38 protein-coding genes, 3 pseudogenes and 1 riboswitch are annotated in these 50694 nt (G+C 68.7%); of the genes and pseudogenes, 19 read left to right on the top strand and 22 right to left on the bottom strand.

Annotated features, from left to right (window positions below):
- Window positions 1–138: 138 nt before the first annotated feature.
- Window positions 139–900 (bottom strand): cutinase family protein, encoded by a 762-nt coding sequence (locus tag N415_RS14405; protein ID WP_068182787.1) that lies wholly within the window; start codon window positions 898–900, stop codon window positions 139–141.
- A 239-nt stretch (window positions 901–1139) separates the two neighbouring features.
- On the opposite strand from N415_RS14405, the gene N415_RS14410 reads away from it, so the two are divergent.
- Both N415_RS14410 and N415_RS14415 read left to right on the top strand, forming a co-directional pair.
- Window positions 1140–2060, top strand: coding sequence for an SDR family NAD(P)-dependent oxidoreductase (locus tag N415_RS14410; RefSeq protein ID WP_068182790.1), 921 nt, complete (start codon window positions 1140–1142; stop codon window positions 2058–2060).
- On the top strand, window positions 2057–3637 hold the full coding sequence (locus N415_RS14415; protein WP_068182793.1) for an AMP-binding protein: 1581 nt from the start codon (window positions 2057–2059) through the stop codon (window positions 3635–3637). Before N415_RS14410 ends, N415_RS14415 begins: the two co-directional genes overlap by 4 nt.
- 7 nt (window positions 3638–3644) lie before the next feature.
- Here the strand turns inward: N415_RS14415 and N415_RS14420 are convergent, their stop codons facing one another.
- From N415_RS14420 to N415_RS14430, 3 genes are all read right to left on the bottom strand, one after another.
- Window positions 3645–8477 carry a cation-translocating P-type ATPase gene (locus N415_RS14420; protein WP_068182795.1) on the bottom strand — a complete coding sequence of 1611 codons (4833 nt, stop codon included), beginning with the start codon at window positions 8475–8477 and terminating at the stop codon, window positions 3645–3647.
- Window positions 8478–8853: 376 nt separating this feature from the next.
- Window positions 8854–9078, bottom strand: a complete 225-nt coding sequence (locus N415_RS14425; RefSeq protein WP_068130514.1) for a hypothetical protein — start codon at window positions 9076–9078, stop codon at window positions 8854–8856.
- Between the two features lie 42 nt (window positions 9079–9120).
- Window positions 9121–9495 (bottom strand): nuclear transport factor 2 family protein, encoded by a 375-nt coding sequence (locus N415_RS14430; RefSeq protein ID WP_068182798.1) that lies wholly within the window; start codon window positions 9493–9495, stop codon window positions 9121–9123.
- Between the two features lie 67 nt (window positions 9496–9562).
- On the opposite strand from N415_RS14430, the gene N415_RS32695 reads away from it, so the two are divergent.
- Both N415_RS32695 and N415_RS32700 read left to right on the top strand, forming a co-directional pair.
- Window positions 9563–10420, top strand: a complete 858-nt coding sequence (locus tag N415_RS32695) for a rhomboid family intramembrane serine protease (RefSeq protein ID WP_239645551.1) — start codon at window positions 9563–9565, stop codon at window positions 10418–10420.
- Entirely contained in the window at window positions 10417–10878 is a 462-nt protein-coding gene (locus N415_RS32700) for an SRPBCC family protein (protein ID WP_068182803.1), read from the top strand. Before N415_RS32695 ends, N415_RS32700 begins: the two co-directional genes overlap by 4 nt.
- A 12-nt stretch (window positions 10879–10890) precedes the next feature.
- On the opposite strand, the gene N415_RS14445 is transcribed toward N415_RS32700, so the two are convergent.
- From N415_RS14445 to N415_RS14495, 11 genes are read right to left on the bottom strand one after another with little or no spacing between them, the layout of a single operon-like run.
- A complete protein-coding gene (locus N415_RS14445; protein WP_255342527.1) occupies window positions 10891–12051 on the bottom strand; it encodes an NDMA-dependent alcohol dehydrogenase in 1161 nt (386 codons plus the stop codon).
- The gene (locus N415_RS14450) at window positions 12048–13727 is read right to left on the bottom strand and encodes a class I adenylate-forming enzyme family protein (RefSeq protein ID WP_068182805.1); all 1680 of its coding nucleotides are present in this window, start codon (window positions 13725–13727) and stop codon (window positions 12048–12050) included. The genes N415_RS14445 and N415_RS14450 overlap by 4 nt, the downstream gene beginning before the upstream one ends.
- A gap of 2 nt (window positions 13728–13729) precedes the next feature.
- A complete protein-coding gene (locus tag N415_RS14455; RefSeq protein WP_068182807.1) occupies window positions 13730–14926 on the bottom strand; it encodes a MaoC family dehydratase N-terminal domain-containing protein in 1197 nt (398 codons plus the stop codon).
- Between the two features lie 11 nt (window positions 14927–14937).
- Entirely contained in the window at window positions 14938–15921 is a 984-nt protein-coding gene (locus tag N415_RS14460) for an MDR family oxidoreductase (RefSeq protein ID WP_068182809.1), read from the bottom strand.
- Between the two features lie 7 nt (window positions 15922–15928).
- On the bottom strand, window positions 15929–17359 hold the full coding sequence (locus tag N415_RS14465; RefSeq protein WP_068182812.1) for an aldehyde dehydrogenase family protein: 1431 nt from the start codon (window positions 17357–17359) through the stop codon (window positions 15929–15931).
- Window positions 17360–17375: 16 nt separating this feature from the next.
- Window positions 17376–19094: a thiamine pyrophosphate-binding protein gene (locus N415_RS14470; protein ID WP_068182816.1), complete on the bottom strand. Its 1719-nt coding sequence runs from the start codon at window positions 19092–19094 to the stop codon at window positions 17376–17378.
- 2 nt (window positions 19095–19096) lie between these two features.
- Window positions 19097–20290, bottom strand: a complete 1194-nt coding sequence (locus N415_RS14475) for a CoA transferase (protein WP_068182880.1) — start codon at window positions 20288–20290, stop codon at window positions 19097–19099.
- 19 nt (window positions 20291–20309) lie between these two features.
- Entirely contained in the window at window positions 20310–21245 is a 936-nt protein-coding gene (locus tag N415_RS14480) for an SDR family NAD(P)-dependent oxidoreductase (RefSeq protein WP_068182818.1), read from the bottom strand.
- Complete coding sequence (locus tag N415_RS14485) at window positions 21246–23102, bottom strand: NAD(P)/FAD-dependent oxidoreductase (protein ID WP_068182821.1); 1857 nt, start codon at window positions 23100–23102, stop codon at window positions 21246–21248.
- The gene (locus N415_RS14490) at window positions 23099–24421 is read right to left on the bottom strand and encodes an aromatic ring-hydroxylating dioxygenase subunit alpha (protein WP_068182823.1); all 1323 of its coding nucleotides are present in this window, start codon (window positions 24419–24421) and stop codon (window positions 23099–23101) included. Before N415_RS14490 ends, N415_RS14485 begins: the two co-directional genes overlap by 4 nt.
- A gap of 41 nt (window positions 24422–24462) precedes the next feature.
- Window positions 24463–25311 carry an SDR family oxidoreductase gene (locus N415_RS14495; protein ID WP_068182826.1) on the bottom strand — a complete coding sequence of 283 codons (849 nt, stop codon included), beginning with the start codon at window positions 25309–25311 and terminating at the stop codon, window positions 24463–24465.
- A 185-nt stretch (window positions 25312–25496) separates the two neighbouring features.
- Here N415_RS14495 and N415_RS14500 point away from each other — a divergent pair, with 185 nt between their 5' ends.
- The 9 genes from N415_RS14500 to N415_RS14540 all read left to right on the top strand — a co-directional run bounded on the left by N415_RS14500 (window position 25497) and on the right by N415_RS14540 (window position 36729).
- Complete coding sequence (locus N415_RS14500) at window positions 25497–27107, top strand: SMP-30/gluconolactonase/LRE family protein (RefSeq protein WP_068182830.1); 1611 nt, start codon at window positions 25497–25499, stop codon at window positions 27105–27107.
- Window positions 27107–27847 carry a GntR family transcriptional regulator gene (locus N415_RS14505; protein ID WP_068182832.1) on the top strand — a complete coding sequence of 247 codons (741 nt, stop codon included), beginning with the start codon at window positions 27107–27109 and terminating at the stop codon, window positions 27845–27847. The genes N415_RS14500 and N415_RS14505 overlap by 1 nt, the downstream gene beginning before the upstream one ends.
- A 10-nt stretch (window positions 27848–27857) precedes the next feature.
- The gene (locus tag N415_RS14510; RefSeq protein ID WP_068182835.1) at window positions 27858–29477 is read left to right on the top strand and encodes an AMP-binding protein; all 1620 of its coding nucleotides are present in this window, start codon (window positions 27858–27860) and stop codon (window positions 29475–29477) included.
- The gene (locus N415_RS14515) at window positions 29470–30252 is read left to right on the top strand and encodes an SDR family oxidoreductase (protein WP_068182838.1); all 783 of its coding nucleotides are present in this window, start codon (window positions 29470–29472) and stop codon (window positions 30250–30252) included. The genes N415_RS14510 and N415_RS14515 overlap by 8 nt, the downstream gene beginning before the upstream one ends.
- Window positions 30249–31376, top strand: coding sequence for an LLM class flavin-dependent oxidoreductase (locus N415_RS14520; RefSeq protein ID WP_068182841.1), 1128 nt, complete (start codon window positions 30249–30251; stop codon window positions 31374–31376). Before N415_RS14515 ends, N415_RS14520 begins: the two co-directional genes overlap by 4 nt.
- Window positions 31373–32542 (top strand): sulfotransferase, encoded by a 1170-nt coding sequence (locus tag N415_RS14525; RefSeq protein WP_068182882.1) that lies wholly within the window; start codon window positions 31373–31375, stop codon window positions 32540–32542. Before N415_RS14520 ends, N415_RS14525 begins: the two co-directional genes overlap by 4 nt.
- Before the next feature lie 7 nt (window positions 32543–32549).
- Window positions 32550–33311 carry a TIM barrel protein gene (locus tag N415_RS14530; RefSeq protein ID WP_068182844.1) on the top strand — a complete coding sequence of 254 codons (762 nt, stop codon included), beginning with the start codon at window positions 32550–32552 and terminating at the stop codon, window positions 33309–33311.
- 24 nt (window positions 33312–33335) lie between these two features.
- Window positions 33336–34544 (top strand): DUF1214 domain-containing protein, encoded by a 1209-nt coding sequence (locus tag N415_RS14535; protein ID WP_068182847.1) that lies wholly within the window; start codon window positions 33336–33338, stop codon window positions 34542–34544.
- Between the two features lie 94 nt (window positions 34545–34638).
- Window positions 34639–36729 (top strand): acyltransferase family protein, encoded by a 2091-nt coding sequence (locus N415_RS14540; protein ID WP_152531388.1) that lies wholly within the window; start codon window positions 34639–34641, stop codon window positions 36727–36729.
- 4 nt (window positions 36730–36733) lie between these two features.
- Here N415_RS14540 and N415_RS14545 read toward each other — a convergent pair whose 3' ends face one another.
- On the bottom strand, window positions 36734–37393 hold the full coding sequence (locus N415_RS14545; RefSeq protein ID WP_068182853.1) for a class I SAM-dependent methyltransferase: 660 nt from the start codon (window positions 37391–37393) through the stop codon (window positions 36734–36736).
- A 111-nt stretch (window positions 37394–37504) separates the two neighbouring features.
- A riboswitch (M-box (ykoK) riboswitch) is annotated at window positions 37505–37676 on the top strand.
- A gap of 261 nt (window positions 37677–37937) precedes the next feature.
- Between N415_RS14545 and N415_RS32255 the strand changes: the two genes are divergently transcribed.
- Both N415_RS32255 and N415_RS14550 read left to right on the top strand, forming a co-directional pair.
- Window positions 37938–38147 (top strand): hypothetical protein, encoded by a 210-nt coding sequence (locus N415_RS32255; RefSeq protein WP_152531389.1) that lies wholly within the window; start codon window positions 37938–37940, stop codon window positions 38145–38147.
- Window positions 38148–38192: 45 nt separating this feature from the next.
- Entirely contained in the window at window positions 38193–39959 is a 1767-nt protein-coding gene (locus tag N415_RS14550) for an NRAMP family divalent metal transporter (protein ID WP_068182856.1), read from the top strand.
- Window position 39960: 1 nt separating this feature from the next.
- Here N415_RS14550 and N415_RS14555 read toward each other — a convergent pair whose 3' ends face one another.
- A complete protein-coding gene (locus tag N415_RS14555; RefSeq protein WP_068182859.1) occupies window positions 39961–40899 on the bottom strand; it encodes an NADP-dependent oxidoreductase in 939 nt (312 codons plus the stop codon).
- A 120-nt stretch (window positions 40900–41019) separates the two neighbouring features.
- Between N415_RS14555 and N415_RS14560 the strand changes: the two genes are divergently transcribed.
- Window positions 41020–41628 carry a hypothetical protein gene (locus N415_RS14560; protein WP_068182861.1) on the top strand — a complete coding sequence of 203 codons (609 nt, stop codon included), beginning with the start codon at window positions 41020–41022 and terminating at the stop codon, window positions 41626–41628.
- A 10-nt stretch (window positions 41629–41638) separates the two neighbouring features.
- Here N415_RS14560 and N415_RS30725 read toward each other — a convergent pair.
- Together N415_RS30725 and N415_RS14565 are read right to left on the bottom strand one after the other, a co-directional pair.
- Window positions 41639–41842, bottom strand: a pseudogene (locus N415_RS30725) (hypothetical protein); the annotation flags it as partial.
- Window positions 41843–41861: 19 nt separating this feature from the next.
- Window positions 41862–42617 (bottom strand): L,D-transpeptidase, encoded by a 756-nt coding sequence (locus tag N415_RS14565; RefSeq protein WP_068182885.1) that lies wholly within the window; start codon window positions 42615–42617, stop codon window positions 41862–41864.
- A gap of 115 nt (window positions 42618–42732) precedes the next feature.
- Between N415_RS14565 and N415_RS33375 the strand changes: the two are divergent.
- Together N415_RS33375 and N415_RS14575 are read left to right on the top strand one after the other, a co-directional pair.
- A pseudogene (locus N415_RS33375) lies at window positions 42733–43337 on the top strand (isochorismatase family cysteine hydrolase).
- 61 nt (window positions 43338–43398) lie between these two features.
- Complete coding sequence (locus tag N415_RS14575) at window positions 43399–44340, top strand: LysR family transcriptional regulator (RefSeq protein WP_068182889.1); 942 nt, start codon at window positions 43399–43401, stop codon at window positions 44338–44340.
- Here the strand turns inward: N415_RS14575 and oxc are convergent.
- Window positions 44324–46048 (bottom strand): annotated as a pseudogene (oxc, locus tag N415_RS14580) (oxalyl-CoA decarboxylase); the annotation flags it as partial. The gene N415_RS14575 and the pseudogene oxc sit on opposite strands and share 17 nt — an antisense overlap.
- A gap of 209 nt (window positions 46049–46257) precedes the next feature.
- On the opposite strand from oxc, the gene N415_RS14585 reads away from it, so the two are divergent.
- On the top strand, window positions 46258–47805 hold the full coding sequence (locus N415_RS14585; protein ID WP_152531390.1) for a FadD7 family fatty acid--CoA ligase: 1548 nt from the start codon (window positions 46258–46260) through the stop codon (window positions 47803–47805).
- Window positions 47806–47903: 98 nt separating this feature from the next.
- Here N415_RS14585 and N415_RS14590 read toward each other — a convergent pair whose 3' ends face one another.
- Both N415_RS14590 and N415_RS14595 read right to left on the bottom strand, forming a co-directional pair.
- Window positions 47904–50063, bottom strand: coding sequence for an elongation factor G-like protein EF-G2 (locus tag N415_RS14590; protein WP_068182869.1), 2160 nt, complete (start codon window positions 50061–50063; stop codon window positions 47904–47906).
- Between the two features lie 168 nt (window positions 50064–50231).
- Complete coding sequence (locus N415_RS14595) at window positions 50232–50657, bottom strand: TIGR03668 family PPOX class F420-dependent oxidoreductase (RefSeq protein WP_068182872.1); 426 nt, start codon at window positions 50655–50657, stop codon at window positions 50232–50234.
- Window positions 50658–50694: the final 37 nt, after the last annotated feature.

The following is a 50694-nucleotide window of genomic DNA, read 5'->3' on the forward strand; positions in this document are numbered from 1 at the left end:
CGCCGAACCGACCGTCGCCAACGTCTACGCCGGGCACCACCCGACCTTCTACGCGGCACCCGAAATCCCGCACGACGGGTTTCTGGCCGATTTCCTGATGCGCAACAAGGGATTTGTCAGGGACTAATCCCGGTCCGCTCAGCTGCCGAAGCCCCCGCCGGTTGGCGACGCGACGACCGTCGTCGGCGCCGCGGGACCCGCCGGGGCGGCTGGACCCTCGCCGAGGCGGCTCAGCGCGAAGGCGACGCCTTTGTCGATCATCGCCCCGTCGTCGGCGTAGGCATCGTGGGCGGCGAAGTTCATGCCGTCGGAGCACACCGGGTCCTCAGGGGCGCACACCTTGATGGTCTTGCCCTGATACAGCGGACCGATCGAGACCTGGGGCTGGTTGAGGAAGTTCATCGCCCGGACGTTCGGCATTCCGAACAGCACCACCGAGGAGACGTGGTTGGCGACGTCCGGACCCAGCGGTTTCGGCACGGTCGCAGGATCCACCCCGTCCGGCACGGAGGACGAGGTGACGAACCCCATCACGGCCGCGCCCTGGGAAAAGCCGCCGAGCACCATCTTGGTGTTGGGGCAGTCGTGCGCCATCGACACCACGTGCGCGCCTGCGTCCCTGATGCCGTCGAGACCCGTCGCCCACTCCTGGCTGGCGGGATAGTTGACCGGATAGATGTCGAAGGACCTTGCGCCGACTCGCGAGCGGAGGGTGTCGGCGAACGCCTGGCCGGTCGCGCCAAGGCCGGGCGGCTCACCGGTCCCGCGGGCGAACACCACCTGCACGTCGGGACATTGGGCGGAGGCGGCGGGGAGCGCGCCGGAGAGGACCGAGGCGCTAAGGCCGGCCGCCGCGACGACTGCTGGACCAAGGAAACGAGGGAGGTGACGTGCGATCATGCCGCAATTGTGCCCAACTGAACCCCCGCCTAAACAGTGATCTTCCGGCGAAATATTTCAGATCCGTAAAACCTCCGGCGGACGCGCGGCAGCGCGCCGGCGAGCGATTCGCGACGGCGACCGATTGCCGGGCCGGGGCGCGGGCCTATCCCGCGGTGTGGTCTGCTTGCTGTAGTCCGAGTCGAGGCACACGGTCGAGCCAGCGCCGCCCCTCGCGCGCAATTCGGAGTGAAGCGGCAATGAACGTGAACGTGATACCTCAGCCCCTTGCGAAGGCCTTCGAAGCGACCGTGGCGCGAGCCACCGATCGATTGGCAAATCCGGCGCGGGTCTCCGACCCCGACCGGCTGCGCGGCGCCGTTTCCGGCAAGACGGTACTGGTGACCGGTGCGTCGTATGGCATCGGCGAGGCGACGGCCCGCAAGATGGCCGCCGCGGGAGCGACGGTCCTGATCGTCGCGCGGTCCGCGGAACGGCTCGAGGACATCGCGGCGGCAATCAACGCCGGCGGCGGCCGGGCGGTCGCCTACCCGACCGACCTGACCGACGAGTCCGCGGTCAGCGAGCTGACGAAGCAGGTCACCGAGGAGTACGGCGCGGTGGACATCGTGGTGAGCAACGCGGGCAAGTCGTTGCGTCGCAGCCTGCATGATCAGTACGACCGCCCCCATGACTTCCAGCGCACCATCGGCATCAACTACCTCGGACCGATCTGGCTGCTGCTGGGCCTGCTGCCGGCCATGCGCGAGCGCGGCGGCGGGCACATCGTGAACGTGTCGAGCGTCGGGGTGCGCGTCGTCCCCGGCCCGCAGTGGGGCGCCTACCAGGCCTCCAAGGGCGCATTCGACCGCTGGTTGCGCAGCGTCGCCCCGGAATTGCACGTCGACGGCGTGGACGTCACGGCGGTCTACTTCGCGCTGGTCCGTACCCGGATGATCGCGCCCACACCGATTTTGGGCCGGCTTCCCGGCCTGTCCCCGGACGAGGCCGCCGACGCGATCGCCAAGGCGGTGATCGAGCGGCCCCGCACCAACGAACCCCCGTGGGTGTGGCCGGCCGAGCTGGCCTCGGTGCTGCTGGCCGGGCCCGCCGATCGCGCGGCCCGGCTGTGGCACCGGCGTTTCTTCGCCGACGCCGACGACCAAGAGGCCGAACGATGACCGACGGCGTGGTCACCACCGCGTTCCGCGCGCTGCTGCGCTCCCGACTGCTCAGCCCGCCTTCGCCGGTCGCGACGGTGCGGCTCATTCGCGAGGCGCGCCGCGGCGGCACCAATCCCTACACGCTGCTGGCGGTCACGGCGGCTCGCTGGCCCGACCGCGCCGCGATCATCGACGACTGCGGCGTTCCAGGCGCCCTCACCTACCGCGAGCTGCGCTCGGAAACGGAATCCCTTGCCTGCAGGTTGTCCGGCGCCGGGGCCGGTCCCGGTCAAGCCGTCGGGCTGATGTGCCGCAACGGGCAGGGCTTCGTCAAGGGCTTCTTCGCCGCCGCGCTGATCGGCGCCGACGTCGTGCTCGTCAACACGGACTTCCGCACCGACGCGCTGGCCGCCGCACTGAGTGGCCACAGGATCACGACGATGGTCGCCGACGACGAGTTCGCGGAACGGGTGCGCGCCGCCGATCAGTCGGTTGCCCTCGTCGACCCGGCGGCGGTCGGTGCACGCGACGAAGGCCGGCGGCCTTCGAGACCCGACGTGGCCGCGCCCGGCCGGATCATCCTGCTGACGTCCGGTACGACGGGCAGGCCCAAGGGTGTGCCGCGCACACCGCAGCTGCGTTCGGCGGTGGGCGTCTGGGTGACGATCCTGGATCGCACCGGGTTGCGGACCGGGTCGCGGATCTCGGTGGCGATGCCGATGTTTCACGGGTTGGGGCTCGGCATGCTGATGCTGACCGTAGCCCTCGGCGGGACGGTCCTGACGAATCGACACTTCGACGCCGAGGCCGCGCTCGCGCAGGCATCGCTGCATCGCGCCGACGCCTTCACCGCGGTGCCGGTCGTGCTGGCGCGCATCCTGGACCTGCCGGAGCGGGTGCGGGCGCGAAACCCGTTGCCCTACCTGCGTGTGGTGCTGTCCAGTGGGGACCGGCTGGATCCCAGCCTCGGGCAGCGGTTCATGGACGCCTACGGCGACATTCTCTACAACGGCTACGGCTCAACGGAAGTCGGCATCGGGGCGCTGGCCACGCCGGCCGACCTGCGCGAGGCCCCCGAGACGGTCGGAAAACCCGTCGCCGGCTGCCCGGTGCGCATCTTCGACAAGAACGACCGACCCGTCGGCCCGCGCGTCACGGGCCGCATCTTCGTCGGCGGCGAGCTGGCCAGCGAGGGCTACACCGACGGTGGTGCCAAAGCCGTCGTCGGCACCATGACCAGCACCGGCGACATGGGCTACCTCGACAACTCGGGCCGGCTCTACATCGTCGGCCGCGAGGACGACATGATCATCTCCGGCGGCGAGAACGTCTACCCGCGCGCGGTCGAGAACGCGCTCGCCGAGCACCCCGACATCGCCGACAACGCGGTCATCGGCGTTCCCGACGAACAGTTCGGTCAAAGGCTGGCCGCCTTCGTGGTCCCGCAGCCCGGGCGCAGCCTCGACCCGGAGGCGCTGCGGGATTACCTGAAGGGCAGGGTTTCCCGCTTCGAGCAGCCGCGCGACATCAACATCGTCGAGAGCATCCCGCGCAACCCCGCGGGCAAGGTGGTGCGCAAGGAGCTGTCGACCTAGGCGCCGGCTATTGCTTGTCCTTGGGTTCCAGCGCGGCGACCCGGTTGGCCAGCCAGTTGGGCGCCAGCACCGACACGGCGGTGGCACCCGCCGTCGAACCGATCACGCCGGACCAGGCGACCGGCCCCAGGGGCGTGCAGCCGAAGAACTGGCTGACGCCCGGGGTCTGCACGATGGCGACCAGCACACCCGCGCTGCCCAGCGCGGTGGCCAGGACCAGCGGGCTGTGGCGGCGGGTCAGCAGGGTCTGCGCGAGCTGCGTGCTCACCAGCGCCGTGAGACCCATTGTCGACGTGCGGCGTTCGGTGCCCGGAGTCCAACGCCCGATGGCCCAGGCCGCCGTCGCGCCGGCGGCGGTGACGGCGCCGCGGGTGACGATCTGGCGCATGAGCGGCGCGTCGAGCGACGGCGAGGGTTCGGACAGCGCCGCCAGCTGGAAGGCCCGCTGCATTTCCTCGGCGTCGCGATCGGCGCCGTCCTCATCGTCTTCTGGTTGCGGGTATTGCGGCGTGACGGCCACCGCGAGCGCGGGAAACATGTCGGTGAGCAGGTTCACCAGCAGCAGTTGACGCGTGCCGACCGGCGCCCGGCCGGTGCCCAACGCGGTGCCGATGATGGTGAAGAGCACCTCGCCCACGTTGCCGCCGACCAGGATGCTGACGGCGTCGCGCACCCCGCCCCACATGCCGCGGCCCTCGACCAGCGCGTCGAGCAGGACGCCGAGGTCGTCGTCGGTCAAGACGATGTCGGCGGCCCCGCGGGCGGCCGACGACCCGCGACCGCTGACCCCGATGCCGACGTCGGCCATCCGGATCGCGGCGGCGTCGTTGGCCCCGTCGCCGACCATCGCGACCGCCTGCCCGCTGTGCTGCAACGCCGCGACGATCTGCACCTTCTGCTCGGGGCTGACGCGGGCGAACACCTGCACGTCGGCGGCGAGTCTGGCCCGGGCGTCCTCGTCGAGCGCGGCCAGTTCGGCCCCGGTGGCCTCACGTGCATCCGACGGCAGCCCCAGCTGACGCGCGATCGCCCGGGCGGTGACGGGATGGTCGCCGGTGATCAGCACGACCCGGCGTCCGGCCTGCACCAGCGCCTCGATCAGCGGCCGCGCCGACGGGCGCGCGGTGTCGGCCAATCCCACAAAGCCGACCAGCTCCAGGTCGTGCGCGGCGGCGTCGACGCTGTCGGCGTCGGTGTCCTCCTCGGCGGTCCCGCGGTCCCAGTTGCGCCGGGCCACCGCCAGCACGCGCAGGCCTTCCCCGGCGAGACTCAACACCAACGACTCGGCATGGTCTTGGTCGCCGTTGCCTTCGGCGAACCGGCAGCGCGGCAGGATCTCCTCGGGGGCGCCCTTGACCATCAGCATCGGCTCCGCCGTCGCGGCGGTGGCGGTGACGATGGAGGCAGAGTAGCCGCGACTGGACTCGAACGGCACCTCGGCGAGCACGGTCCATTCCGAATCCGCCTGACCATCAAGGGAATTGGCGGCGGTCAGGATGGCCTCGTCGGTGGCGTGCGCGTGCCCCTGCCCGTTGTGCGGCTGGGTGCACGCGCGCGCGGCGATGCGCAGCACCTCGGCGGCCCGCGGCTCGGCGGGATCCGGGAAGGGGCCGTCCGCGCTCGTCTCCTGCGGCACCGCCCGGACGAGGCGCAGGCGGTTCTCGGTGAGGGTGCCGGTCTTGTCGAAGCACACCGTCTGGACGCGGCCCAGCGCTTCGACGGCGCGTGGGGTGCGGACCAGCACGCCGCGCCGCGACAACCGCTGGGCCGCGGCGAGCTGGGACAGGGTGGCCACCAGCGGGAGGCCCTCCGGGACGGCGGCCACCGCGATCGCGACGCCGTCGGCGACCGCCTGGCGCAGCGAACCCTGGTGCGCCAGGGCCAATCCGGTCACCGCCGCGCCGCCGGCAAGCGTCAGCGGAAGCACCTTGCTGGTCAATTCCCGCAACCGCGCCTGCACCCCGGCGGCCGACTCGACATCGGCGATCGCCGACATCGCCCGTTGCGCGGCGGTGCCGGCGCCGGTGGCCACCACGATCGCCCGGGCGCGGCCGGCGACGATGGTGCTGCCCTCGAAAAGCATGCTGGCCCGGTCGGAGTCCGTGACCGCGACGGGATCGACCTGCTTGTCCACCGGCAGCGACTCACCGGTGAGGAAGGACTCGTCGACCTCCAGGTCCTCGGCCACCAACAGGCGTGCGTCCGCGGGCACCACCTCGGGGGCGGCCAGGTCGATGATGTCGCCCGGGCGCAGCGACTTGGCGCTCACCGTCACGGTCCGATCGGTCGAACGGGCCGCCTCGAGCCGGCGGCGCGCCGTCGCAACGGTCGGGAGGACGACGCGCCGCGCGTGCCGGTCCTGCTCGGCGAACAGCTCGGCGACCGCCGCCTCGGCCCGCAGCCGCTGCACCCCGCCCGCGATCGCGTTGGCCGTCATCACGCCCGCGACCAACAGCGCGTCGACGTTGCTGCCGACGATCGCCGAGGCCGCCGCGCCCACCGCCAGGATCGGCGTGAGCGGATCGGCGAGCTCGGCCCGCGTCGCGGACAGCAGCCGCCCCACCCGGGTGGCCGGGCCTCGCAGCGGCGCGACGAGGGGGTTGTAGGAGAGGTCGTCGAGGACCTGCCGCCAGGGCGCCTCCCCGGGCTCGACGGCCAGCGGACGCGTGCGGCTGGCCAGCCGCGAGTAAACGATTTCGGGATCCAGGGCGTGCCACGCGGTCAGCGGCTGCGGCGTGGGGTCCGGCAACCGGAGCGCCCGGGTGGCCGAGAAGACGCCCGATACCAACGCGGCCGCGGCGGCGGCGTTGACCGGGTTGAGCCAGCGCTGCACCGCCAACGGATTGGCCGTTCCGGGCTCGCCGGTGACCAGCAACAACCCGGCCAGCGTGCTGCCGCCCTTGGCCAGGCGCACCGACGATTCGGTGGCCTCCCTGGCCACCGGCAGCGTCGAGAGGATCCGCACCGCCGCGGCGAGGTCCGTGCCGGTGATGATGTCGGCGGTCCACGGCGTCGCGGCCTGCGGATCGTCCAGCGCCACGCCGACGTCGGCGACGGCCAGGGCCGCCAACGTGTCGGTGGACGCGAAATCCCGGTGTACGGCGGTGATCAGCAGCACCGGCCCGCGGTCCGTCCGCAGATCGCGGACCAACTGCAGCAGCGGCGTGCCCGCCGGGTGGCTCACCGCCACGCTCGCGGTCAGGTCCTCGGTGCCCGCCACGTGACGCAGCACCACCCGCGCCCCGGTCCGGTGGGCCGTCTGCAACAGCGGGATCGCGAACGGGTCGACCTCCCATCCCACGTCGACGCCGCCGACGCGTTCACCGTCGACGATGAGGTCGGCGTGCTCAAGGCCCTGGGCGGGCGTCGCCGACGGCTCCTGGGCGCGGAGCCACCGCAGGCGCGCCCCGGTGGCCGGCAATTCGTCGGGGTCGGGGTCGGGCGCCTCTTCACCGTGCAGCAGCGCGTCGGCGACCTCGTAGACCCGGTCCTCGTCCCAGCCGGGCACGTCTCCTCTGGCCTGCAGCACCGCGCGGTTGTCGCCGCGCAGCGCCGCGCCGTCGATGACGACCACCTTGACCCGATCCAGCCGGCGCAGCGCGCCGGGGTCCAGGATCAGTTGCCCGGCGTTGGCGAGGCCGCGCCCCAGCACCGCGGCGAAGGTCTGACGGCCCACGTGCGCGGCGCGCGGCACGCCGGCCAGCAGCGCCCCGGCCGCGTCTTCGGTGCCACCGCCGGCCAGCAGCGCACCGGCCGCGGCGATCAGCGAGGCGTTCGCGGCCTGATCGACGTACTCCTCGACCGGGCCGGCCATGGAACCCTTCGCGGTGTCGATGGCGGCGTCGATCGCCCCGCCGACCACCACGTGCGAGACCTCGCCGGCGGCCGCCGCGGCCCAGTTGTGCCGCGGGGCCTGCGAGCTGGGTCCGGCCGACGAGATGACGGGCACCACCGGCGCCTGGGGCCGATCCGGCGAGGCCAGCTGGGGCTCCCGCTCCCGCCAGCGCTGACGGTGGGCCGACGCCTCCGAGATCTGCAGGCCGCGTTGCGCCAGGTCCAGCATCGGCGTGCCCACCGCCTGGGTCAGGCCGTTGGCCAGGGCCGTCGAGGCGCTCAGCGCGATGTCGGTGCCGACGCGACCCAGCCGCGACTCCAGGACGGCCACCACCCGCGGCTGGTGATTGAGCAGGGCGGCCGCGGCGCGCGCGCTGCGCGGCGCGACGGGCAGGTGGCCCAGCCAGCCGGTCACCGCGGCGCCAATGGCCGCGACATCCATCGCCGCCGCGGTGAACGGGACCAGAATCGCCAACGGGTTACCCGGGTCGGCAAACGGCGCGGTGCGGCTTATCGCCTTGGGTCCGGTGAAAGCCAGGTCGGCGGCCACGCTGCACACCGTTTCCCGGACTTCGTCCAGCACCTGGTCGGCGTCGGCGTCGGCGTCGAGTTCGACCACGAGCCGGCCCAGCGCGCCCTCGACGTGGGCCGTGGCGACGCCCGGAATCCTGCGAACCGGTTCCTCCACCACCGCTGCGTGTTCGTGCCAGCTGGGGAACGGCAGCAGTGGATCCAGGTCCAGATGTACTCGCCGCCCGCTGTGCCAGCGCACCGGCGGGGCGACACCGTTGGGGGAGGAGCCGTTGGACGCGGCGCTGATGCCGATCGCCCGGCCGGTCGTGTGGGCCATCGACGAAACCACCGGGCTGGCCAATTCCATCACCGGGCTGGCGAACAGCTGCACCGCGCCCGCGGCGCCGGCCGCAGTGGAGACGCCGGCTCGTACCACCTGCGCGGCTCCGCCGGTCACGCCAGCGACGACGCTGGCTACACCCGGAATCCTCATTCCGTCACCCTTCAAACCCGTCTGCCCGCGCCTAATGATCCTGGCGTGTCAGCGGCCTGTCCACAGGTGGCCCGGATGGACGGCGGCGCGATTACACCAGCGAGTGGGGCGCGTCGGACTCGCTCGGTTGCCAGGGTTGCAATTGCTTCCTGGCAAAAGGTTACCGGGTTGGCGGCGGGCCAAACCTGGGAGAACACGCGGAGGCGGAGAAATCTCCTGGGGAGACGTCGTCGGAACGACGCGGTCGCGGTGTCGCGCGCCGAACCCGTTGGCGCAGAAGGTGTTTCGGGAACGGCCGAAGTACCAGCCGGGCAGAAAACACAAATGCGCGGTAGCCGTCGGACGGCTACTCGCGCATTCGGCTTGGATAAAAGGTCTACAAGATCCGGTGATTCGCCCTGCCGACCTGATACCCGGCCGGGAAGGACTTCTCGATGACCTGCAACTGATGGTTCACCCGGGACTCCAGCTCGAGAACCACGCAACTATCGCCGAGAGATTTCGACTCGAGAACTATGTACCGCTGACCACAATCGGTGATCGGGTCGCCCGAGTGCAATTTCTCGACCGGCACCGACTCCGGGGTTCCTGCTTCCTCCATCCCAACACGGTAGGTCAATTCCGCGGGGGAGGGAATAGATCCCTAGCCGGTGTCGGGTGAGCGTTGTTTGAAGAACACGCTGACGCGAGAGATCAGCCCGTCGTCACCCCGCTCGAAAAGAATGCATTCGGGCCACGTCGCGCTGACGCCGTCGATCTCGAACGCCTCGGTCAACTCGACATAGGAAAGGCGATCGTTCACGTGGGAGACCCGCTGCACCTCCAGCCGGTGACCCTTGAGGGTCGTACACACCTTGCGCAGGTAGGCGACGTAGTGCTGCTTGCCCTCGACGACATCGCAGAACGGGCCCTCCCGGGTCAGTCCGTCGTCGGCGATGGTGGCGGCGAGGCCGTCCCAATCATGGGCGGCGAGGCATTCCAGGTAGCGCTCCACGACGCCGGCCCGGACCTCAGTCACATTCGGTGACCTCACGGAAAACACAGTAAGGCACCGCGGCAACCTGGGAAACGGTGAGAATAGTGCGATGACTGCACCCAGGCCACCGGAGGCCGAAGCGCCGACGTGCTACCGGCATCCCGGTCGCCAGACCTATCTCCGCTGCAACCGCTGCGAGCGCTACATCTGCCCGGACTGCATGCGCGCGGCCGCGGTCGGTCACCAATGCGTGGAATGCGTGGAGGCGGGCGCCCGAAGCATTCGTCAGCCCCGCACGCAATTCGGCGGGCGGGAACGGACCGGCACGCCGGTGGTCACTTACGCGCTGATCGCGATCAACGTGGGAGTGTTCGCGCTGCAGATGTCGGTGCGGGGCTTGCAAAGTCAGCTCGTGCTGTGGCCACCCGCCGTCGCCGACGGCCAGCTGTACCGTTTGGTGACCTCGGCGTTCGTGCACTATGGCGCCGCTCATCTGCTGCTGAACATGTGGGCCCTGTACGTCGTGGGCCCGCCCCTCGAGATGCTGCTCGGCCGGTTGCGGTTCGGCGCGCTGTACGCGCTGAGCCTGCTGGGCGGGTCGGTGCTGGTCTATCTGATCACGCTGAACACGGCGACGGCGGGCGCGTCGGGCGCGGTGTTCGGCCTTTTCGGGGCCACGTTCGTGGTGGCGAAGCGGCTCAACCTCGACATGCGCTGGGTCGTCGCGGTCATCGTGATCAATTTGCTCTACACGTTCGTGGCTCCGGCCGTGAGTTCCGAACGGATCAGCTGGCAGGGCCACGTGGGCGGGCTGGTGACCGGCGGATTGGTCGCCGCGGCTTACGTTTACGCGCCGAGGGAACGCCGCAACCTGATCCAGGCCTCGGTGACCGTCCTGGCATCGGTTCTGTTTGCGGCGTTGATCTGGTGGCGCACGGGCGTTCTCGCGGCGGAGCTGTACCTGTGAGCTGGTGGACGGCGCACGCCGAAACCGAGCTGTCAGAAGATGTCCCCGCGCCGCCCGACGACGTCCGCGATTTCTACGTGGATCTGGACAACATCAAACTCGTGCATCCGCTGATCGTGTCGGTGCAGGCGACGTCGCGCGCCGAAACGCCGGAAGGCTACCTGCAGAGCTACCGGGTGGTGGACCGCATTCCATTGGGGCCGTTCACCATGCGGATCACCTATCGCGCGCGGCTGCACGTCCGGACGGACGGCGAGGTGACGACCGAGGCCGATCAGTCGCCGGGGGTGCGCCTGCGCGGAAGCGTGAGCTTCGCGCCGATCGACGGCGGAACCCGCGTCACCGAGCGGATCCTGATCGCCGCGCCCCGCCCGCTCGCCGCGATGACCACGCGGGAGGCCGTCAAAGCGCATACCGAGATGCTGGCCGGCATCCGGCGCCACTTCGAATCCGGTTGAACGGGCAGCGTTTTAGGCGCCGGCGAAATCGATGATCCCGCGAATGTTGCGCCCTTCGCGCAGGTCCGCGAACGCCTCGTTGATCTGGTCGAGCCCATAGTGACGGGTGACCAGCTCGTCCAGTTTCAACGCGCCCGCCTGATACAACGACAGCAGCAGCGGCACGCTGGTGCGCGGGTTCATCCCGCCGTAGAGGGCTCCCCGGAGTTGTTTGGCCGACAGCGTCATCTCCTGCAGGACCAACGGCGTCGGGGGCTCGGTGTACGGGGTGATGCCGGTGAGCACGCAGACCCCGCCCTTGCGGAGCAGCGTCATCGCCAACGGGATCAGGTCCACGTGCACAACGCCGGGGCAGACGACGACGCGGTCGGCCATCAGGCCGGCGGTGATCTCTCTGACCAAGGGGATCGCGTCCTGCGCGGACGCGGCGGTGTGCGTGGCACCGAAAATCTTGGCCGAATCCCGCTTGGATTCAACGGGATCCACCGCGACCACATATTTTGCGCCGACGGCGCGCGCGCCCTGCAGGGCGTTCATCCCGACGCCGCCGGCGCCGATGACGACGACGGTGTCCCCCGGTTCGGTCTCCGCCGAGACCGTCGCGGACCCCCAGCCGGTGCTGACACCGCAGGAGACCAGTGAGGCGGCGTGGAAGGGTATCGCGTCGTCGATCTTGATGACGGACCTCTCGGACAGCACCGCGTATTCCGCGAAAGTCCCCAGTTGCCCATACGCCAACAGGTTTTCGTCGCCGAGGTGCCGGCGGCACGTTCCGTCGGTGGGCATCTCCCGCACGAACAGGCTCGCGCCGATATCGCAAATGTAGCTTTGACCGTTGACGCAGAACCGGCAGCTGCCGCACGCGGGGATGAACGAGAGCGCCACGTGGTCCCCGGGCCGCACCGTCGTCACGCCCGGCCCGACCTCCGCGACGACGCCGGCGCCCTCGTGGCCACCCAGCAGCGGGAACCAGTCCGGCGCGGGCTGACCGCTCGCGGCCAGCACTTCGGGGGTGGGCACCACGTCGCCGGTAAACACGTGGTCATCGGAATGGCAGATTCCGGCCACGGCCATCCGCACCAGGACCTCGCCGCCGCGTGGCGGGTCGAGAGTGATCTCGCGGACCTCCCAGTCCTCGCCGACGCCGCGCAGCACGGCGGCACGACACTTCATGGCAAACCTCCTGCTTCGGTCAGTCGCTTGACGGCCAGCTCCCGAAGTTCGCCGGCCTTGATCTTGGCGTTGCCCGTCACCGCCACTTCGTCCTCGCGGAAGAACAGCACTTGGCGCGGCACCTTGTAACTCGCCAATCGTTGCCGCATGCGCCCCAAAAGCTCTGTGGTGTCGATGATTACACCGTCGTGTGGCACGACGCAGGCGACGACGACCTCCCCGAGGGTGTGATGCGGAACGCCGACGGTCTGGGCAACCTTGACGCCCGGCTGCGCCATGAGGGCCTCGTCGACTTCGCGGGGGGAGACGTTGGCGCCGCCGGTCTTGATGATGTCGGTCAGCCGGCCTTGCCAGTAGAGCCGCCCCTCGTCGTCGAGGTAGCCGCCGTCGCCGGTCGGGAAGAAGCCCTCGGAATCGAGCGTCTCGTCGAGCGGGGTGCCGAGATAGCCGAGCATGAGTGTCGGCCCCTTGACGCAGATCTCGCCCGCCTGGCCGCGCGGGACGGTGCCGCCGGTAAGCGGATCGGCGATCTTCAACGTCACACCGGGCAGCGCCACCCCGAAGCTGTCCGCGTGGACCTCGGGTGGGGTGTTGGCGGGATAACCCGTTGTGATCGTGAATGTTTCGGTGTTGCCGTAGGCGTGGCCCGGCTCGTGCCACTCGCCCGACACCGTCGGATGGTGGGCGATGGGAGTCTTGAAATCCGCGAACCGCACGCTGCTCAGGTCGACCATGCTCCAGTTGGGCGCGCCCTCCAACTGGGCCCACTGGTGGGGCCACGCGAACGGGAAGTTCACCCGCTCGGCCTGCATGAGCTCGAGCGCCTCGGCGGCGTCGAACGTCGATTGCAGCACCAGTGTCCCGCCACTGGCCAGCGTGGATCCGAGCACCATCGTGAAATTGCCGGACCAGAAGAAGCCGTTGGCGGTCCAGCCGCGAACGTGGTCGTCCGGGCTGAACCCATACATGCGCCGGAATCGCCACAGCTGTATGCACACCCCGCGGTGCGCGCCGAGGATGCCCTTCGGCTTGCTGGTCGAGCCGGACGAGAAGAACAGCACGGCGGAATCGCTGGGATACACCGCCGCGGCAGTCGCCTCGACCAGCTCGCGCGGCTCGTCGTGGCCGGACGACAGGAACTCGGGCCACGATTCGATGCCCGGCGCCGGGTCACCGACGAGCGCGAGTTTGCGCAAGTACGGATAGGTCGCCGGGTCCAGCTCGGCCAGCACGGCCGCGAAGTCCTTCGTCAGCACCCTGCGTTCGAACAACAGCACCGCGATGGCGGAGGCCCGGATCAGATGATCCAGTTCGGGCGGCGTCGAAAACGTGCTCAACGGGACGGCGATGCCCCCGGCCAAGGAGGTGCCGAACACTGCGGCAAGCCATTCCGGCCGGTTTGTCATCAACACCCCGACGCGGGTGCCGTTGCCCACGCCGCACGCGCGCAACGCGCGCGCCACCTCGATCGCGCGGTCCCAGAGTTCGGCGTACGTCCACCGGGTGACGCTGTCGGCGGTGCGCCACACCAGCGCCTCGCGCGGGCCGTACGTCCGCGTCACGTCGTGCAGGAAGCCCGGCAGCGTGAGCGATCCGAGCCCGGGCTCATCCGACAGCGGTGGCCCGGAAACGATCGAAAGAACCTGTGCCGCTTGCGGATCCGTCTCGTCGGCCATGGCTACAACGGGAGTTCCACCTCGGCCGTGCAGCCGACCAGCATTTCCCCGTTCTGGTTGGTCAGTCGCAGCTTCACCTGGACCAGCGGCACACCCCAGGCCGACTCCGTTTGCTTGTCGACGATCTCGGCATCGAAATATGTCACGTCGCCCTCGAAGGCGGGCGTGCGGAAGTCGGCCTTGGAGTGACGCACCAAGCCGTCGTGGCCGGCCCAGTACGCGAGATAGTCGGTGCACCACGCGCCCATCGTGGCGCCGTAGCCGTAGGCGCGCGCCATGCCCACCTCGCTGGCCCGCTCGGCGTCGATGTGTCCACGCGACGGACCGACGTAAAGCCCGTCGCGCTTGCGCGGATCGATCTTCGCGTCTTCTTCGTCGAAGGCAAAGTCCTTGCCCCAGCCGGGATCCTGATAGACCCAGGGATCCTCGATGCCCGCTGGCGCCACCCACTCGAAGGTGCCCCAGATGTTGAACAAGAACGCCCGGTATTCGGTGGTGAAGCTGGCGATGCTGTGCGGGCCGATCACCCGACGCGGCAGCGTGTCGCCGACCTTGACCTCGTCGAAGCGGGGCGAAACACCCAGCCGGTTGGACTCGAGCCACTCGCGCCGCAGCCTCTCGACGGCCTCGAGTTCGATTTGCGTCCAGCGCTTGATCTCGCCGAGCTGGTTTTCGAACATGCCACGCTTGGTGGCTTCCTCGTACAGATAGCGGATCGCGGTGGAACGCTCGCGCGCCACCAGGGCGCCGTGCTGGTTCTTGTGGACGGTGTCGCCGCGCGAAAACATCGTGGGGCCGGCGAATTTCGTCTCGGTCACCTTGTAGTCGTGGAACCGGCGCTCCTGGAACAACTTATCCCCGGGCCGAACCGGACAGCCGTAGAACCACCACTCCTCGCCGCCGAAGATCAAGTGGCTGTTCGGGATGTGGCCGACACATGCCGGCGCTGCGCCGTGCCCGTAGTCCAGGGCTACCGCGATGGACTGCGGCGCGACGATGCCACCGAACTTCGACTCGCGCGCGAACTGCTCGTCCCAGTGCAGCGGATTGGGGTAGTCCATCGCCATCACCCAGCGCCGAATGTCCGAGGAGCTGCACGGATCCCACAACTGACCGCCGCCGATCGGCTTGCCGACCCGGTGATCGACGTCGGACAGATCGAGGTGGGCGTCCGCGGGCTTGGTCGTCTTCTTCGTCATCGGCGCTCCCGTCAGCGGTTGACGTCGACGACGATCCGGCCGCGCACCTTGCCATCCATGAGTTCGCCGGCCGAGGCGATGGCTTCGCCCAGCCCGATCTCTCGGGCGATCGCATCGAGCGCGCCGGCGTCCAGGTCGCGTGCCAGGCGTTCCCAGGCGGTCAGCCGCCGCTGCTTGGGCGCCATCACGCTGTCGATGCCGAGCAGCGAGACACCGCGCAGGATGAACGGCGCGACGGTCGCCGGGAAGTCCATGCCGCCGGCCAGGCCGCACGCGGTGACCGCGCCGCCGTACCGGGTCTGCGCGCAGGCGTTGGCCAGGGTGTGGCTGCCGACGGTGTCGACGACGCCCGCCCAACGCTCCTTCTGCAGCGGCTTGCCCGCCTCGCTCAATTCGGCGCGGTCCAACACCGTCACGGCGCCGAGTTGCTGGAGGAACTGCTCTTCCGACGACTTGCCTGTCGCCGCGGCCACTTTGAACCCGGCCGCGGTCAACAGCGCGATCGCGACGGTGCCCACGCCGCCGGTCGCGCCGGTCACCAGGACCTCGCCCTGATCGGGGGAGACCCCGTGTTGCAGGAGTGCTTCGACGCAAAGGCTGGCGGTGTAGCCGGCGGTGCCGATCGCCATCGCCTGGTGGGTGGTGAAGGCGGCGGGCAGGGACACCAGCCAGTCACCGTTGAGGCGGGCTCGCTGAGCCAGCCCGCCCCAATGCGTCTCGCCGACGCCCCAACCGTTGAGCACCACGCGGTCGCCCTTGCTCCAGTCGGCGTGGCTGCTCTCGGTCACCACGCCGGCGAGGTCGATACCGGGCACCATCGGAAACTTGCGCACGACGGGCGATTTGCCCGTGATGGCCAGGCCGTCCTTGTAGTTCAGCGTGGAGTACTCGACGTCGACGCTGACGTCACCGTCGGGCAGCTGGGCCTCGTCCAGCTCGGTGACCCCGACGGTTTGTCCCGCGTCACCCTTGTCGATCAAGACTGCTGAAAACATCTGTGCTTCATCCCTTCTGGGGCGCGTAGCCCAGGGTGCTCTTGACCTCCAGATACTCGTGGAACCCGAACTCGCTCCACTCGCGACCGTTGCCGCTGTGCTTGTAGCCGCCGAACGCCGAGTTCATGTCGAAGGCGTGGTTGATCGTCACCCAGCCGGCGCGGATCTTGCGGGCCACCTCCCGGGCCTTGTCGAGGTCGGCCCCGGAGACATAGCCGGCCAGGCCGTAGTCGGTGTCGTTGGCGATCTGCACGGCCTGGTCGAGGTCGTCGTAGCCGAGGATGCACAGCACCGGGCCGAAGACCTCCTCGCGCGCGATCGTCATGTCGTTGGTGACGTTAGCGAAGACGGTCGGCCTGACGTAGTAACCCTTGTCCAGCTCCGCCGGCCGGCCCGGGCCGCCGGCCACGACCGTCGCGCCCTCGTCGATGCCCTTCTGGATCAGGCCCTGGACCTTTTCGAATTGCGCCTGGGAGGCCACCGGTCCGATCGCCCTCTTGTCCTCGGGATTACCGACTTTCACCTGCTCGGCGACCTCGCGTGCGATGTCGATGGCCTCGGCCATCCGCGAATTCGGGACCAGCATGCGGGACGGGGCGTTACAGCTCTGCCCGGTATTCGGCATCATGTTGGCCACGCCGGCGCGGACGCTGTCGGCGAATCCCGCGTCGTCGAGGACGATGTTGGGGCTCTTGCCGCCGAGTTCCTGGGTCACCCGCTTCACCGTCGTCGCGGCGTTCCTGGCCACCTCGACACCGGCACGCGTGGACCCGGTGAACGACACCATGTCGATATCGGGGTGGCTGGCCAGCGCGACGCCGACGCCCGGGCCGTCGCCGTTGACCAGGTTGTAGACCCCGGCCGGGACGCCCGCCGCATCGAGGATCTCGGTGAAGATGTAGGCGGAGAAGGGCGCCACCTCGGACGGCTTCAGGATCATCGTGCACCCGGTCGCCAGCGCGGGGTAGACCTTGACCGCGATCTGGTTGAGCGGCCAGTTCCACGGCGTGATCAGCCCGCACACGCCGATCGGCTCCTTGGCGATCAGCGTCGCCCCGTGCTGTTCGGAGAACTGGAAGTTCTTCAGCACGTCGATCGCCGTCACCAGGTGACCGAGCCCGAGCTGCACCTGCGGGCCGGCGGCCAGCGACGGCGGCGCGCCCATTTCCTCGGTGACGGCGTCGGCCAGATCGCCCGCCCGTTTGCCGTATTCGGCGAGGATCGCCTCCAGCAGTTCGAGGCGTTGTTCGCGGGTGCTTTGCGACCAGCCGTCGAAAGCGCGCCGGGCGGCGTTGACCGCCACGTCGACGTCGGCGGCCGAGCCGAGCGAGATCTTTCCCGCGACCTGTTCGGTGGCCGGGTTCTCGACGTCGAAGGTGTTGGGCCGCACCGGGTCGACCCAGCGGCCGTCGATGTAGAACTTCAAGTACTCGCGCATGACTACTCCTTACTACCTACTGGGTGCCTTCTGCGTACCAGGTGCGGAATTCGTCGTACTTGGGCATCTCCTCGGAATTGGCCTTCGGATCGATGCAGACGTGGACCACGGCCGCCTTGCCGCTAGCGTAGGCCCGCTCGATCGCCGGGCCGATCTCGTCCTCCTTTTCGACGTACTCGCCGTGGCAGCCGAAGCCCTCGGCGACCTTGTCCAGCCGGACGTCTTTGCTCCAGTGCACGCCGGGCTGGGGTGACGGCTGGGGAAAGGTGCGCTTGTAGACGCCAACCTCGAGGCCCCACTGGTGGTCGACGCCCACCACGCACACCAGCGGAAGCCGTTGCCGCGCAGCGGTTTCCAACTCGGCGATGTGGAACAGGAACGCCGAATCGCTGGTCAGCAGCATCACCGGGCGCTTGCCGCCCTCCGCGACCGACGCCCCGATCGCGTACGGCAGGCCGGTACCCAGATGGCCGAAGTTCTGGTTCCAGATGACGTCGCGCGGCTTGGCCTGCGAATAGGTCCACTGAAAGATGACGGTCGCGCCGCCGTCGCGGACCAAAATGCCGTCCTTCGGGAACGCTCGGGTGGCCTCCACGACGAACCGCGCCGGGTGGATCGGTGTGCGGCCGGTCGGCGCGTTCTCCGCCAGCTGCGCCAGCTCCGCCGCGTCCTCGGAGATCCAGCGGTCGAGATCGGCCTGGGAAGCGGCCGAAGCCTTTCTCGGCTCGTCACGGAGCGCGTTCACCAGCTGGGGCACCACACCGCGAAGGTCGCCGACCAGGGGGATGTCGATGGGCCGGTTGACGCCGATGGCCACCGGATCCTGTTCGACCAGAATCCATTTGCGTGTCGCGTCGTTGGGTGCCCAGTGGCGGGTCCGGCCGTAGTGGCTTGGTTCGCCGAGCTCCGTGCCGAGCGCGACGCACAGATCGGACTTCACCACCGCCTCGACGGCCGCCGGTGAGAACCCGTAGGCGAAGGTGCGGTCCTGTAGGCCGTCGATGAACGACGTGCCGCCCGAGGTCTGGATCACCGGGCAGGCCATTAGGTCGGCCAGCTCCCGGACCGCAGCACCGGTCCGCGAGGTGTGGACCCCGTGTCCGACCAGCAGGATCGGGCTTTCGGCCGCCCGGATCAGCTTCGCCGCCTCGGCGACCTCGCGCTCGCCCGCGGTCTGGTTGACGAGCCGATACCTGTTGGGTGGCAGCGGATCCGGCACGTCGAGCTCTTCGAGGATGACGTGCGACGGGTACTCGATGTAGGCGGGTCCGGGTGTTCCCGACATGGCCCGGCGGATCGCCTCGTGAATGATTTCGTCGGTCTGGTCGGCGTACTCGATCGACGCGCTGTACTTGACCGACGGTGCGAACAGCGGTTCCTGCCGGACGAACTGGATGCGGCCGCGCCGGACCCGGCGCTCGGTGATGCGGGCGCGCTGGCCGCCGATGAAGATCACCGGCGAGTTCTCGACCTTCGCGCACTGGATCGCTCCGGCGATGTTGGCCATGCCGGGTCCGAGCGTGCCGATGCACAGGCCGGGCTTGCCCGTCATCCGCGACGCCGCCTCGGCCATGAAGCCCGCGCTCAGCTCGTGATGCGGTGCGACCACGGACCATCCGCGGGCGTCGGCCTCCGTGAACATGTGCACGAAGTTCGGATCCGGGATGCCGAACAGCGTGTTCACGCCCTCGACCTCGAACAGGTCGAGGATGCGCTTGTAGACGGGCACAGCCATGTTTAAAACTCCGTTCCCTCGCGAGCAGACGCAAAATCGCCCTCTGGCAGACTATTTCGTGCGATTCTGTGTCTGCTCGTGCCGATTTCGGCGAGCACTTCGGCGGTGTCGGCCCCGAGTTCGGGCGCCGGCCCGGCGACCCGACCCGGTGTCCGGGAGAACCAGGTGGGCACGCCGGGAAACCGCACCGGCCCGTGCGGGGTGTCGACGGTCTGGAACATGCCGACGGCGTTGAGGTGCGGATCGTCGAACAACGCGCTCGGCGTGTTCAGTGGCGCGGCCGGTATCTCGAGCTCGCGGAACAGCGCGAGCCACTCCTGGGTCGAGCGCTGTTTCATCGTCTCGGCCACCAACCCGTAGACGGTGTCGATATGGCGTGCGCGCTCTTCCAGCGTCGAATACAGCTCACCGGCCCACGGCGGGCGCACCGCGTCGACGAACGCGTTCCAGTGCTTGTCGTTGTAGATCAGCGCGGCGATGTGGCCGTCGCTGGTGCGATACGGACGGCGGTTGGGCGCCACGGTGCGCGGATAGACGGCCGGGCCCAGGGGAGGGTCGAAGAGGGCGCCGTTGGCGTGCTCGACGAGCATGAACGAGGCCATGGTTTCGAACATGGCGACCTCGACCTCCTGCCCCTCGCCGGTGCGCTCGCGGTGGAACAGCGCCATGGTCGTCGCGTACAGCGCGGTCAGCCCGGCGACCTTGTCGGCCATGATGGTGCCGACGTAGTCGGCCTCGCCGGTGAGCTGCTGTTGCACCGCGGGCAGGCCGCATTCGGCCTGGATGGTGTCGTCGTAGGCGGGCCGGTCCCGTTCGGGTCCGCGCCGCCCGTACCCGTAGCAGTTGGTGTAGACGATCGCGGGGTTGATCGCGGCGACGTCGTCGTAGGTGAAGCCGAGCTTGGCGATCGCCTTGGCGCGCATCGAATGGATGAACACGTCCGCGGTCTCGACCAGCGCGCGCAGCGCCCGCGTTCCCTCGTCGGTGCGCAGGTCCAGCACGATGCTGCGCTTGCCGCGGTTCACGTTGACGAACACCCCGCTCATGCCCGGCGCCGGACCGACCGAGATGTAGCGGGTGTTATCGCCCTGGGGCGGTTCGACTTTGATCACGTCGGCGCCCATGTCGGCCATGATCTGGGTGCAGTACGGTCCCATCACCATCGCGGTGAGGTCGATCACCCGAACGCCGGCCAGCGGTCCCGCGCCCGCCCGGCTAGCCATGCAGCACGCCTCGATCGCTGGAACGGCGCGCGAGGTCGAAGCTGTACCGGATGTGCTGGCCGTGACCGTCGGGCACCACCGGAAAGACCAGCGGCGCCTCGACGTTTCGGATCGCGTCGAGGTGCGCGCCGACGTCCTCGACCGTCCACGCCGGCCGGTGCACGCCGGGACTCTCGGCGATCACCGCTCGCGCCACCCGACCCGCCAGCGCGATGAACATCTCCCCTGTCACCGAACAGGTTTCGTGGGCGAGCCAGGCCACCACGGGCGCGACGAGCTCCGGGCCCATCGGCGGGTAGGCCGAGGTGTCGATGCCATCGGCCATCCTCGTCACCGCGGCCGGGACGATCACGTTGCACCGCACGCCCTCCGCCGCGCCCTCGAGGGCGGCGACGTTCGACAGCCCGAGCACGCCGGCCTTCGCCGCCGCGTAGTTGGCCACGCCGTGGTTTCCGTACAGGCCGCCGATCGACGACGTCAACACGATGCGCCCGTAGCCGGCCTCGCACATCACCGGAAACGCCGGCCGCACAACGTTGAACGCGCCCCGCAGGTGCACGTCGAGCACGGCGTCGAAATCCTCGTAGCTCATCTCCTTCAGCGAGCCGCGCCGGACGTTGCCGGCGTTGTGAATCAGGATGTCGAGGCGGCCGTAGCGTTCCACCGCCGCGTCGATGATCGCCTTGCCGCCTTCCGCGGTCGCCACCGAATCGGTGCTCGCGACGGCTTGCCCTCCGGCGGCGACGATTTCACGCACCACGTTGTCGGCCGGACCGGTGTCGGTGCCGTCCCCGGAGAGGCCGCCCCCGGGGTCGTTGACGACGACCTTCGCGCCCCGTGACGCCAGCAGCACGGCGTAGGAGCGGCCCAGCCCGCGGCCACCCCCGGTGACCACCGCCACCCTGCCGTCAAATCTCAAATCGGTCATCTACGTTCCGAGCACCAGACCGTCGAGGTCGCCTTTGGCACGCCACTGTTTGAGCAGGTCGTCGAACGCGTAGAAGCCGGGCGAGTAGGGCTCCCCGAGAAACGAGCGGATGCCCTCCCCGCCCCCGCCGCCCTCATTGTTGTAATAGCCGGGCGTGCAGGTCATTTCGAACGCCGAGTTGTCGATCGCGAGTTCCCGGATCGTGGCGACCCAGTTGTCCTGACCCTCCTGACTCGGTTCGACGGTGGTCACGCCGCGGCTGATGGCCTCGGAAATGATGTAGGCGATGTGTTCGGCCTGCTGCTCGAACATCGCCGTGGTGTTGGCCGAAACGCCCCCCTGGAGGAAGCCGGTGTGGAACTGGTTCGGGAAGCCGCGAGTGGTCATGCCGTGCAAGGTCTTGTAGCCGTCGCGCCAGTGATCGAAGAGCGATGCCCCGTCGCGGCCTTCGATCGCATCCATCGCGTAGCGGCGGCTGATCTCGGTGGAGATCTCGAAGCCGCTGGCGAAGATCACGCAATCGACCTCGTACTCAACGCCGTTGGCGACGATGCCGTTCTCCGTGAGCCGTTCCACGCCCTTGGACTCCGACACGTCGATCAACGTGACGTTGGGATTGTTGAAGGTCGGCAGGTACTCGTCGCTCGAGCACGGTCGCTTGCACAGGAACCGGTAGTAGGGCTTGAGCGCTTCGGCGGTATCGGGGTCATCGACGATGTCGGCGATCCGGCGGCGCAGCCGCTCCATGATCTTGTAGTCCTCTTCCTCGCGGATCGCCATGATCTGTTCGATTCCCAGCGACGCGGGGTCGTCACTGGCGGCGATGCGCGCAGTCATGTTGCGTCCCAGCTCGGTCCAGAAGTCACACACCAGATCGGCCGCATCGAACACCACGCCCTCGAACGGCGACCAGCGATGGAAATTGCGCTTGCGCTCCGCCTGCCATCCGGGCTGCAGCGATTCCACCCAGTGCGGATTCGTGGGCTCGTTTCCGCGCTCGTCCACCGATGAGGGTGTCCGCTGGAATACGTACAAATGCTGGGCATCCCGACCCAGGTGGGGGACCAACTGAACACCGGTCGCCCCGGTGCCGACGAGGGCGACCCGCTTGTCGGCAAGCTTGTGCAGTCCGCCGTTGGCGTCGCCGCCGGTGTAGTCGTAGTCCCAGCGCGCCGAGTGGAAGGCGTGGCCTCCGGCGTCCAAGTAGTCCGTGAGGCCGGGGATCCCGGGCAACTTGGGCCGGTTGTAGGAGCCCTGTGTCATCACCACGAATCGGGCGCGGATGTCGTCGCCCCGATTCGTCCGCAGCCGCCAGCGTTTGATCTCGTCATCCCAGCGCAGCGTGCGCACCTGGGTAGAGAAGATCGCCCCGTCGTACAGTCCGAAATGCTTGGCGATGCGGCGACAGTGTTCGTAGATCTCCGCACCGTCGGCGAACTTCTTGCTCGGCATGAAGTCGAGTTCTTCGAGCATCGGGATGTAGCAGTACGCGTCGTTGTCACACTGGATTCCGGGGAAACGGTTCCAATACCAGACGCCGCCGAAGTCGCCGCCCATCTCGATGACGTGAACATCGTCGACGCCGGACCTCTTCAGGTAGGCGCCTGCCAGCAGCCCGGCGATACCCCCTCCGAGAACCGCTACCTCGATGTCTTCGGTGATCGGCGTGCGCGGAGTCACCGGCGTGTGCGGATCGACCTCCGAGAACTCGGCGAAATCGCCCTTGAGTTCCAGATATTGCTTAGATCCTTCGGGGCGCAACCGCTTGTCGCGCTCGTGCAGATACTTCTCGCGCAGCGCGTCGATGTCGATGTCTTGTGGGGTGTCGGTCGGCCCACAGCTGTCGAAATTCGTCATTGAATCTCTTTCGGCTCACCGGTGCCCATGTACTTCGACAGTTGGTAGTGCAGGTTGACGGTGCTGCGCTCTCGGTAGGGGTTCGGCTTGGTGCCCGGGAAGCCCAGCGATTTCATGCCCTGCTGCACGGCGGCCATGTTGGAGAAGTCCTGGGGCAACACCGAGCGCCACCGCGGGTCACCGACCGGCGTGTATTCCCACTCCGTTTGCGGCTCTTCGCCTTTCGGAAACAGTTCGAACACCGACACCTCGAAGATGCACTTGTCGGGGTTGTAGCCGGGGTCCGGCCGGGCGCCGTAGCACAGCGCAACCGTCAGGCCCTGACCGATCTGGAAGTTCGGGAAGATCTGCCACGCCGTGCCGGCCTGCCCGAGGATGTCGGGCGGGATCGTCGGCCAGATCACGCCGCGGGCCTCGTCGTCGCGGCGCGCCGACGCCAGCCAGTGCTCGAGGACCTTGTCCGCCGGGGTGCCCTCGGGCAGCTCGTCGACGAGTCGTTTGGCGGCGTTCACCAGCGTCTCGGTGGTGGAGGTGTTGGTTTCCTCCATCGTGTAGATCTGCATCTCCGCGGTCGACACGCGGGGATCGGCGCCGGTGCCGAGGCGGATCTTGGACTTGGTCGCGGCGAGGTCGTCCGGCGCGTCATAGCCGATGTTGCTGTGCTTGCCCTGCGCCTTGGCCCACCCCTTGAATTCGCCGAACTTGTTGAACTCCGGATGGGTCGTGTAGACGTGGTAGGTCTCGTTGAACGCCTCCAGCGCGACCTTCCAGTTGCAGTCGAAGTAAAGCCATTTGCGCCATTTGCAGCGCATGTTCTCCAAACCGAACGGGTCGAGGATCTTGGCGGCGGGGAACAGGTAGTCGGCCAGCGGCTCGCAGTCGGGGTCCATGTTGATCCACAACCAGCCGCCCCACGTGTCGACATTGACCGGCCGAAGGTGGGTGTTCTCCGGGGTCAGCGCCTCCTGCCAGTCCTGTTGCTCGCGGATGTGAGTGCACGCCCCGTCCAAACCGTATGTCCAGCCGTGGAATCCGCACACGAACGACTTGCGGGCGCGGCCGGAGGCGTTCTTCGCGCCCTGCGGCGTGTCGATCAGCCTTCGGCCGCGGTGCATGCACACGTTATGGTGCGCGCGAAATTCGTCACGGCCAGTGCGCACCACGATGATCGAGTCGTCGAGAATGTCGTAGGTCAGGTAGCTGCCCACCTCGGGCAGCTCTTCGACGCGGCCGACCTGCTGCCAGACCTTGCGCCACAGCTTGTCGCGCTCGGCGCGGGCGTAGTCCGCGCTGATGTAGGCCTCGACGCCGATCGTCATGGGTTTCGAAAGTTCTTCGGTCGCTTGGACTTCCGTGTCAGTCACGACATCCTCCTAATGGCCGCGCGGAAGGATTCGTCCTTGAGGAACAGCGAGGTGTTGTCGGCGCCCAGGTGGCTCCACTTGAGGTCGAGGCCGCCGTCGACGAGCAGCGTCTGGCCGGTGATGTAGCTCGACAGGTCCGAGAGCAGGAAAAGGATGGCGCCGGCCTGCTCCTCCGGCCGGCCGCGCCGGCCCATCGCGATCGCCTGCCGATCCCGGTCCGGGTCCTCGTCGACGTAGGTGCGCGAGGCCGCCGTCTCGGTGACGCCGGGCGCCACGGCATTCACCCGGATCCCGGACATCGCCAGCTCGAGCGCCATCGTCCGGGTTATCGCCGCGATCGCGGCCTTGGCGGTCCCGTAGGCGATGTGGAACGGCGCGGTGTTCATGCCGCTGATCGACGAGATCGACACGATCGACCCGGGCCGCTGGTGCGCGACGAGTTCGGCCGCCACGGCCTGGCTCATGAAGAACGCCGTTTCGAGGTTGTCGGTGAAGATCTTGCGCCAGTCTTCACGCGTCACCCGCGTCGACGGCATCCACGTCGACGGCTCGGCGCCGCCGGCGACGTTAACCAGACCGTAGAGGCTGCCGTCGGCGCGCCGCGTCTGGTCGATCACCGTGGCGATGCCCTCGTCCGTCGATGCGTCGGCCGCGACGGGCACCACCGCCAGGCCCTGTTGCGCCAGCGGGGCGACGTGCTCGTCCAGGTTTTCCTTCGACCGGCTCACCGCGATCACCGTTGCCCCGGCGCGGGCGGTCATGGCCGTGACGGTGGTGCCGATGCCGCCGCCGCCGGCGCCGGAAACCACGACGACGCGCCCGTCTAGCCCGAGAAGATCGTCCATGACCTGCTATCTACTGCGCCGCTTTGTCCGGACAAGATACCGCGTTCTGTCCCTTGGAGAACACTATTCCCATCGGCGAAGCGTGCTGTCAAGGGCGAGCCGGGATGCTTTGGCGGCTATTGTCTGGACTAGAACAACTTGATAGCGTCCAGCTCAAACGGCTGACGGAAGGACCTCGGCAGGATATGGCCATCGCGACGCAGCCATCCCGTTACGCGGTACCGCAGTCGATCGGCGTCGCGGACGGCTGGCGACTCGAGCGGGTCACCGCTCCCAGCCGCCTGTTCGGCGCCAATGGCCTGCGCACCGGCCCGGACGGGCGCGTGTACATCGCTCAGGTGACCGGCAGCCAGATCAGCGCGCTGGATCCCCACACCGGGGAACTGGGGGTCATCAGCGCCAAGGGCGGCGAGATCGTGGCTCCCGACGACGTGGCGTTCGACTCGCGCGGCAACCTGTACGCGACCGAGGTGATGGACGGGCGGGTCAGCGTGCGCGACACCGCCGGCCGGACCCGGGTGCTGCGCGACGACGTTCCGTCGGCCAACGGGATCACCTTTCACGGCGACCGGTTGTTCATCGGCGAATGCCGCGAGGGTGGGCGGCTGCTGGAGCTGGACCTGAACGGCGGGCCGCCGCGGGTGCTGCTGGAGGGCGTGCCCTCACCCAACGCGATGGAGGTCGGCCCGGACGGAATGCTGTATTTCCCGGTGATGGGCGCCAACGAGATCTGGCGCGTGCATCCCGACGGCGGCGAACCACAGTGCGTCGCGGGCGATCTCGGTGTGCCCGACTCGGTCAAGTTCGACCCGCAGGGCTACATCGTCTCGACCCAGGTGGCCAGCGGCCAGGTGCTGCGCATCGACCCACGCAGCGGTGAGCAACGGCTGCTGGCCCAGCTGAGTCCGGGGTTGGACAACTGCACCCTGGTCGGCGATCGCGTGCTGGCATCCAATTTCACCGGCGAGATCACCGAGATATCGTCGGACGGTTCGACGCGAACCGTGCTGCCCGGCGGGCTGAACTGGCCGCTGGATCTGACCGTTGGCCACGACGGGCGGCTCTACGTCGCCGACGGCACGTACTTCTATGTCGCCCTGCCCGACGGGTCGTTGCAGACCGTCGGGATGTTGTTCAGCCCCGGCTATCCCGGCTTCCTGCGGGGCGTCGCGTCGAGCGGACCGGGCGAGTTCGCCGTCACCACCTCGGGCGGCCAAGTCGGCCGCTACCGGCCTGCGGCGAGCGAAACCGAGGTGCTGGCAGACGGTTTCGACCAGCTCTACGGCGTCGCGCTCGGGCCGGGTGGGCCCGTCGTCGCCGAGTTGGGCACCGGGCGGGTGCTGTCGGTTCGCTCGGCTGGCGTCGACGCGCTGGCCACCGGCTTGCGCGAGCCGGTCGGCGTCGCGATGGGCGGCGACGGGGCATGCCTGGTCGCGGAGGCCGGCGTCGGACGGGTGATCCGACTGAACGGCTCGGCCATCGACACGGTCGTCGCCGACCTGCAACGCCCGCAAGGCATTTGCGTGCATGACGACGTGCTGTACATCGTCGACGCCGCCGCCAACGAGTTGGTCGCGTTCGACATGAACACCAAGGATCGGCGGACCATCGCGTCGGGATTGCCGGTCGGACCCCCGGCGGGGGTGGTGCCCAAGCCGCTGAAAGGCATGCCGCCGTTTTCCGGCCCGCAGGGCCCCTTCGCCGGCATCGCCGCCGCGGCCGACGGGACGCTCTACGTCTCGGCCGACGGGGACGGCAGCGTGCTGGCGGTGCGCCGATCGCCGGACGGCCGCTGATGTCCCAGGCGATCTCGAGCGAGCACCGCTATCTGCAGATCGCGCGAACGCTGCGCAAAGAGATCGTCGACGGCGTGTACCCGGTGGGTTCGCAGCTGCCGACGGAGCACCAGCTGTGCGAGCGATTCGCGGTCAGCCGCTACACCGTGCGCGAAGCGCTGCGCCGGCTCCGCGAGGACAACCTGGTCGCGTCGCGGCCCCGCGCGGGCACCCGGGTGGTCCCCCGGCCGGCGACCAGTTCCTATGCGCAGGACACCATGTCGATCGACGACCTGCTCGCCTTCGCGTCCGGCGCGCAGCTGACCATCGAGTCCAACGAGATGGTGGAGATCGACGACGAACTCGCCGTGCGGACCGGGCTGCCGGCCGGCACGCAGTGGCTGTCCGTGCGCGGCTACCGGCGGGCCGACGGCGCGTCGGTGCCCCTGTGCCGAACGGAGTACTACATCAACCGCGATTTCGCCGCGGTCGGCCGGCTGCTGCAACGCCACACCGGCCCGATCTTTCCGCTGATCGAGGACCTGTTCGGGGTCAGCATCGCCGAGCTGCGCCAGGAGATCGCCGCGGTGCTGCTGCCGCCCGAGCTGGCCGACGGCCTCGGGGCCGCGGCGGGCACGGCGGCGCTGCAGATGCGGCGCACCTACAAGACCTCCGACGGCGAGGTCGCCCAGGTAACGGTCAACACTCACCTGTCGTCGAGCTTCCGGTACGCGATGACCATGCGCCGCGTGAATGATTAGGCCGACGGACGTGACAGCCCGGGCCCACCGAGACGCGCCATTCGCGGCGGAGGCATACCGGCGTGGGCTGTGGGTCAGCACCACGCTGGCGGACTCGCTGCGCACGGCCGCGGAGACCACGCCAGGGCGAACGGCGTTGGTGGACGGGGACACTCGGCTGGATTGCGCCGCGCTCGACAGCGAGGCGACCCGGTTGGCCAACGCCCTGCTGGCGCGCATGCCGACCGGCAGCGTGGTGTCGTTCATGTTGCCGAACTGGCACGAGGCCGCCGTCGTCTATCTCGCCGCGACGCTGGCCGGGATGGTGGTGAACCCGATCCTGCCGTCGCTGCGCGACCACGATTTGCGCTTCATCCTCGAAGACGTCGAATCCGCGATGATCTTCGTCCCGCACCGGTTCGGCGGTCACGACTACGCCGCGATGCTCGAACGCGTCACCGCCACAATGGACCCCGCGCCCGAGGTGGTGGTGCTGCGTGGCGAATCCGGTGCGCACACGCCGTATCCGGCGCTGCTGGAGGACCCGCCGGATCCCGCGCGGCTGCCGCGGCTGGATCCCGACGCCGCGCGTATGGTCCTGTACACGTCCGGCACCACCGGGCGCCCGAAAGGCGTGCTGCACAGCCACAATTCGCTGCACGCGCTGATCAGTCAGATCCGTGACCAGTGGAACGTCGAGCCGGGCGATACGTTCCTGGTCCCGTCGCCCATCGCGCACATCGGCGGGTCGATCTACGCGTTCGAATGCCCGCTGCTGCTGGGCACGACCGCGGTGCTGATGGACCGGTGGGATCCGGCGGCGGCCGTAGCGCTCATGGATCGCGAACGGTGCACCCACATGGCCGGTGCGACACCGTTCCTGCAGCAGCTGTTGTCCGCCGCCGAGCGCGCCGGCACCCGCCTGCCCGACCTGAAGGTGTTCATCTGCGGCGGCGCGTCGGTGTCGCCGTCGCTGATCCGGCGCGCCGCCGACTATTTCGACAGAGCGGTCGTTACTCGGGTGTACGGATGCACCGAGGTGCCCGTCGCCACCGTCGGCGCACCCCGGCCGGACGAAGCCGACCGAGCCGCCGACACCGACGGACGGCCCGGCATCGCCGAGATCAAGCTCGCCGCTCACGACTGGGCATCCGACGGCGACGGCGAGATCTGTGTCCGCGGCCCGCAGATGCTGATCGGGTACCGGCATTCGCACGACGATGCCGACTCATTCGATGCCGCAGGGTTTTTCCACACGGGGGACCTCGGCCGCTGGGTCTCAGCTGGTTTGAAAGGCGGATACCTCCTCGTGACCGGGCGGGCAAAGGACGTCATCATTCGCAACGGCGAGAACATCTCGGCCAAGGAAGTCGAAGACCTGCTCGCCGAGCACCCCGGCATCGCCGAAATCGCGGTCGTCGGGCTGCCCGACGAGCGAACCGGGGAACGGGCGTGCGCGGTGATCGTGCCCTCGGCGGACCGGGGCGAGTCAGAGCCGGGCGTCGCCGACCTGCTCGCCCTGCTGCAAAGCAAGGGTGTCGCAAAGTTCAAGGCGCCTGAGCAGGTGGTCATTTGGGATGCGCTGCCCAAGAACGACGCGGGCAAGATCCTCAAACATCGGATCAGGGCCGCTTTAACACAGGATGGGTGAGATGCAGGTCGCTATCGTCACAGGCGCAACCAGCGGCATCGGGTTGGGATGCGCAAAGAGACTCGCCGAGATGGGAATGGCGGTCCTCGGCACGGGCCGCGACGAGGACCGACTGGCCGAGCTGCAGAACTCCATCGCCGACCCGGCTCGGGTCGCGACCCTGGCCGTCGACCTGACCCAGGACGACGCGCCGCGGCGCATCGTCGAGGCCGCCGTCGACCGTTGGGGCCACGTCGACTTCCTGATCAACAACGCCGGGGTCGGCAACCCCAAACCGGTACACGAAACCGACGACGAAACACTGGACTACTTCCTGGGTTTGATGCTGCGGGCGCCGTTTCGGCTCGCGCGCGAGGTGCTGCCGCACATGGCACCCGGGTCGGCGATCATCAACATCACGTCGACCTTCGCCGTCGTCGGCGGGCTGCGCGGCGGCGCCTACTCCGCCGCCAAGGGCGGCCTGACCGCCCTGACCACCCACATCGCCTGCCAGTACGGCCCCGCCGGCATCCGCTGCAACGCCGTCGCGCCCGGCGTCACGGTGACACCGATGGTCGAGAAGCGCTTGCAGGACGAGCGATTCCGCAAGATCAACACCGAGCTGACGCCGCATCAGCGGCTGGGCACCGTCGACGACATCGCCAGCACCGTCGCGTTCCTGTGCTCGCCCGGTGGGAGTTTCATCAACGGGCAGACGATCGTCGTCGACGGCGGCTGGAGCTCGACCAGGTACATGTCGGACTTCGCCCTGAACTCGGAGTGGGTAGCGAGGTGAAGGTTTCGCCCGCCGCGTTCGTGCGCACCACCCTCCCGCTGAACCTGTCAGGCCTGGCGGAGCTGGATACCGGTCGGTACCACTCGATCTGGCTGCCGGATCACATGGTGAGCTTTTGGCCCGACGCGCTGTGGACGCCCGAGTTCACCGACCTCGCAACGTCGTCGCCGTCGCCGCATCGCCACCTCGACGGCATGGCGGTCGCCGCGGCGGCGGCCGTGCTGACCGAACGGGTGCCGCTGGCCACCAGCGTCGTGGACACGGTGCGCCGCCACCCCGCGATGCTGGCGCAAAGCGCGCTGACCATCGACCATCTCTCCCGGGGGCGATTCATTCTGGGCCTGGGCAGCGGTGAGAGCGAAAACATCGTGCCCTACGGGTTCGACTTCGCCCGGCCCGTCGGCCGCTTCGAGGAGGCGTTGCGGGTCATCCAGCTGCTGTGGGACAGCGACGGTCCGGTGGACTTCGAGGGGCGGTTCTACCGGCTGCATCGCGCCCGCCTGGACACCGAGCCCTACGACGGGCGCTTCCCGCCGATCTGGATCGGCGCCAGCGGGCCACGAATGCTCGACATCGTCGGGCGCTACGCCGACGGCTGGTGGCCGGCCGGGGCGTGGACCCCCGAGCACTACGCCGAAATGCTCGGCGCGGTAAGGCAATCGGCCGAACGGGCCGGCCGCGACCCGATGGCGATCACGCCGTGCTACGTGCAGGTTTGCCTGATCGGCGAGGACGACGACGCGATCGAAAGGATCCTGCGCGCTCCGCTGGTGGCAGCGTTCCTGCTGCAGGTGTCCGCGGAAGTGCTGCGCCGCTTCGGCTTCGACCATCCGATGGGCGACGACTGGGGCGGGTTTCATGACATCGACCCGACGACGCTGACACGGGACCGGATCCTCGACTTCCTCGGCCGCGTCAAGCCCGAAGCGATCCGGGCGGTCGTGCCGCACGGCACACCCCGGCAGGTCGCCCGAATCATCAAGTCGTATGTGGACGCCGGGCTCCGGGTTCCCAAGATCCTGGATTACGGCGCGATGGCCGGACTGGAGTTCAGCGCCGCGTCGGCGGCCAACGTGCGCAAGACGGAGGACGAATTGTTGACCCTGTGTGGCGGGCAACCGTGACGGCGGGACTCGACGCGGACGCGATGCTTGCCCGCGCGCAGGCCGAGGCGGGGCGGGACGACTACGGCGATCCGACACTGCCGCAGCGGTTCCGCCTGGCCGTCGACCACTTGAACGGTATCGGCATGGACGCCAACGGCATTGAACAGGCCGAAGGGGTGTGCCATTGGCTGCTGACGTCGCGACTGGAATTCATCGAGGACCGCAACCGCTATCCGATCGGTGCCGAGATGATCGATCACCCGATGTTCGTCACGGGGGAGCCGCGCTCGGGAACCACGCTCGTGCACGCCCTGATGGCGGTGGACCCGCACGCACGCGCGCTGCGGTTCTGGGAGGTGATGTACCCGTCGCCGCCACCCGGCACCACCCGCCCCGACGACCCCCGCCGCGCCCGGGCCGACGCCGATTGGCGCGAGATCAACGCGAAGATGCCCAAGTGGCTGCTCAGCCACCCCTACAACGACATGCTCGGCGACGGTCTGCCCGAAGACGAGCGCACCTGGGCCTTCGACTTCCGGGTGATGACCCCGACGGCGTGGTGGCGGGTGCCGATGCAGACCCTCGTCGGCGGCCTGCCGACGGACCCGGCCGCGCAGTACCGCCTGCACAAGGCGATGCTGCAGCAGTTTCAATACAACCGGCCCCGGAAGTACTGGGTGCTGAAGGGGTTTCACGGCTTTCGGCTCAAGGAGCTCTTCGATACCTATCCCGACGCGAACCTGCTGTGGCTGCATCGCGACCCCGTCCAGGTGGCGGCGTCGCGCACCATGATGATGGCCGACATCCTCGACGGCATCGTCGGCCCGATCGATCTCGCGGTCGAGGCGAAGAAGCACCTCGAGATGACCCGGGCCAGCATCGCCAACACCATGACCAACCCGCTGGTCGACGACCCGCGAATCCTGCACATCCCCTACGCCGATTTCATCGCCGACCCGGTCGCGACCGTCGGGCGCTACTACGCCTTCTGCGGGCGGACTCTCACCGGCGAGGCCGAGGCGTCGATGCGCGATTACCTGGCCTACAACCGCGGCGACCGCTACGGGAAGTTCCGCTACTCCACCCGGTTGCTGACCGACATCGGCGAGAACCTCGACGACCTGCACGCCGAGTTCGCGCCCTTCCGGGAGCGGTTCGGGGTCAGCATCGAAAAGCGGGACTGAGGCACCCGTGCGCGCGCTATCGGTCCACAACGTGACGTTCCTCGGGGCGTATACCGATGAGCTGCACCAGAATTGGACGGTCCTTGGCCTGCGGCACCTCAGCATCCTCGACACCCAACTCCTCGACCCCGCCTTCGTCCGCCTGATCCGCGCCGAAGAGTACGCGGTCGAAGCGGTCTACCACCTGTTCCGCGCCGGGCCGGACCTGTCCCGGCTGATCGATGCCGCCGCAACGACGGGTGCGCGGTGCATCTACCTGCTCACCGGCGGCCGAGACGGGCTCACCTGGGAGCAGGCGGCCGAGCGGTTTTGCGGCGCGATCGAGCCGTGCGTGCAACAGGCCGGGCAGGCCGGCGTCGGCCTGGCCATCGAAAACGCGTCGAGCCTCTACGCCGACATCCATCTCGCGCACAGCCTGCGCGACACGATCACCCTCGCCGAGCTGGCGGGGCTCGGCATCTGCATCGACCTGTTTCACTGCTGGGCCGAAGCCGATCTCGGGGGCCTGCTGCGGCGGGCGCTGCCCCGCACGCAATTGATCCAGCTGAGCGATTACGTGCTGGGCGACCGGGCCCTACCGGCCCGCGCGGTACCCGGCGACGGCGCGATTCCGGTCGAATCATTCGTGGCCCAGGCATTGGCCGGGGGCTACCGGTTCGGTTTCGACCTGGAGTTGCTCGGCCCCCGCATCGACGCGGAGGGCAGGTTGGCAGCGGCCGGGCGGGCGTGCGCGACGGTGCGCGCGATGCTCGACAGGCTCGACGGCTGAGCAGTCGAGAAAGGAAGGGGTGCGGTGGCTTTCGGTGACGGGGCGGACGACGCGGCACTCGACCGCGCGTGGGACGAATTCTGCGAGCGATTGAAGGCCGCCGGCAAGCAGGCGTTCAAAGACTTCAACGCGACCTCCGGCGTGCAGCGTGCCGACGCGTTTCGCTTCCTCACCCAGAACCTGGGGCAGGCGTTCGATCTGGCCCTGGAAACCCGCGACACCCGCTATCCGGCGCTACACGCCTTCTGCAACCCGACCCGGAAACTGGGCGGGGACTGCGCCGATTTCACCTACCAGCAGGCCTGGATCGACGGCGAATCGACATACCGGATCACCGGAACCCGCGGCACCGCACCCTTTTTCAACATCACCGTGCAGGGGGCGCGCCCGGACGGCCCGCACGTCCTGCACGAGCCGTTCGGCGACGTGCCGGAGGTCAACCTGCTCGGCCACCAGCTCCGAGTCGAGCCGGACGGCACCTTCGAGCTGTATATCGGCGGCCCCGAGCGCGGCCCGAATTGGCTGCCGACCACCGCGCAGTCGCGCAAGCTGTTCATCCGCCAGGGCTTCGACCGCTGGGACGAGCGTCCCGCCCGGATGCGGATCGAGCGCGTCGACATGACCTCGCCGAAGCCGCTGCCCAGCCCCGACACCATGGTCGCGGCCATGCGCTGGGCGGGTGATTTCGTCACCGGGCTGATGAGCGACTGGCCCGAGTTCCCGTTCACCCACGGCGGCGTCGACGGTGAACATCCGAACCAGTTCCCTCGCCCGGACGCGTCGGATGCGGACGCCAAGCGCGGCCGGGCCGCCGCCAACATGTATTGGGAACTGGGCCCCGACGACGCCCTCATCGTCGAGTTCGACGCCCACCAGGGATTGTGGATGATCACCAACATGGGGGCCTACTTCACCAGCATGGACTTCCTCTACCGACCGGTGAGCTACACCCCGAGCCGCGCATCGGTCGACGACGACGGCAAAGTCAGACTGATTCTGGCCCACCGGGACCCGGGCCTGCACAACTGGATCGACACCCAGGGATTCGAGCGCGGCAACCTCACTTACCGGCACATGCTCGCGGGTCAGCCCGCGACGCTGACGACCCGGCTCGTCAAACACGCCGACCTCCCGCGCGCGTTACCGCCGGAAACCGCGCGTGTCACCAGCGCCGAACGCACCGCGTTGATGTGGGAGCGCTTCAACGGGATCCGTAACCGATTCCCCCTCTGATGCGCCCCCCCGGACGCGCGTGTCTTTCCGGCTATCCGGGCTCCCGCACAACTAGGCTGGCTGCGATCACGAGGAGGGGCAGCGACGTATCGGCATGGGCCAGGGCGCGTTAACGGCGGATACTGAACCGGGCGGGAGGAACCCCGCACCGGCGCGTTCTGCTCGTCGGCCGCGATGGGTCGCCCCGGTGCGCCGCGCCGGCCGGATCGCGATCTGGGACCAACCCGAACGGCGCAGCGGCATTCCGGCGCTGGACGGGCTTCGCGCGATCGCGGTCACGCTGGTGCTCGTCGGGCACGGCGGCATCCCCGGTGTCGCGGGCGGGTTCATCGGCGTCGACATATTCTTTGTGCTCAGCGGATTCCTGATCACCTCTCTGCTGCTCGACGAGCTCCAGCGCACCGGCCGAATTGAGCTGACCGGCTTCTGGATTCGACGGGCACGACGGCTGCTGCCTGCCCTGGTGCTGATGGTGCTCACCGTGGGCGCGGCCCGCGAGCTCCTGCCGAGCCAGTCGCTCACCGGATTACGCGACGACGCGATCGCCGCGTTCCTGTGGGTGGCGAACTGGCGGTTCGTGGCGCAAAACACGGACTACTTCACCCAGGGCGCCCCGCCGTCGCCGCTGCAGCACACCTGGTCGCTCGGGGTGGAGGAGCAGTACTACTTCATCTGGCCGGTCCTGCTCATCGCGGTGACCCTGCTGCTGGCCGCGCGGGCCCGGCGCTACTTCCGGCGGGCCACCGTCGGCGGGGTGCGGTTCGCCACCTTCCTGATCGCCACCACCGGCGCGCTGGCTTCGGCGGCCGTCGCCATCGTCCTGGCCTCCGATTCGACGAGGGACCGAATCTATTTCGGCACCGACACCCGTGCGGAGGCGTTGCTCACCGGCGCCGCCGCGGCGGCACTGCTGGTGCGGGATTGGCCGTCGATGAACCGCGGCTGGTGCCTGATCCGCAGCCGGTGGGGCCGGCGGGTCGCCCGCTTCCTGCCGCTGCTCGGCGTGGCCGGGCTGGCGGCGGCCACCCACTTCGCGTCGGGCCGCGCCGGTGAGTTTCGCCACGGCCTGCTGATCGGGGTCGCGGTCGCGTCCGTCCTCGTGGTCGCCCCGGTGGCGATGGAGCAGCGCGGCGCCATCGCCCGCATCCTGGCCCTGCGTCCGCTGGTGTGGCTGGGCACCATCTCCTACGGCGTGTACCTGTGGCACTGGCCAATCTTTTTGGCCCTCAACGGTGAACGCACCGGATGGTCCGGCCTGCCGCTGTTCGGCGCGCGGTGCGCCGCCACAGTGGTGGTCGCCGCGGCGTCCTGGTGGCTGATCGAACAACCGATCCGCCGGTGGCGGCCGGCGCGGGTGCCGCTGCTGCCGCTCGCGGCGGCGACCGTGGCCAGCGCCGCCGCGGTGACGCTGTTGGTGGTCCCGGTGGGCACCGGGCCCGGCCTGCGCGAGGGCCTGCCCCCGGGGGTCTCGGCGGTGGCCGCGGTCTCGCCGTCCCCGCCGGGCGGTGGCCGCCCCGCGCCCCGCGATCCCCACCGGCCCTTCACCGTTTCGGTGTTCGGCGACTCGATCGGGTGGACCTGGATGCACTACCTGCCGCCGACGCCCGGCTTCGCGTTCCTCGACCACACCGTCATCGGCTGCAGCCTGGTGCGCGGCACGCCCTATCGGTACATCGGCCAAACCCTTGAGCAGCGGCCCGAATGCGACGGCTGGCCCATCAGGTGGTCGGCGCAGCTCGGCCAGGATCAGCCCGACGTCGCGCTGTTGATCATCGGCCGCTGGGAGACGGTCGATCGGGTCAACGAGGGGCAATGGACGCATATCGGCGATCCGACCTTCGACGCCTACCTCAACGGCGAGTTGCAGCGAGCGCTGAACATCCTGAGCGCCAACGGTGTTCGTGTGGTGGTGGCGACCGTGCCCTACAGCCGGGGCGGTGAGAAGCCGGACGGCCGGCTGTATCCGGAGGATCAGCCCGACCGGGTCAACCTCTGGAATGCCATGCTGCGCAAGACGGTCGCCCAGCACACCGGCGTCCAAATCCTCGACCTCAACAAGAAGCTGTGCCCGGACGGCGTTTACACGACCAAGGTCGACGGCATCAAGGTGCGCAGCGACGGCGTCCACCTCACCCCCGAAGGGGTGAAATGGCTGACGCCCTGGCTCGAGGAATCCCTGCGCTAGGCGCCTAATCGCCGGTGCGGCAGCTGATTTCCATGCTGTCGCTTTCCCGGACCAGGAAGTTGAAGCTGACGTAGCCGTTGTCCGGGTCCCGCACCCGGTCGAGGTAGGGCTGGGTGTCCGCGGCGCTGGCGTTGTCGGCGACGATCAGCGCGCCGGTCGAGAGGCGCGGTTCGAGTAGCTCGATCACCGGGAGGTAGAGGTCCTTCCACCCGTCGAGCAGGACGAAATCGACCGAACCGTCGAGCTTGTCCAGTGTGGTCAGCGCGTCTCCCTCGAGAATGGTGATCACGTCGTCGAGGCCGGTCTCGGCGAACGTCTGCTTGGCGGCGGCGATCTTGCTGGCGCTGAGCTCGGTGGTCACCACCCGGCCGGTGCCGTTGTCGCGCACCGCCGCGGCCAGGTGAACCGCGGAGATTCCGAAGGACATGCCGAACTCGACGACCGTGGCCGGCCGGGTCGCCCGCACCAGCGCGTAGAGCAGGCGGCCGGATTCCGGTGTCACCGGGATGTAAAACTCGCTCATCGCGTCGGCGCGCTCCTGCGCGCTCATCGGCCGGTCGAAATCGCCGATCCTTTCCCGCAACCGCGACATTTGATTTTTCGTTTCGGTGTACATCCGGTCGAGCACCGTCGCGACCTTGGGCGCCTGCAAAGTATTAGCCATGGTTTCGAGCGTAGTCGGGACGGTCGATGGGTCCGTGGGTTAACAGAAACCAACGGGATGGTTGCGTCAAGTAATTTGACGCCCATTGGGTCGCGGTGCAAGATGGACGGGCAAGCACCTCGGTAGGTGAGGCGTCTGCACGGATACAGGCCACTGACCCCGAACGTCGAGAGACGCCCCGGGTCAGGACAGCTCTTCCCGGACCCAAGGGTTGAGCCCAAGTGGCTTCCGGAACCTTCGGATACGCCGTGCAGTGCCGAAGCTCCGACGAGAGGGGTGCGACCGGTGGTTTTCCGCCGGTCATTTCGCCTCTTCCGTTCAGGTGAATGTGACGACACCCGCGTGTGTCCCGGCCGTGAGGAGGTGAGGGCGAGATGAGTCCCGGCGACAGTCCGTATCCCAATTCCGTCTTGTCCCGATCCGGTTCCGGCATTCTTTTCGCCGCCTGATTTGTTCGGGTGCCCTATACCGCTGCGCAGCAAGCGCATTGCGGGCGCCTACGGCCATGCCAGGAGCCGATCGGACCTCCCGACAGGAGACGATCATGGCTTTTGTTGTTGCACAACGCCTTACCGGTCCGCAGCGGGGACGCGGCCGGTCGATGCTGCGAATCGGCCGACTCTTGGTCGGCAAGCTGCACGCGCGCAGCACGCTGACTCCCCAGGAGCGGGCCAACCTCTATGTCTCGCGCATGCCGATCGCGGTCATCTCGGCCTCGCTCGGCGGGCATCCGCCGGACAGCAACCGGCGGTGATTCGCTAGCCCGAGCCCGAACCTGTTCGGAGATAACGAGGATTCGATGACGTCGATCTCGACCGAGCCCCGCGGCGGCATGAGTACGTCCGGGGCGCCAGGCCAAGCCGTGCTGGATTCGGCGCACGCCGGCGACATCGTCGGCGCGTTCGGCCGCATCCACCGGGACGCGGCGCACCCAGGCACCGGCGGCCGGTGGCGGCGGCTGCGGACGCTGCTCGTCATCACCGGCCCCGGACTGATCGTGATGGTGGGCGACAACGATGCCGGCGGCGTCGCGACCTATGCCCAGGCGGGGCAGAACTACGGGATGCGGCTGCTGTGGACGCTGGCGATGCTGATCCCGGTGCTGTACGTGAATCAGGAGATGGTGCTGCGGCTGGGCGCGGTCACCCGGGTCGGCCACGCGCGACTGATCTTCGAGCGCTTCGGCAAGTTCTGGGGCGCCTTCAGCGTCGGTGATCTGCTGATCCTCAACGCGTTGACGATCGTCACCGAATTCATCGGAGTATCACTGGCACTGGGGTTCTTGGGCTGCCCCAAGGCGATCGCGATCCCGGCCGCCGCGGTGTTGTTGTTCGCCGTGGTGGCCGGGGGCTCGTTCCGCCGCTGGGAGGGCCTGATGTTCCTGCTGATCGCGGTGAATGTGCTCATCATTCCCATGGTGCTGTTGGCGCATCCCACGCTGAAAGGAACCGTGGGCGGGCTGGTGCCGCAATTCCCGGGCGGGCTCAACTCGACCGTGCTGCTGCTCGTCATCGCGATCGTGGGCACGACGGTCGCGCCGTGGCAGCTGTTCTTTCAGCAGTCCAATGTGGTGGACAAGCGCATCACGACCCGCTGGATCGCTTATGCCCGAGCCGATCTGATCATCGGGATCGTCGTCGTCATGGTCGGCGCGACGGCCCTGATGGCGGTGACCGCGTTCGGGTTGGCCGGCACCGCCGATTTCGGCGGCTTCACCGACGCGGGTGCGGTGGCCGCCGGCCTGGCCCGGCACCTCGGCGGGACGGTGGGTGCGCTGTTCGCGATCATCCTGCTGGACGCGTCCTTGATCGGCGCCAACGCGATCGGGCTGGCCACCACGTATGCCGTCGGTGACGCGTTGGGCAAGCGGCACTCGCTGCATTGGAAGGTCAGCGAGGCTCCGCTGTTTTACGGCGGGTACGCCGTGTTGCTGGCGGTGTCCGCCGCGGTCGCGTTCAGCCCGGACCACGTCCTGGGCCTGGTGACCCAGGGCGTGCAGGCCCTCGCGGGCGTCCTGCTGCCCTCGGCGACGGTGTTCCTGGTCCTGCTCTGCAACGACCGGGCGGTGCTCGGGCCGTGGGTAAACACGGTGCGGCAGAACATCATCGCGTGGGCCGTCGTGTGGTGTCTGGTGGTCTTGTCGCTCGCGCTGACGGCGACGACCTTCTTCCCGGGCCTGTCCACGGGCACTATCGAGGCCGGTCTCGCGGTCGGCGCGACGATCGGGATCGTGGGCGGGGCCGTCGCGATCGTCACCGGCCGGCGGCACCGGGACCGGCGGGACGCGGAAGCCGTCGCGGGGACGCTCGGCGGTGGCCTGGATCCCGAAGAGGTGGACGAACTCGACGACGCGCCGCTCCTTACGCGCGCCGAGCGGCGGGCTGTGCGCCGGCAGGACCGGGCGCACTGGCAGACTCCCGACATCGCCATGCTGGACCGGCCGGCCATGTCGCCGATCCGGCGGGCCGGGCTGTTGACCCTGCGGGGCTATCTGGTCGTGGCCGTCGTGTTTGTGATCATCAAGATCGTGCAGGCCGGCATAATCGGGCCGGCCACGTCGCTGTGAGTTAATCGTTGGGCAGCAGCACGATTTTGCCGCGGGTGTGCCGCTTTTCGAGTTCCTCGAAGGCGTCGGCGACGCGGTCCAGCGGGTAGCTGCTGGCGATCTCGAAATCGATGGTGCCGGTAGCGATCAGGTTGGCCATCTCGGCGAGCACTTCCGGCGTCGACGCGTCCACACTGCCCTCGGTCTTGGCGCCGACCTGGCCGGCCTTCTGGAACGAAATGATGGTCTCGATCCGATCGGGCGCGACGCCGAGATCCACGGCGAGCTGGACGTAGTCGGGGCCGAACAGATCGATGAACGCGTCGATCCCGCCGGGCGCCGCCTCTCGCAGCCGGTCGGCCAAGCCGTCGCCGTACTCGATCGGGGTGACGCCGTGGGCGCGCAGCCAGTCGGCGTTGCCCGGCCCGGCGATACCGAGCACCACCGCCTTGCGCAGGACCAACAGCTGCACGACCAGGCTGCCGACCCCTCCCGCCGCCGCCGAAACGGCGACCGTGTCGCCCGGTTTGGGGTCGACGGCGCGAACGGCGGCGTAGGCCGTCACACCGGCCACGTACAGCGAACCCGCGACCTCCCAACTCAATTCGGGAGGCTTTCGAATCAGTTGACCAACCGGGACGGCGGTATGCGTGGCGTGGCTGGAGCGGCGGAAGCTGAACCCCAGGACTTCGTCGCCGACGGAAAACGCCGTCACTCCCGGGCCCACGGCGGTCACCACCCCGGCAAGGTCGCTGCCCTCGCCGGACGGAAAGGTGGCGGGGAACATGTCATGCATCGCACCGCTTCGGATGGCGGCCTCACCGGGATTGATCCCGGCGGCGCGAACCTCGACCACCACCTCGTCCGGGCCGGGCGACGGCATGTCCACGTCCGCCACGTAGAGGACCTCGCGGTCCCCATAACGGTCGAACCGCACGGCTCGCGCCGTTCCTGCCGTCATCTTTCCCCCTTATGCCGCGAATAGGCCTCGCCCCCGCCAGCATAGGCCTGGCCTGCTCTTGTTCCTGCCCGCATTTCGCAGTAGCGTCAGGCGCCGCGGACTGGACAGGGAGGGAACCCCATGGAGCTCGCTCGGATTACCGTCGCCGGCTGGGCGGTCGCCGGGGTAGTCGGCGCCGCAACCTCCGGCTGTGGTGACTACCACCACAGTTCGCCCTCCACATCGATACCGGGCACTGGCGCGACCAGTTCGAGCGCGGTGACGAGCCCGTCGCCCGGACAGCAGACCGATTACAGCAACTTGCTGATCAAGGCCAGCGACATCGGCGGCGACTTCACGACTCCCCAGCCGCCGGTGCTCAACCCGAACAACGCCGCGGGCGTCGCGCAACTCTTCGCCAATGCCGACAACAGCCGCCGGATCGGTGACACGATCCTGATCGTCGCCGATCCGAAGGTGGCGGCGGCGGGAGTCGAGAACACGAAGGCCAACTACGCGGGCAAGGTCAGCGGAACGTGGCAGCCGATCGATATCGGCTCCAACGGCGCGATGATCTCCGGCACCGCTCCGGGCAATTCCCAGGCCATCACGGTGCTGCTCTTCAACGAGGGCAAGGCACTCGTCAACCTCGAATTCGACAGCGCGCCCAACGATCCCATCGACCCGGGCGTCGCGACCGATGTCGGCCGCAAGCAGGACGCGGCGGTCAAGAGCGGGTTGCCCAGCTAGCCTGGGCCACTCAGCGCAGGTCCGACACGGACTTGTCGATCAGGGCCGCCGATAGGTACGAAATGTCTTTGTCCCCACCGATCTTGGCCTCCTGCACCGCCGCCCGGAAGACGTCCATCGGCGCCGGCGCACCGCGCAGCGGTTTCTCCGGCTTCCGGTAGGCGTCGAGCAAGGGAAGCACGGAATGCCGGCGCTGCTTGTCCGGCGAGGCCCTTGCCAGGGTCCGCGAGGGGTCAGGCCACGACCTGGACGGGATCGCCGACGCTCACCTGGTTGAAATACCACGCCGCATTGTCCGGGCTCAGATTGATGCATCCGTGACTGACGTTGGCGTGGCCCTGCGAGTCAACCGACCACGGGGCCGAGTGCACGTACACGCCGCTGTTGGTGATCCGCACCGCGTACGAAGCGATGATGTCGTATCCCTCGGGCGAACTCAGCGGGATGCCGATGGTCCGCGAGTCCATCCGCACGGTGCGGTCCTTCTCCAGGGCGGTGAAGCTGCCGATCGGCGTGGGACGGGAGGGCTTGCCCATCGACGCCGGCATCGTCCGAAGCACCTCTCCGTTTCGGCTGACGGTGAATGTGTGCTCGGAGATGCTGGCAACACCGAGGAGCGCATCACCGGTTTCAAAGCCCGTCGTCAGGGCCTGCACACCCACCGAGACGTGGGTGTGGGCGGGCCAGTACTGATTCGGAACCCACTGCACGACGTTATTTTCGACCCACTCGAAATGCCCCGGCATGCCGCTCGGCGATGTGACACGAATCGACCGTTCGGCCGCGGCGCGATCGGCGACGGGTGCGGTGAACTTCACCACGACCGGGTGCGCCACGCCCACCACCGCGCCGTCGGCCGGCGCAACCGACGCGACTACGGGCACGGGATCGGGCACCGGGACCGCGGCCACGCTGCGGGCGCCGCTCCCCAACACGCCAATGGCCGTGCACGCCACCATAACGAATAGATAACGAACCGCTCGACGCATGGCGCCCACCCTTTGCGATTGTGCAGTAAACACCACGATATTCTACTGGCTGTCTACCCATTACGGTTTTCAGCAAACAATTCCAGCTTCGCCCACTCGTCACAACAGCGAGCGGATCACCGGTTGGGTCCGATCCCGTCACGGGGGGCAGGTGAGGAGCGGGCATGACAGCAAAGGATCGCTATACGCGGCCGTTGGCGCCTTCGGCGGCGCTGGTACTGATCGATGTACAGCGCGACTTTCTAGACATGCCGGACGGAGACACGCCGATGCCGGTCGCGGGCACCTATGCGGCGATCCCGGCAATGGCAAAGCTGGCGACCGCCTTCCGCGAAAGCGGGCTGCTACGGCTCGCAGATCGCCGCCGAACTGTTGCCCAATGTCGTTGAGCTGGACCACGAATTGCTGCTGTCCGGTGGTTTCCAACAGATCGGAGCCGCCGAGCACGTGATGTGCAAGCCGAGGTGGGGCGCGTTCTACGGCACCGCCCTCGAGCGTCACCTGCGTGAAAGTGGCAGCAACACATTGGTTTTCGCGGGATGCAACTTCCCAAACTGTCATCGCACGTCGATCTACGAGGCGTCCGAACGCGACTTCCGGATCGTCCTGGTGTCCGATGCGATCTCGGGCCTCTACGAGAGGGGTGCAGACGAATGCCGCGCCATCGGGGTGGATGTCGTGGGGTTGTCAGAGACACTCGCTTGGCTGGCGCGCGGGTGACGCGTTAGCCTCAGCGGAGGTCGGCGCCCGAACACCGAGCGCGTCATACCGAGGAGTGCGGGTGCTTTTCCGTCAACTGGAGTACTTCGTTGCGGTCGCCCAGGAGCGCCACTTCGCCAGGGCGGCCGAGAAGTGCTACGTGTCGCAACCCGCGCTGTCCGCCGCGATCGGCAAGCTCGAACGCGAGCTCAACGTCACGCTGATCAACCGTGGCCACAGCTTCGAGGGCCTCACGCCCGAGGGTGAGCGATTGGTCGTGTGGGCCAAACGGATTCTCGCCGAACACGACGCGTTCAAGGCCGAGGTGCACGCCGTCCGGTCCGGCATCTCGGGAACGCTTCGGCTGGGCACGGTGCCCACCGCCTCGACGACGGCGTCCCTAGTTCTCTCGGCGTTCTGTTCGGCGCATCCGCTGGCGAAGGTGCAGATCCTGTCCCGGCTGGCCGCCACCGAGCTGTACCGGCGCCTGCGCGAGTTCGACTTGGACGCCGCAATAGTGCACTCCGCCACCGACGACGCCCACGACGTAAACCTGGTGCCGCTCTACGAGGAGCACTATGTGCTGCTCTCGACGGCCAGCATGCTGCCCGCCGGGGCGTCGACGCTGACGTGGCCCGAGGCGGCGCAGCTGCCGCTGGCGCTGCTCACCGCCGACATGCGGGATCGCCAGATCATCGACGAAGCCTTCGCCGGCCAGGGGATCACCGTTACCCCGCAGGTCGAAACCGACTCCGTCGCTTCGCTATTGGCGCAGGTGGCCACCGGCAACTGGGCCTGCATCGTCCCGCATACCTGGCTGTGGACGTCCCAGCTGGGTACGGAAACCCGAGACATCCGCGCGGTCGAGATGGTCGAGCCGGTGCTCAAGGCCGAGATCGCGCTGGCCACCAACGCTTCCGGGCCGGGCTCACCGGTCGCGCGTGCGCTCACCGCGTCCGCGCAACAGTTGCAGCTGGGCGAGTTCTTCGACGCGCAACTGTTGGGCATCACGCGCCGGCGCTGACCACCGCCGGCGATGTGGCCGCGCTGCTCGGGTTCAGGCTTGCCAGATGCCCGCTTTCCACGCCGGCCGTCGGGTCGAGTTCGCAGTCGATGACCGACGGCCCCTTGCCGGCGATCGCCTCGGCCAGCGCCGCGCGCAGCCCGGCTGGGGTGGTGACGTGATATCCCTTGCCGCCGAAGGCCTCTGCGATCAGCTCGTGACGCGCCCGCCCGTTCAGCACGGTCGGCGCGGGATCCGGCCCCGTTGCGGCCGAGCCGGCCGGCGCCTCGTCGCCGCGGTAGACGCCGCCATTGTTGAGGATGACGACGGTCACCGGCAGCCGGTAGCGGCAGATCGTCTCGACCTCCATCCCGGAAAACCCGAACGCGCTGTCGCCCTCGATCGCGACGACGGGGTCGCCGGTCTCCACCGCCGCGGCGATGGCGTATCCCATGCCGATGCCCATCACCCCCCACGTGCCGGTGTCGAGCCGGTGCCGCGGCGCCTCCATGTCGATGACGTTGCGGGCCAGGTCCAGCGCGTTGGCGCCCTCGTTGACCACATAGGCCCTCGGGTTTTCCTGCAGCACAGAGCGAATGGCGCCCAGCGCGTTGTAAAACCGCATAGGATGCGGGTCTTCGGCGAGTCGCTGAACCATCTTTGCCTCGTTGCGGGCTTTGCGCTCGGCCAGCTCGTCGACCCAGTCGGTGGGCGCGACGACGGGATCTGCGGCGACCGCGTCGCACAGGGCCGACATCACCGAGCCGATATCACCGGTCAGCGGCGCCTCGATCGGCCGGTTGCTGTCGAATTCCGAAGCCGCGATGTCGATCTGGACGAACTTGGCGTCGCGGGACCATTGCGGCGACTCCCCGTGGCCGAGCAGCCAATTCAGCCGGGCGCCGACCAGCAAGACGGCGTCGGCGCGCGCGATCGCCAGCGAACGCGCAGCCGCCGCCGACTGCGGGTGCGAGTCGGGCAGCAGCCCTTTGGCCATCGACATCGGCAGGAACGGAATCCCGGTGTCCTCTACGAACTTCCGGATCGCGTCGTCGGCCTGGGCGTATGCGGCGCCCTTGCCGAGGACGATCAGCGGTCGGCGCGCCCGCCGCAGCACCTGCAGCGCGCGATCGACCGATTCCGGTGCCGGCAGCTGCCGCGGAGCCGGGTCGACAACCCGCCACACGGTCGCCGCCGCCGCGGACGCCTCCAGGGCCTGACCCAGAACGTCGGCGGGGATGTCGAGGTAGACGCCGCCCGGCCGCCCGGAGACCGCCGTGCGAATCGCGCGCGCCACGCCGCGCCCGATGTCCTCGATCCGGCCGATCCGATAGGCGGCTTTGGCGAAAGGCCTTGCGGCCTCGAGCTGGTCGAGGTCCTGGTAGTCACCGCGCTGCAGGTCCACCATCGCGCGATTGCTGGAACCCGAGATCTGGATCATCGGGAAACAGTTCGTGGTGGCGTTGGCCAGCGCGGGTAGGGCGTTGAGAAATCCCGGACCCGAAGTCGTCAGGCACACGCCCGGGCGGCGGGTGAGGAACCCGGCGGCGGCGGCGGCGTTGCCGGCCGAGGCCTCCTGTCGGAACCCGATGTAGCGGATGCCCGATGCCTGGGCGGTGCGGGCGAGGTCGGTGATCGGGATGCCGACGATCCCATAGATGGTGTCGACGTCGTTCGCCTTGAGAGCGTCGACGACGAGGTGAAAGCCGTCGGTCAAACCTGTCATGGTGGCGACCTCCTCGTGAGCTACCTGCGGTTAGTCATCACTGTCGTCGCGGTGCGCGCAGGTGTCCAAGACTAAGCCGCTATGCAGCGATTCACGCCGTCTATCGATAGTCGGCGGTTATCGATAGTGAGCGGATCGGTATTGGACGGACACACCGGTCGCGCGGCATGGTTCGAGCAGGAGCTTTCCCATCTACCGAAAGGGGCATGGCGATGAAGACAGGCACTCACAGCGTCGCCGATCTGGTCGAGGTGGCGGCGAGCCGGCGACCGGACGCGCCGGCGCTCGTCGTCACCGCCGGGCGCACCCCGGTCAGCTACCGCGACCTGGTTCGCCTGGTCGACGACCTGGCCGGACAACTGAATCGGGGCGGGCTGTCCGCGGGAGATCGGGTCGCGCTCCGTGCCGGCAGCAACGCCGAGTTCGTCGTCGGGTTGTTGGCGGCGTCGCGCGCCGGGCTGGTCGTGGTTCCGCTGGACCCGGCCCTGCCCGCCGGCGAGCAGCGCACCCGAAGCGAGGCGGTCGGGGCGCGGGCGGTGCTGGTCGACGGCGTCGGCCCCGGCGACGAGGGGGAGCCGGGGCTGCGGCGGTGGCCGATCGCGGTGACCGTCGAGGCCGGCGCGGCGGCGGTGCATCTCGACGCCGCGACGCCGCCGGGGCAAAACGTTTCGACGCCGCAGGGGCTCTCCGAGGACGACGCGATGATCATGTTCACCGGCGGAACCACGGGCGTGCCGAAGATGGTGCCCTGGACGCAGGAGAACATCGCCGCATCGGTGCAGGCGATCATCGCCGGCTACGAGCTGGGCCCGCAGGATGCGACGGTCGCGGTGATGCCGCTCTACCACGGTCACGGGCTGATCGCCGCGTTGCTGTCGACGCTGGCGTCCGGGGGCACGGTGCTGCTGCCGGCGCGGGGGCGGTTCTCCGCGCACACGTTCTGGGACGACATCGACGCCGTCCGGGCCACCTGGTACACCGCCGTCCCGACGATTCACCAGATCCTGTTGGAGCGCAACAAGACCGAACAGGCGAGCAACAAGCCGGCCGCGCTGCGCTTCATCCGCAGCTGCAGCGCCCCGCTCACCGCGGAGACGGCCCAGGCGCTGCAGGAGACGTTTTCGGCGCCGGTGGTGTGCGCCTTCGGCATGACCGAGGCCACCCACCAGGTGGCCACGACCGGCGCCGGACAGAGCGAAAACCCCGCCGCCACACCGGGTCTCGTGGGCCGGTCCACCGGGCCCGAAATCCGGATCGCGGGGCCGGACGGTCGGCCGCTGCCGGTGGGGTCGGTCGGGGAGGTCTGGCTGCGCGGCACCAGCGTGGTGCGCGGCTACCTCGGCGACCCGGCGATCACCGCCGCGAACTTCACCGACGGATGGCTGCGCACCGGCGACCTGGGATCATTGTCGGCCGCGGGCGATTTGACGATCCGGGGCCGGATCAAGGAGCTCATCAACCGCGGCGGCGAGAAGATTTCGCCGGAGCGCGTCGAGGGCGTCCTGGCCACCCATCCCAACGTCCTCGAGGTGGCCGTCTTCGGCGTGCCGGACAAGATGTACGGGGAGGCAGTGGCCGCGGTGATCGTGCCCCGGCAATCGCCCGCGCCGACATCCGCCGAGCTGGCGGAGTTCTGCCGCGAGCGGCTGGCGGCCTTCGAGATTCCCGCCACCTTCGCTGAAGCCGCCGCCCTGCCGCACACCGCGAAGGGCTCGCTGGACCGACGCGCGGTGGCCGACCAATTCGGCCGCGGAAACTAGCCCTGAGGGGCGCGCCGAGATTGCCGTGAAGGTCGCGATTTTGACGCCAGCACAACCAGGGCCGCAATCTCGGCGAAACTACCTGCGCCGACGACGCCTCACGCCGTGGTCTTCACCCGGGCTGCCGCGGACTCGGGCATGGGTTCGTAGCGGGCGAAAGAACGGGTGAACGACGCGGCCCCGTGCGCCAGCGAACGCAGGTCGATCGCATACCGCGTCAGCTCGACCTGAGGCACCTCGGCCCTGACCAGCGTGCGTTCGTTCCCCGCGGCCTCGGTGCCGAGCACGCGCCCGCGACGCCCCGACAGGTCGCCCATCACCGCGCCGACGAAATCGTCGGGCACCAGCACCGAGATCTCGTCGATCGGCTCGAGCAGGGTCACCTTGGTCGCCGCCGCCGCCTCGCGCAACGCCAGCGCGCCGGCCGCCTGAAACGCGAAGTCCGAGGAGTCGACGCTGTGCGCCTTTCCGTCGAACAAGGTGACGCGGATGTCGACCACGGGGTAACCCGCGTGGACGCCCTTTTCCATCTGCGCGCGCACCCCCTTCTCCACGCTCGGGATGAAGTTGCGCGGCACCGCGCCGCCGACCACCTTGTCGACGAACTCGAACCCGGATCCCTCGGGCAGCGGTTCCACCTCGATGTCGCACACCGCGTACTGGCCGTGCCCGCCGGACTGCTTGATGTGGCGGCCGTGTCCTTTTGCCTTGCCGCTGAAGGTTTCTCGCAACGGTACGCGCAGGTCGACCGTGTCCACGGTGACGCCGTAGCGGTTGGCCAGCGCGTCGAGGACGACGCCGGCGTGGGCCTCGCCCATGCACCACAGCACGATCTGGTGCGTTTCCTGGTTCTGTTCGATCCGCAGCGTCGGATCTTCGGCGGCGAGGCGCCCCAGCCCCACGGACAGTTTGTCCTCGTCAGTCTTGGCGTGCGCCTGAATGGCCACCGGCAGCAGCGGTTCGGGCATCGTCCACGGCCGCAGGACCAGCGGCTCAGACTTGTCCGAGAGGGTGTCGCCGGTCTCGGCGCGGCTCAGCTTGCCGATGGCGCAGATGTCGCCGGCCACCACGGCGGCCGCGGGGCGCTGCTGCTTGCCGAGCGGGAACGACAGGACGCCGATGCGTTCGTCCTCGTCGTGATCGGGGTGCGAATGCCCGTTCCCGTTGGCAGCGCCGAAGAACGACGCAAAATGGCCCGACACATGAACCGTCGTGTCGGGCCTGATGGTCCCGGAGAACACCCGGACCAGGCTCACCCGGCCGACGTAGGGGTCCGACGTCGTCTTCACCACCTCGGCGAGCAGGGGCGCGTCGACATCACAGGCCAGCGTTGCGTGCGTCGCGCCGTTAGGTGTGAAGACCTCCGGGAGCGGGTGTTCCATCGGGGACGGGAAGCCGCGGGTGGCGACCTCCAGCAGTTCGAGGGTGCCGACGCCGGTGCCGCTGCAGACCGGGATCACGGGGAAGAACGAGCCCCGGGCGACGGCCTTTTCCAGGTCCTCGATGAGTACCGACTCGTCGATCGATTCGCCGCCGAGATAGCGGTCCATCAGGGACTCGTCCTCGGACTCCTCGATGATGCCCTCGATCAGGCTGCCGCGCGCCTCCTCGATGCGGTCGGCGTCCGCGGGGTCGGGCGGCTGCGTGGTGCGTTTTCCTCCCGAATACAGGTAGCGCGTCTGCGACAGCAGGCCGATCAGGCCCTCGCAGGACGGTGAGCCGATCGGCAGATAGAGCGGTAACACCTTGTCGCCGAACGCGTTTTGCGCCGCGGCCAGCGCCTCGGAATAGTTTGCCCGCGCGTGGTCGAGCTTGGTGACCACCACGGCGCGTGGCATGCCGACCTGGCTGCACTCCTGCCAGAGCGACTTGGTCGGCTCGTCGACTCCCTCGTTTGCGGCGATCACGAACAGCGCGCAGTCCGCGGCGCGCAACCCGGCGCGCAGCTCGCCGACGAAGTCGGCGTACCCGGGCGTGTCGACCAGGTTGATCTTGATGCCGCCGTGCGACAGGGACGCCACGGCGACGCCGACGGAGCGCTGTTGCCGGATCTCGGCGTCGTCGTAGTCGCAGATGGTGCTGCCCTCGGTGACCGACCCCGGCCGGGTCAGCACGCCGGCGGCGACCAGCAGCGCCTCGACCAGGGTGGTCTTGCCGCCGCCGGAGGGCCCGACCAGGACCACGTTGCGAACATCGCCCGGACCGTTCGCCGTGGGAGCGGCCGCCACGCCCAGGGAAGTGTTCGCCTTGTCCGCCATGACTTTCCTCCAGTTCCGCAGCGCTGAGGCGTCCTGCAGCGCGGTGTGGTGCAGACCACAGGACGCCTGTAGGCAACTTTTCCCCCAACTGCCGCCCAACACAAGGCCACCGGCCAGCCACAATTGGGGGTGGTGTGTTCCGCCGAATCAATGCCGACGGCCGTCGGGTCAGGCGTGCCAGCCCGACCAGCGCCGCACCGTGACCGCGATGACCGGGCCGTCCAACGAAACCGATTGATACTGGGGGTATTTGGCGCGCAGCAGCCGCAAGCCGGTGTCCATCGCCGCGCCGTAGGTGTGGATGGCGGCGAGACCGTCGGCGCGGACCCACCACAACCGCGCCCAGTCGTCGGCGTAGTGGTCGACGAGCAGGCTGACCTGTGGGTTGCTTTCGATGTTGGCCAGGCGCCGCAGCCGTCGCGTCGTCTTGGGTTTCGCGTCGACGGCCGTGTAGATGACGTCGTGCCCGCCGAGGGCGGCCTCGTCGACCGCGAAGACCACCGGCACCAGGTGTGGCGCGCCGTCGGGCGCGGCGGTGGCCAGGCGGGCTATCGGGGATTGTGTGAATCGGGCCTTCGGGTCGAATTCGCCCACCGCCTCAGATTAGGGCCGGCGCCGCGCTAGGCCGAAT

It is taken from the genome of Mycobacterium sp. UM_CSW (genome assembly GCF_000455205.1).
In the GTDB taxonomy this organism is placed as follows: domain Bacteria; phylum Actinomycetota; class Actinomycetes; order Mycobacteriales; family Mycobacteriaceae; genus Mycobacterium.

Excerpts from the sequence above, each read along its gene's own strand:
- N415_RS14425 (WP_068130514.1), bottom strand. The coding sequence starts at position 9,078 with ATGGAGGAAGCAGGAACCCCGGAGTCGGTGCCGGTCGAGAAATTGCAC.
- N415_RS14485 (WP_068182821.1), bottom strand. The coding sequence starts at position 23,102 with ATGACGAATTTCGACAGCTGTGGGCCGACCGACACCCCACAAGACATC.
- N415_RS14490 (WP_068182823.1), bottom strand. The coding sequence starts at position 24,421 with ATGACGATCGGCGTCGAGGCCTACATCAGCGCGGACTACGCCCGCGCC.
- N415_RS32255 (WP_152531389.1), top strand. The coding sequence starts at position 37,938 with ATGGCTTTTGTTGTTGCACAACGCCTTACCGGTCCGCAGCGGGGACGC.
- N415_RS32695 (WP_239645551.1), top strand. The coding sequence starts at position 9,563 with ATGACTGCACCCAGGCCACCGGAGGCCGAAGCGCCGACGTGCTACCGG.
- N415_RS14505 (WP_068182832.1), top strand. The coding sequence starts at position 27,107 with ATGTCCCAGGCGATCTCGAGCGAGCACCGCTATCTGCAGATCGCGCGA.
- N415_RS14455 (WP_068182807.1), bottom strand. The coding sequence starts at position 14,926 with ATGACGAAGAAGACGACCAAGCCCGCGGACGCCCACCTCGATCTGTCC.
- N415_RS14545 (WP_068182853.1), bottom strand. The coding sequence starts at position 37,393 with ATGGCTAATACTTTGCAGGCGCCCAAGGTCGCGACGGTGCTCGACCGG.
- N415_RS14420 (WP_068182795.1), bottom strand. The coding sequence starts at position 8,477 with ATGAGGATTCCGGGTGTAGCCAGCGTCGTCGCTGGCGTGACCGGCGGA.
- N415_RS14410 (WP_068182790.1), top strand. The coding sequence starts at position 1,140 with ATGAACGTGAACGTGATACCTCAGCCCCTTGCGAAGGCCTTCGAAGCG.
- N415_RS14560 (WP_068182861.1), top strand. The coding sequence starts at position 41,020 with ATGGAGCTCGCTCGGATTACCGTCGCCGGCTGGGCGGTCGCCGGGGTA.
- N415_RS14465 (WP_068182812.1), bottom strand. The coding sequence starts at position 17,359 with ATGCGCGAGTACTTGAAGTTCTACATCGACGGCCGCTGGGTCGACCCG.
- N415_RS14470 (WP_068182816.1), bottom strand. The coding sequence starts at position 19,094 with ATGGCTGTGCCCGTCTACAAGCGCATCCTCGACCTGTTCGAGGTCGAG.
- N415_RS14495 (WP_068182826.1), bottom strand. The coding sequence starts at position 25,311 with ATGGACGATCTTCTCGGGCTAGACGGGCGCGTCGTCGTGGTTTCCGGC.
- N415_RS14480 (WP_068182818.1), bottom strand. The coding sequence starts at position 21,245 with ATGACCGATTTGAGATTTGACGGCAGGGTGGCGGTGGTCACCGGGGGT.
- N415_RS14515 (WP_068182838.1), top strand. The coding sequence starts at position 29,470 with ATGGGTGAGATGCAGGTCGCTATCGTCACAGGCGCAACCAGCGGCATC.
- N415_RS14565 (WP_068182885.1), bottom strand. The coding sequence starts at position 42,617 with ATGCGTCGAGCGGTTCGTTATCTATTCGTTATGGTGGCGTGCACGGCC.
- N415_RS14585 (WP_152531390.1), top strand. The coding sequence starts at position 46,258 with ATGAAGACAGGCACTCACAGCGTCGCCGATCTGGTCGAGGTGGCGGCG.
- N415_RS14450 (WP_068182805.1), bottom strand. The coding sequence starts at position 13,727 with ATGGCCGACGAGACGGATCCGCAAGCGGCACAGGTTCTTTCGATCGTT.
- N415_RS14590 (WP_068182869.1), bottom strand. The coding sequence starts at position 50,063 with ATGGCGGACAAGGCGAACACTTCCCTGGGCGTGGCGGCCGCTCCCACG.
- N415_RS14445 (WP_255342527.1), bottom strand. The coding sequence starts at position 12,051 with ATGAAGTGTCGTGCCGCCGTGCTGCGCGGCGTCGGCGAGGACTGGGAG.
- N415_RS14550 (WP_068182856.1), top strand. The coding sequence starts at position 38,193 with ATGACGTCGATCTCGACCGAGCCCCGCGGCGGCATGAGTACGTCCGGG.
- N415_RS14415 (WP_068182793.1), top strand. The coding sequence starts at position 2,057 with ATGACCGACGGCGTGGTCACCACCGCGTTCCGCGCGCTGCTGCGCTCC.
- N415_RS14460 (WP_068182809.1), bottom strand. The coding sequence starts at position 15,921 with ATGTTTTCAGCAGTCTTGATCGACAAGGGTGACGCGGGACAAACCGTC.
- N415_RS14555 (WP_068182859.1), bottom strand. The coding sequence starts at position 40,899 with ATGACGGCAGGAACGGCGCGAGCCGTGCGGTTCGACCGTTATGGGGAC.
- N415_RS14405 (WP_068182787.1), bottom strand. The coding sequence starts at position 900 with ATGATCGCACGTCACCTCCCTCGTTTCCTTGGTCCAGCAGTCGTCGCG.
- N415_RS14500 (WP_068182830.1), top strand. The coding sequence starts at position 25,497 with ATGGCCATCGCGACGCAGCCATCCCGTTACGCGGTACCGCAGTCGATC.
- N415_RS14540 (WP_152531388.1), top strand. The coding sequence starts at position 34,639 with ATGGGCCAGGGCGCGTTAACGGCGGATACTGAACCGGGCGGGAGGAAC.